Source organism: Faecalibacillus sp. MSK20_93 (assembly GCF_020589945.1).
In the GTDB taxonomy this organism is placed as follows: Bacteria; Bacillota_I; Bacilli_A; order Erysipelotrichales; family Coprobacillaceae; genus Faecalibacillus; species Faecalibacillus intestinalis.
In genome coordinates, this window is record NZ_JAJDKA010000012.1 from 1 (window position 1) to 57,159 (window position 57,159).

The 57,159-nt window shown below is 28.9% G+C and carries 52 protein-coding genes and 3 pseudogenes; 39 read left to right on the forward strand and 16 right to left on the reverse strand.

All coding sequences use genetic code 11. The features are described 5' to 3' along the window. Positions 1–258 precede the first annotated feature (258 nt). The gene (gene ptsP / locus LJD34_RS05330) at positions 259–1,968 is read right to left on the reverse strand and encodes a phosphoenolpyruvate--protein phosphotransferase (protein WP_032091753.1); all 1,710 of its coding nucleotides are present in this window, start codon (positions 1,966–1,968) and stop codon (positions 259–261) included. 159 nt (positions 1,969–2,127) lie between these two features. Here ptsP and nagB point away from each other — a divergent pair, with 159 nt between their 5' ends. The 10 genes from nagB to hisC all read left to right on the forward strand — a co-directional run bounded on the left by nagB (position 2,128) and on the right by hisC (position 10,034). Next, the gene (gene nagB / locus LJD34_RS05335; protein ID WP_119362849.1) at positions 2,128–2,865 is read left to right on the forward strand and encodes a glucosamine-6-phosphate deaminase; all 738 of its coding nucleotides are present in this window, start codon (positions 2,128–2,130) and stop codon (positions 2,863–2,865) included. Positions 2,866–2,959: 94 nt separating this feature from the next. Continuing rightward, complete coding sequence (locus LJD34_RS05340) at positions 2,960–3,529, forward strand: CDP-alcohol phosphatidyltransferase family protein (protein WP_032091751.1); 570 nt, start codon at positions 2,960–2,962, stop codon at positions 3,527–3,529. Then, on the forward strand, positions 3,522–3,911 hold the full coding sequence (locus LJD34_RS05345) for a hypothetical protein (protein ID WP_032091750.1): 390 nt from the start codon (positions 3,522–3,524) through the stop codon (positions 3,909–3,911). Before LJD34_RS05340 ends, LJD34_RS05345 begins: the two co-directional genes overlap by 8 nt. 56 nt (positions 3,912–3,967) lie before the next feature. Further along, the gene (locus tag LJD34_RS05350; protein WP_022001335.1) at positions 3,968–4,156 is read left to right on the forward strand and encodes a hypothetical protein; all 189 of its coding nucleotides are present in this window, start codon (positions 3,968–3,970) and stop codon (positions 4,154–4,156) included. Positions 4,157–4,249: 93 nt separating this feature from the next. After that, on the forward strand, positions 4,250–5,770 hold the full coding sequence (gene gpmI / locus LJD34_RS05355; protein WP_032091749.1) for a 2,3-bisphosphoglycerate-independent phosphoglycerate mutase: 1,521 nt from the start codon (positions 4,250–4,252) through the stop codon (positions 5,768–5,770). A gap of 14 nt (positions 5,771–5,784) precedes the next feature. Next, positions 5,785–6,288, forward strand: a complete 504-nt coding sequence (locus tag LJD34_RS05360) for a bacteriocin (protein WP_227359360.1) — start codon at positions 5,785–5,787, stop codon at positions 6,286–6,288. 19 nt (positions 6,289–6,307) lie between these two features. Then, complete coding sequence (locus tag LJD34_RS05365; RefSeq protein ID WP_227359361.1) at positions 6,308–7,138, forward strand: zinc ribbon domain-containing protein; 831 nt, start codon at positions 6,308–6,310, stop codon at positions 7,136–7,138. A gap of 77 nt (positions 7,139–7,215) precedes the next feature. Further along, positions 7,216–8,175 (forward strand): 6-phosphofructokinase, encoded by a 960-nt coding sequence (gene pfkA, locus LJD34_RS05370; protein WP_227359362.1) that lies wholly within the window; start codon positions 7,216–7,218, stop codon positions 8,173–8,175. Between the two features lie 9 nt (positions 8,176–8,184). Beyond that, positions 8,185–8,964: an HAD-IIB family hydrolase gene (locus LJD34_RS05375; protein ID WP_175301950.1), complete on the forward strand. Its 780-nt coding sequence runs from the start codon at positions 8,185–8,187 to the stop codon at positions 8,962–8,964. Positions 8,965–8,966: 2 nt separating this feature from the next. Next, positions 8,967–10,034, forward strand: coding sequence for a histidinol-phosphate transaminase (gene hisC / locus LJD34_RS05380; RefSeq protein ID WP_227359363.1), 1,068 nt, complete (start codon positions 8,967–8,969; stop codon positions 10,032–10,034). Between the two features lie 53 nt (positions 10,035–10,087). Here hisC and tagD read toward each other — a convergent pair whose 3' ends face one another. From tagD to LJD34_RS05395, 3 genes and pseudogenes are all read right to left on the reverse strand, one after another. Beyond that, positions 10,088–10,492, reverse strand: a complete 405-nt coding sequence (tagD, locus tag LJD34_RS05385; RefSeq protein ID WP_032091818.1) for a glycerol-3-phosphate cytidylyltransferase — start codon at positions 10,490–10,492, stop codon at positions 10,088–10,090. A gap of 75 nt (positions 10,493–10,567) precedes the next feature. After that, positions 10,568–11,539: pseudogene (locus LJD34_RS05390) on the reverse strand (NAD(P)H-dependent glycerol-3-phosphate dehydrogenase); the annotation flags it as partial. 13 nt (positions 11,540–11,552) lie between these two features. Then, the gene (locus LJD34_RS05395; protein WP_227359364.1) at positions 11,553–12,275 is read right to left on the reverse strand and encodes a YaaA family protein; all 723 of its coding nucleotides are present in this window, start codon (positions 12,273–12,275) and stop codon (positions 11,553–11,555) included. Positions 12,276–12,340: 65 nt separating this feature from the next. Here LJD34_RS05395 and LJD34_RS05400 point away from each other — a divergent pair, with 65 nt between their 5' ends. From LJD34_RS05400 to LJD34_RS05445, 9 genes and pseudogenes are all read left to right on the forward strand, one after another. Beyond that, the gene (locus LJD34_RS05400; protein ID WP_227359365.1) at positions 12,341–13,345 is read left to right on the forward strand and encodes a nucleoid-associated protein; all 1,005 of its coding nucleotides are present in this window, start codon (positions 12,341–12,343) and stop codon (positions 13,343–13,345) included. A gap of 59 nt (positions 13,346–13,404) precedes the next feature. Beyond that, entirely contained in the window at positions 13,405–14,355 is a 951-nt protein-coding gene (gene tig, locus LJD34_RS05405) for a trigger factor (RefSeq protein ID WP_227359366.1), read from the forward strand. A 148-nt stretch (positions 14,356–14,503) separates the two neighbouring features. Continuing rightward, a pseudogene (locus tag LJD34_RS16745) lies at positions 14,504–15,235 on the forward strand (NAD-binding protein). Between the two features lie 302 nt (positions 15,236–15,537). Next, complete coding sequence (locus LJD34_RS05420; protein ID WP_227359367.1) at positions 15,538–21,111, forward strand: MBG domain-containing protein; 5,574 nt, start codon at positions 15,538–15,540, stop codon at positions 21,109–21,111. A gap of 312 nt (positions 21,112–21,423) precedes the next feature. Then, positions 21,424–22,221 carry a histidinol-phosphatase HisJ family protein gene (locus LJD34_RS05425; protein WP_081919112.1) on the forward strand — a complete coding sequence of 266 codons (798 nt, stop codon included), beginning with the start codon at positions 21,424–21,426 and terminating at the stop codon, positions 22,219–22,221. Positions 22,222–22,283: 62 nt separating this feature from the next. Next, the gene (locus LJD34_RS05430; RefSeq protein WP_227359368.1) at positions 22,284–24,134 is read left to right on the forward strand and encodes a fructose-specific PTS transporter subunit EIIC; all 1,851 of its coding nucleotides are present in this window, start codon (positions 22,284–22,286) and stop codon (positions 24,132–24,134) included. A 322-nt stretch (positions 24,135–24,456) separates the two neighbouring features. After that, entirely contained in the window at positions 24,457–24,861 is a 405-nt protein-coding gene (locus LJD34_RS05435) for a transposase (RefSeq protein WP_318532713.1), read from the forward strand. Between the two features lie 117 nt (positions 24,862–24,978). Further along, positions 24,979–25,200 carry a hypothetical protein gene (locus LJD34_RS05440; protein WP_032091737.1) on the forward strand — a complete coding sequence of 74 codons (222 nt, stop codon included), beginning with the start codon at positions 24,979–24,981 and terminating at the stop codon, positions 25,198–25,200. 80 nt (positions 25,201–25,280) lie between these two features. Beyond that, positions 25,281–26,336, forward strand: coding sequence for a GGDEF domain-containing protein (locus LJD34_RS05445; protein WP_227359370.1), 1,056 nt, complete (start codon positions 25,281–25,283; stop codon positions 26,334–26,336). 193 nt (positions 26,337–26,529) lie between these two features. On the opposite strand, the gene LJD34_RS05450 is transcribed toward LJD34_RS05445, so the two are convergent. From LJD34_RS05450 to LJD34_RS05460, 3 genes are read right to left on the reverse strand one after another with little or no spacing between them, the layout of a single operon-like run. Next, complete coding sequence (locus tag LJD34_RS05450; protein ID WP_227359371.1) at positions 26,530–27,453, reverse strand: glycosyltransferase family 2 protein; 924 nt, start codon at positions 27,451–27,453, stop codon at positions 26,530–26,532. Continuing rightward, entirely contained in the window at positions 27,446–27,841 is a 396-nt protein-coding gene (locus LJD34_RS05455; RefSeq protein WP_227359372.1) for a GtrA family protein, read from the reverse strand. The genes LJD34_RS05450 and LJD34_RS05455 overlap by 8 nt, the downstream gene beginning before the upstream one ends. Beyond that, complete coding sequence (locus tag LJD34_RS05460) at positions 27,831–30,206, reverse strand: YfhO family protein (RefSeq protein WP_227359373.1); 2,376 nt, start codon at positions 30,204–30,206, stop codon at positions 27,831–27,833. Before LJD34_RS05460 ends, LJD34_RS05455 begins: the two co-directional genes overlap by 11 nt. A 171-nt stretch (positions 30,207–30,377) precedes the next feature. Between LJD34_RS05460 and LJD34_RS05465 the strand changes: the two genes are divergently transcribed. From LJD34_RS05465 to LJD34_RS05480, 4 genes are all read left to right on the forward strand, one after another. After that, a complete protein-coding gene (locus tag LJD34_RS05465; RefSeq protein ID WP_227359374.1) occupies positions 30,378–31,046 on the forward strand; it encodes a PIG-L family deacetylase in 669 nt (222 codons plus the stop codon). Beyond that, positions 31,043–31,741 (forward strand): response regulator transcription factor, encoded by a 699-nt coding sequence (locus LJD34_RS05470; protein ID WP_032091731.1) that lies wholly within the window; start codon positions 31,043–31,045, stop codon positions 31,739–31,741. Before LJD34_RS05465 ends, LJD34_RS05470 begins: the two co-directional genes overlap by 4 nt. Further along, complete coding sequence (locus tag LJD34_RS05475; protein WP_227359375.1) at positions 31,734–33,026, forward strand: histidine kinase dimerization/phospho-acceptor domain-containing protein; 1,293 nt, start codon at positions 31,734–31,736, stop codon at positions 33,024–33,026. Before LJD34_RS05470 ends, LJD34_RS05475 begins: the two co-directional genes overlap by 8 nt. 421 nt (positions 33,027–33,447) lie before the next feature. Next, complete coding sequence (locus LJD34_RS05480; protein WP_227359376.1) at positions 33,448–34,203, forward strand: Rpn family recombination-promoting nuclease/putative transposase; 756 nt, start codon at positions 33,448–33,450, stop codon at positions 34,201–34,203. A 43-nt stretch (positions 34,204–34,246) separates the two neighbouring features. Here the strand turns inward: LJD34_RS05480 and LJD34_RS05485 are convergent, their stop codons facing one another. Both LJD34_RS05485 and LJD34_RS05490 read right to left on the reverse strand, forming a co-directional pair. Continuing rightward, positions 34,247–35,926 (reverse strand): Na/Pi cotransporter family protein, encoded by a 1,680-nt coding sequence (locus LJD34_RS05485; RefSeq protein ID WP_227359377.1) that lies wholly within the window; start codon positions 35,924–35,926, stop codon positions 34,247–34,249. Positions 35,927–36,024: 98 nt separating this feature from the next. After that, on the reverse strand, positions 36,025–37,047 hold the full coding sequence (locus tag LJD34_RS05490) for a YeiH family protein (protein WP_227359378.1): 1,023 nt from the start codon (positions 37,045–37,047) through the stop codon (positions 36,025–36,027). A 157-nt stretch (positions 37,048–37,204) separates the two neighbouring features. Here LJD34_RS05490 and LJD34_RS05495 point away from each other — a divergent pair, with 157 nt between their 5' ends. The 14 genes from LJD34_RS05495 (at position 37,205) to LJD34_RS05560 (ending at position 49,237) form a co-directional block, all read left to right on the forward strand. After that, entirely contained in the window at positions 37,205–38,203 is a 999-nt protein-coding gene (locus LJD34_RS05495; RefSeq protein WP_227359379.1) for a GtrA family protein, read from the forward strand. Between the two features lie 163 nt (positions 38,204–38,366). After that, complete coding sequence (acpP, locus tag LJD34_RS05500; RefSeq protein ID WP_022000698.1) at positions 38,367–38,594, forward strand: acyl carrier protein; 228 nt, start codon at positions 38,367–38,369, stop codon at positions 38,592–38,594. Between the two features lie 103 nt (positions 38,595–38,697). After that, a complete protein-coding gene (locus tag LJD34_RS05505) occupies positions 38,698–39,123 on the forward strand; it encodes an acetyl-CoA carboxylase biotin carboxyl carrier protein (RefSeq protein ID WP_032091725.1) in 426 nt (141 codons plus the stop codon). Continuing rightward, positions 39,116–40,474: an acetyl-CoA carboxylase biotin carboxylase subunit gene (locus LJD34_RS05510; protein WP_227359380.1), complete on the forward strand. Its 1,359-nt coding sequence runs from the start codon at positions 39,116–39,118 to the stop codon at positions 40,472–40,474. The genes LJD34_RS05505 and LJD34_RS05510 overlap by 8 nt, the downstream gene beginning before the upstream one ends. Continuing rightward, positions 40,474–41,340, forward strand: coding sequence for an acetyl-CoA carboxylase, carboxyltransferase subunit beta (accD, locus tag LJD34_RS05515; RefSeq protein ID WP_032091814.1), 867 nt, complete (start codon positions 40,474–40,476; stop codon positions 41,338–41,340). Before LJD34_RS05510 ends, accD begins: the two co-directional genes overlap by 1 nt. A gap of 2 nt (positions 41,341–41,342) precedes the next feature. Further along, entirely contained in the window at positions 41,343–42,263 is a 921-nt protein-coding gene (locus LJD34_RS05520) for an acetyl-CoA carboxylase carboxyltransferase subunit alpha (RefSeq protein ID WP_022000694.1), read from the forward strand. 11 nt (positions 42,264–42,274) lie between these two features. Then, entirely contained in the window at positions 42,275–43,186 is a 912-nt protein-coding gene (locus tag LJD34_RS05525; protein WP_117851100.1) for a beta-ketoacyl-ACP synthase III, read from the forward strand. A 10-nt stretch (positions 43,187–43,196) separates the two neighbouring features. Further along, positions 43,197–44,123, forward strand: a complete 927-nt coding sequence (locus LJD34_RS05530; protein ID WP_227359381.1) for a DUF561 domain-containing protein — start codon at positions 43,197–43,199, stop codon at positions 44,121–44,123. Position 44,124: 1 nt separating this feature from the next. Then, positions 44,125–45,168, forward strand: a complete 1,044-nt coding sequence (locus LJD34_RS05535) for an NAD(P)H-dependent flavin oxidoreductase (protein ID WP_227359382.1) — start codon at positions 44,125–44,127, stop codon at positions 45,166–45,168. Continuing rightward, positions 45,165–46,067 (forward strand): ACP S-malonyltransferase, encoded by a 903-nt coding sequence (gene fabD / locus LJD34_RS05540; protein ID WP_227359383.1) that lies wholly within the window; start codon positions 45,165–45,167, stop codon positions 46,065–46,067. The genes LJD34_RS05535 and fabD overlap by 4 nt, the downstream gene beginning before the upstream one ends. Position 46,068: 1 nt before the next feature. Then, on the forward strand, positions 46,069–46,821 hold the full coding sequence (gene fabG, locus LJD34_RS05545; protein WP_032091719.1) for a 3-oxoacyl-[acyl-carrier-protein] reductase: 753 nt from the start codon (positions 46,069–46,071) through the stop codon (positions 46,819–46,821). Between the two features lie 11 nt (positions 46,822–46,832). After that, positions 46,833–48,074 (forward strand): beta-ketoacyl-ACP synthase II, encoded by a 1,242-nt coding sequence (fabF, locus tag LJD34_RS05550; protein ID WP_022000688.1) that lies wholly within the window; start codon positions 46,833–46,835, stop codon positions 48,072–48,074. After that, positions 48,074–48,499 carry a 3-hydroxyacyl-ACP dehydratase FabZ gene (gene fabZ, locus LJD34_RS05555; protein WP_022000687.1) on the forward strand — a complete coding sequence of 142 codons (426 nt, stop codon included), beginning with the start codon at positions 48,074–48,076 and terminating at the stop codon, positions 48,497–48,499. Before fabF ends, fabZ begins: the two co-directional genes overlap by 1 nt. Positions 48,500–48,547: 48 nt before the next feature. Beyond that, complete coding sequence (locus tag LJD34_RS05560) at positions 48,548–49,237, forward strand: biotin--[acetyl-CoA-carboxylase] ligase (protein ID WP_117347363.1); 690 nt, start codon at positions 48,548–48,550, stop codon at positions 49,235–49,237. Positions 49,238–49,247: 10 nt separating this feature from the next. On the opposite strand, the gene LJD34_RS05565 is transcribed toward LJD34_RS05560, so the two are convergent. From LJD34_RS05565 to LJD34_RS05590, 7 genes and pseudogenes are all read right to left on the reverse strand, one after another. Next, complete coding sequence (locus LJD34_RS05565; RefSeq protein ID WP_227359384.1) at positions 49,248–49,691, reverse strand: PD-(D/E)XK nuclease domain-containing protein; 444 nt, start codon at positions 49,689–49,691, stop codon at positions 49,248–49,250. A gap of 127 nt (positions 49,692–49,818) precedes the next feature. After that, entirely contained in the window at positions 49,819–49,980 is a 162-nt protein-coding gene (locus LJD34_RS16385; protein WP_264474789.1) for a hypothetical protein, read from the reverse strand. Between the two features lie 48 nt (positions 49,981–50,028). Next, positions 50,029–50,838 (reverse strand): annotated as a pseudogene (locus LJD34_RS05570) (AAA family ATPase); the annotation flags it as partial. A 288-nt stretch (positions 50,839–51,126) separates the two neighbouring features. Next, entirely contained in the window at positions 51,127–52,125 is a 999-nt protein-coding gene (locus LJD34_RS05575) for a hypothetical protein (protein WP_147579706.1), read from the reverse strand. A 1-nt stretch (position 52,126) separates the two neighbouring features. Next, positions 52,127–52,837 (reverse strand): CpsD/CapB family tyrosine-protein kinase, encoded by a 711-nt coding sequence (locus LJD34_RS05580; protein ID WP_227359385.1) that lies wholly within the window; start codon positions 52,835–52,837, stop codon positions 52,127–52,129. Between the two features lie 2 nt (positions 52,838–52,839). Further along, positions 52,840–53,622: a tyrosine-protein phosphatase gene (locus LJD34_RS05585; protein ID WP_117832340.1), complete on the reverse strand. Its 783-nt coding sequence runs from the start codon at positions 53,620–53,622 to the stop codon at positions 52,840–52,842. A gap of 2 nt (positions 53,623–53,624) precedes the next feature. Beyond that, positions 53,625–54,311: a YveK family protein gene (locus LJD34_RS05590; RefSeq protein WP_175301608.1), complete on the reverse strand. Its 687-nt coding sequence runs from the start codon at positions 54,309–54,311 to the stop codon at positions 53,625–53,627. Positions 54,312–54,598: 287 nt separating this feature from the next. Between LJD34_RS05590 and LJD34_RS05595 the strand changes: the two genes are divergently transcribed. Then, complete coding sequence (locus tag LJD34_RS05595) at positions 54,599–56,476, forward strand: polysaccharide biosynthesis protein (protein WP_118573540.1); 1,878 nt, start codon at positions 54,599–54,601, stop codon at positions 56,474–56,476. Between the two features lie 112 nt (positions 56,477–56,588). Then, positions 56,589–57,101 carry an antiterminator LoaP gene (gene loaP, locus LJD34_RS05600; protein ID WP_227359386.1) on the forward strand — a complete coding sequence of 171 codons (513 nt, stop codon included), beginning with the start codon at positions 56,589–56,591 and terminating at the stop codon, positions 57,099–57,101. Positions 57,102–57,159 lie beyond the last annotated feature (58 nt).

The window sequence follows — 57,159 nt, forward strand, 5'->3', positions numbered from 1 at the left end:
AGTACATTGTGCGAAAATAGCTCGTTGCCAGTTCCTTCTTTTTTTTTATGTTTTTACATGATCCTTGACAGGTCATACCATTGCGGTATGACTTTTTTTTCTGATATGCTTTATTGCATCATATAAAATAAAGATAATTTTGAGTTGCTATTATTTGATGTTTATAAACTTTCTGAAATTATTTGAATATCTTGACTTTTTGTATGAATTATTATTGGAAATTAGTAAAAAAAAGACCTCTTTTCGAGGTCTTTATTATTACATTTTTACTGTAGATTTAACTAATTCAACAACTTCTTCAGAAGTAGCACAATCTAATGCTTTTTCTACTAAAGCTTCCATATCAGCTTTTGATACGCTCTTAATTAATTTTCTTTGAGCTAAGATTGAAGTAGCTGACATAGAGAATTCATCTAATCCTAAACCAAGTAATAATGGAGCTGCAATAGCTTCACCAGCCATTTCTCCACACATACCAGCCCATTTACCTTCAGCATGTGCTGAATCGATGACATGTTTTAATAAGTTTAAGATTGATGGGTTGAATGGTTGATATAAATAACTTACACCAGAAGACATTCTGTCTGCTGCAAATGTATATTGTACTAAGTCATTTGTTCCTACTGAGAAGAAATCAACTTCTTTAGCAAATTTATGAGCTAATACAGCAGCTGCAGGAATTTCAATCATGATACCAACTTGTAATGTATCACTTACTTTAACACCTTCAGCAACTAATTTTTCTTTTTCTTCCATTAAGATTCCTTTAGCTTTACGGAATTCTTGTAAAGTAGCAATCATAGGGAACATGATTCTTAAATCACCATAAACTGATGCTCTAAGTAATGCTCTTAATTGAGTTCTAAAGATATCTTCTCTTTGGAAACATAAACGGATTGCACGAACACCTAAGAATGGATTCATTTCTTTTGGTAAATCGATAGCTTCGATTTCTTTATCTCCACCGATATCTAATGTTCTAACAACAACAGGTTTACCTTCCATACCTTCTAATACTTCTTTATAAACTTCAAATTGTTGTTCTTCAGTTGGTAATTCAGCAGATTCCATATATAAGAATTCAGTTCTGAATAATCCAACACCTTCACCACCATTTTCTTTAACACCTGCTAAATCTTTTGCTGAACCAATGTTAGCAACTAATTCAACTTGATGTCCATCAGTAGTAATTGTTTTTTCATTAACTAATTTCTTTAATTCTTCTTTATAAGCGATGAATTCAGCACGTTTAGTTTCATATTCTTTAACAGTTGTTTCATCAGGATTGATCATAACTGTTCCTTCAATACCATCAAGAACAATTAAATCTCCATCTTTAACTTCTTCTGTAATTGTTTTACAAGCAACAACTGCAGGAATTTCTAAAGAACGAGCCATGATAGCTGAGTGAGAAGTTCTACCACCAATATTAGTAGCAAATCCTCTAACTAAGTTTTTATTTAATTGTGCTGTATCAGAAGGAGTTAAATCATCAGCGATAATAACAACTTCTTCATCAATTAAAGCAGGGTTTGGTAATGGTTTACCAAGTAAGTTAGCTAATAAACGACGAGAAACGTCTTTAATATCAGCAGCTCTTTCTCTAAAATAATCATCATCCATCATTTCAAACATTGCAATGAAACTATTTGCAACTGCATCTAATGCAGCTTCAGCACATAATTTTTCATTATTGATTTTGTCTAAAACTTGTGTTTTTAATTCAGGATCTTGAAGTACTAATGCATGAGCATCAAATACAGCAGCTTCTTCAGCTGATAAGTTTTTAGAAGCAGCTTCTTTAATTGCTTCTAATTGTTTAGCTGTTTCAGCCATACAATCTTCAAATTTTTTGATTTCAGCTGCAACATCTTCTACAGTGTTTTGTGTTACAGTTAAATCAGGCATAACTAGTTTGTATGCTTTAGCAATTGCAATACCACTAGAAGCCCCAATACCTTTAATCATAGTATTAAACACCTCCATATTTACATTCCAATTCTAACCTATTTTTATTGAAAAATAAAGATATTTTCATTGTACGAAAGGACTTTTTAAGAAAAAAAACAAGTATTTATTGAATTGTTTGTCTAGACATGATAAGATGTTATCGAGGAGGAGTTTGCAATGAAAGTTATTATTGTTGAAAATTATGAAGAAGCAAGCCAAGAAGCAGCAAAAATTTTTATTAATCAAGTAAAGGAAAAACCAAAAAGTATTTTAGGATTAGCTACAGGATCTACACCTGTTAGAATGTATGAATTATTAAGAGAAGATCATGAAAAAAATCATACATCATATAAAGATGTTAAATCATATAACTTAGATGAATATTTTGGATTAGATGCAAGTCATCCACAAAGTTATCATTATTTTATGTATAAAAACTTATTCAATGGAATTGATATTAAAGATGAAAATGTTCATGTTCCATGTGGACAAGGAAATATTCAAGAAAACTGTGATGAATATAATAAAATGTTAGCTGAAAATCCAATTGATATTCAATTATTAGGAATTGGTTCAAATGGACATATTGGATTCAATGAACCAGGAACTGATTTTAATTCAAAAACACATTATGTTGATTTAAAAGAAAGTACTATTAAAGACAATGCAAGATTATTCTTTAATGGAGATGAAGATGCTGTTCCAAAACAAGCAATCTCTATGGGAATTCAAAATATTATGGATGCTAAAAGTGTTGTTTTAATTGCTTGTGGTAAAAATAAAGAAAATGCTGTTAAAGGAATGATTGAAGGACCTGTAACTCCAGAATTACCAGCTAGTGTATTACAAAATCATAAAGATGTAACTGTAATTATTGATAAAGCAGCTGCAGCTTTATTAGAAAAAGAATATTAAAATTAATGAGGGAGAAATCTCCCTTTTTTTGTTTAGGTTGAAATTTTTATCATTAAACTGTAAGATTATATTACTAATATAGAAGGTGAAAATTATGAAAAAAATAAGACTTAAAGAATTATTTAATATACCTAATTGTTTATGCTATTTAAGAATAATACTTATTCCTATTTTTTTACATCGCTATTTTTTAGCTGGAAGTAAAGAAGATTATTATATATGTGCTACTATTTTAATTATTTCAGGTCTATCTGATTTTTTAGATGGCTACATTGCAAGACATTACCAGATGATTACTGATTTTGGGAAAGTTATAGATCCAATCGCTGATAAATTGACACAATTTACGGTTGCGTTTGTTTTAGTTTATACGTATTCATGGATGTGGTTATTACTTCTTATCATTGTTTTAAAAGATGGAATGCTGGCTTTAGGGGGACTTTATTTATATGAAAAAGGAGCAAAGGTCCAAGGAGCTTCATGGTGGGGGAAAATTTCTACTGCTATCTTTGATGTTGTCGCAATCGTATTAATTGGAATACATATTCCAAATTCTATTTTTGCAACTATTTCAATTTTTGTTTGTATTATGTTGATGTTATTATCACTTGTTTTATATGCTAAACAACTGTTATCAATTTATAAGGAGCTTAAGAATGAATAAAAGGCAAATAAAGTTAAGTTGTTATTTAGAACAATTAAATATAGAGGTTGTTAAAGTAGAAATGATTTTAAATCAATTAAATAGATTAAAAAATAATCAAGAGATAGCTAATTATATAATTGAAAGGGATCTTTTAAAAACAAAGTGTCAATTAGAATTATCACTTGCTTCTTTGTGTATTATTCTAAGAAAAATGTGTGAAAATCAATTTATTACTTTAAATCAAGAAAGAAGAAAAGATATTAATAGTATTATCCATTCAAATCGTTTTGATTTTTTTGAGGACGATAAAGTTTATGTTTTTTCACAAAAAGGACAAGAAGAAGTCAATATCATTCAATTACTAGATTATGCAAAAAAGATATTTAAAGAAATCGTATGATTTTTTTGGACATCTTTTTTATTTTATCCAAGATAAAATAAAACTAGGTGGATAAAATGAATATTAAAAAAAATTGTGGTATTGTTTTGATTGTTTTGGGAATCATCTTAACGTTAGATCGAACAAATGAATTCAAAGGTATTGTTTCAATTATTGTTTATTATATTCAAGAATACTGGCCTTTATTCATTACTTTTTGCGGTGTTTCATTGCTTGCTACACCACAAAAAACTAAAAAGAAATGAAATAAAAAATACTGATTTTATATAGCTAAATGAATTGAAACACGATAACAAAAATGATAATATGTATAACGTATTAATGGAGGAAACAAAAAAATGAAAAAAAGACCTATCGTATTATGTATTATGGATGGTTATGGTATTTCTGAAAGCATTAATGGTAATGCTGTAAGACTTGCTAATACACCTAACTTAGATGATTTAATGGCTATGTACCCAAACACAACTATTTCAGCTAGTGGTATGCCAGTTGGTTTACCTGATGGACAAATGGGAAATAGTGAAGTTGGGCATTTAAATATTGGAGCAGGAAGAACTGTTTATCAATCATTAACTTTAATTAATAAAGCTTTAAATGAAAAAACTTTCTTTGAAAATGAAAAATTCTTAAAAGCAATTCAACATGCTAAAGATAATGGTTCTAAATTACATATTTGGGGATTATTATCAAATGGTGGTGTTCACTCATCAAATGAACATATCTATGGTTTATTAGAATTAGCTAAACAACAAGGTTTAGATAAAGTATATGTACATGCTTTCTTAGACGGAAGAGATGTTGCTCCTGATAGTGGTGTTGATTTCGTAAAAGAATTACAAGAAAAAATTGAAGAAATCGGTGTTGGACAAATTGCATCAATTTCTGGTAGATACTATGCAATGGACAGAGATAAAAGATTTGATCGTGTTAAATTAGCTTACGATGCAATCGTATGTCAAGAAGGTGAATCTTTCGAATGTCCAGTTCAATATGTAAAAGATTCTTATGCTAAAGATGTTTTAGATGAATTCGTTATCCCTGGTTACAACAAAAACGTTGAAGGAACAATTGATGATGGAGATTCAGTAATCTTCGCTAACTTCAGACCAGATAGAGCAATCCAATTAGCTACAGTAATCACAAATCCTACATTCTATGAAGGATATGTACCTGAAAAACAAGTTAAAGATTTAGAATTCGTATGTATGATGAAATATGCTGATAGTGTTAATGGAGAAATCGCATTCGTTTCACCTGAACTTACAAATACATTAGGTGATTACTTATCAGCTCAAGGTTTAAAACAATTACGTATTGCTGAAACTGAAAAATATGCTCACGTAACTTTCTTCTTTGACGGTGGAGTTGATAAAGAAATCGAAGGAGCTACTCGTGTATTAGTTAATTCACCAAAAGTTGCTACTTATGATTTACAACCTGAAATGTCAGCTTATGAAGTAAAAGATAAATTAATTGCTGAATTAGATAAAGATATTCATGATGTTGTAATTGTTAACTTTGCAAACTGTGACATGGTAGGACATACTGGTGTTATTCCTGCAGCAATCAAAGCTGTTAGCGTTGTTGATGAATGTATCGGTGAAGTATATGAAAAAGTTCTTGAATTAGGTGGAACTATGTTAATTACTGCTGACCATGGTAATGCTGAAGAAGAATTAGATGCAGATGGAAATCCATTCACTGCTCATACAACAAATGTTGTACCTTTAATTGTTACTAATTCTCATGTAGGATTAAAAGAAGGCGGAAAATTAGGAGATTTAGCTCCAACAATGTTACAATTATTAGGTTTACCAATTCCTGAAGAAATGGATGGAGAATCTTTATTAAAATAATCAATAAGTTCATATTGATTTCATTTTTAATAGGTATATTAAGTGGGTGTAGTCATACTACATCCACTCATACTATACAGAAAGATTTATCAAAAAATCAAATCATAGAAATCAATTATGATGATGTTTTAAAGAAAATAAATCAAAAAGAAGATTTTGTTTTATATGTTGGAAGACCTGATTGTAAAGATTGTCAAGAATTTGAACCTTATTTAAAAAAATATTTAAAGAAAAATAAAGGAGTTTATCTTTATTATTTCAATATTAAAGAATATCGAGATCAAGCGAATAGTCAAGAAGCAACAAAAAAAGAAAAATCTCGATATAACCAAATGAGAAAAAAACTTGATTTTTCATGGACACCTACTTTAAAATTAGTGATCAATGGGAAATTTGTAGATCAATATACTTTTTTAGATGAAGATTATTATTCATTACCAAGCAAAAAACAAAAAGAAAAGAAACAGGATTATATTGATAAACTTTCATCTTGGCTAGACCAAATATACCAAGATTAAAAGAAAGGATTGATAAAATATGAAAAAATGTCCAAAATGCCATAAAAATATACCAAGTAATGCAAAAGTATGTCCTTATTGTGGAACACCTCAATCTGGCTATCAACCAATGAAACGTACTCCTAAAAGAAAATACGCATTCATTTATCCAATTTTGATTATTGCACTTGTTTTCTTACCTATGGGAATTTCTTATTTCTTTGCATTTAATGCATTATCTGATAGTGGAATCAATCAAACAGCAACATTAAAAACATATACAAAATCAAATCAAGAAACAGTTGTATATCAATATGATTCCTTAAAAGAATTTTCAAAAAATGTTAAAAATAGTAAAAAATATGTCAATAAGATTAATAACATGGAATCGTCTTTAGAAAAAATAGTTGGAACAAAAAATATGGATTCAGAATATTTGTTTCAAATAACAGATAATAATAATCTTTATGTATCTGTTCAATATGATATTTCTTTAGATAAACAAAATACAATGAGTATTTCTTATGATTATGATTTATCAAAAGAAAGCCAATTACAGTTTGAATATCATTTAAATGATATTCAACAATTAGATGATGGCTATCAACAATTAAATCAACAAGTTACAAAAATAAATCAAATCATTACACTATTTAATGAAAAAGATAATCAAGAATTAATTCAAAAAACATTAAATGATTTAAAAAATAATGAAGCTGAAATTTCAAAAGAAACACTTTCTCATTATGGAAAAGGAATGACACAATCAAAAGGAAACGATCAATCTTCAATAAGAATATTTAATTATAAAGATACATATCGTTTAAAATTTTCTTATGATTCAAATTTAAATTTAGAAAAATTTATATAAAGCCAAGAAATTGGCTTTTTCTTTTTATGTAAAACAAGTATAATAGGGATAATTATAGGGGAAAAGTAGGTGAATCGATGAGAAAAATTGCAGTTTTAACCTCAGGAGGAGATGCACCAGGAATGAATGGGGCTATTCGTGCTATTGTTCGTGTAGGAATAAAAAGAGGTTTTGAGGTTTATGGTGTTTATGAAGGATATAAAGGATTAGTAGCAGGGAATATCAAAAAATTAGGGTATAGTGATGTTTCTGAAATATTATCTAAAGGGGGAACTATTTTAGAATCTTCAAGATTACCTTCATTTAAGGAAGATAAAGTTCAAGAACAAACAATTCATCAGCTTAAACAAAGAGGGATAGATGGGCTTGTTGTTATTGGGGGAGATGGAAGTTATAAAGGAGCTTTAGCACTTAGTCAAAAAGGAATTGATTGTATTGCTATTCCTGGAACAATTGATAATGATATTAATGGAACAGATGAAACAATAGGCTTTCATACGGCACTTTATAACATTATCGATGCTGTTAATAAATTAAGAGATACGTCTAGTTCACATCATCGCTGCTTTGTTGTTGAAGTTATGGGAAATCATGCAGATAATCTTGCTATTTATTCTGCAATTGCATGTGGTAGTGAAATTGTTATTACAGATAAAACAGAGTATGATGAAAATAAAATTATTGAAGAACTTAAAATATGTGAAGAAGAGTATCATAAAAAACATGCGATAATTATTGTAAGTGAAAAAATATTAGATGTTGAAAAACTAGCTAATCGTATTAGCGAAGAAACTGGATATTCAGGAAGATCAATTGTTTTGGGACATATTCAAAGAGGTGGATCACCTGTTCCTGAAGATCGTATTTTAGCATCTAAAATGGCAGAAGAAGCCATTTGTTTATTAGAAAAAAGAAAAAGTGGTTTATGTATCTGCATGAAAGATAATCAAATTATATCTAAAAATATTGAAGAAGCTTTAATTGAAAAAAATGAAAATCAGGATCGTTTATATCAATTATTTTTAGACTTAGCTTAAGGAGAAGATATGAAAAAAATATTATTTAGTGATATTGATGGAACAATTGCTAAGGGCAATTTACCCATTACTTATAAAGATCAAGAAGCTGTAAAAAAATTAAGAACACAAGGTCATTATTTTTCATTTTGTACAGGAAGAAATATTCAAGAAACAAAACTTGTCACACCACATTTTGAATATGATTATCTTGTTTTAAATAATGGAGCAATGATTGTTGATCAAAATGATCAAGTTCTTTATCGAAAACAAATAAAAAATGAAATTGCTAAAGAAATACTTAAAGAAAGCTATCAAAAATATCCTTATCTAAATTATACATTTTTTGATGGTCAACAAACATATGGATATATAAATCAAAAAACATGTATTTTAACAGAAAATGGTTATCAAGAAATAGCAGGTGATTTTTTAGAAATATTAGATCATACTCAAGATGATATTGATATTGTATGTGCTTTTCATCCACAAGAAAAATTAGATGAAATACTTGAAATTCAAAAACAAATCCACCAAAAATATGTAGGTATTCATGCAACACTCAATGTTGTTTATTTAGATATTACAGTAGATTGTACTAAAGGAAGTGGACTTAAAAAGCTTTGTTCATTATTGGATCAAGAAGTGATTTCTTATTGTATAGGAGATTCTTATAATGATTTAGATATGTTTGAAAAAGCTGATCATGCTTATACTTTTAATCGTGTAGAAAAACAAATAAAAGAAAAGACAGAAAAACAAGTTGATTATGTTTATGAAGTCATCAACGATATGTTAGAAGGGGAATAACAATGAGTTGGCAAGATAAATTAAGACAAGTAGAACCATATGTAGCAGGTGAACAACCAAAAATCAACAATATGATTAAATTAAATACGAATGAAAATCCATATGGTCCATGTAAACAAATAAAAGATATTTTAAAAGAAATCGATATTGAAAAATTAAAACTTTATCCAAATAGTGATGGAGAAGAATTAAGACATGCTTTAGCTAAGTATCATGGTTTAAAAGATGAACAAGTTTTTTTAGGAAATGGTTCAGATGAAGTTTTAGCACTTACATTTTTAACATTTTTTAATGGAAGTAATCCAGTATTATTTCCAAATATTTCTTATTCATTTTATCCAGTTTATTGTGATCTTTACCAAATGAATTATAAAGAAATTATTTTGGATCAAGATTTTAAAATGCATGTTGAAGATTTTAAACAACCAAATTCAGGAATTATTTTTCCTAATCCAAATGCACCAACAGGATTACTCGTTTCATTAGATTTTATTGAAGAAGTTTTAAAAAGTAATCCAGAAAGTATCGTTGTTGTAGATGAAGCTTATATTGATTTTGGAGGACAATCATGTGTCCCACTTATTCATCAATATGAAAATTTAGTGGTTATTCAAACGTTTTCTAAATCAAGATCTTTTGCTGGAGCTAGATTAGGAGTAGCTTTAGGAAATAAAGAAGCTATTTCTCATCTATATGATGTGAAAAATTCTTTTAACTCGTATCCTATTGATTATATAACTCAACAAATTGGACTTGTTTCTGTTTTAAATAGTCAAGATATGAAAGAAAAATGTCAAAAAGTAATTAAAACAAGAGAATATACAAAAACGAAACTAAAAGAATTAGGATTTGTGGTTCCAGATAGTTATGCTAACTTTGTATTTGTAAAACATCCAAAGATTGATGGGGAAGAATTATTTTTAGCACTTAGAAAAGAAGGCATTATTGTGCGTCATTGGAATAAACCATTGATTGATCAGTATTTAAGAGTTACGATTGGAACTGACCAACAAATGGAAAGATTCTTTGAATTTTTAGAAAACTATTTAAATCAAAAAGGATTGTTATGATTTTTTCATAACAATCCTTTATAAAAAAGAAGCTATAGCGATTGCTATAGCCTTTATTTTTCTTCTGTATGATGTAAATCTTCTTTAATTTGAGTTGTAGAAATTTCAGGAGTTCTTGGTAAATAAATAACTTCTACACCCTCATCTTTTAGATAATCAAATTTACCTTTCCAATCATCTCCAATAACAAAAGTATCAATATGATATTCTTTAATATCTTTGATTTTTTGATCCCAATTTTCTTCAGGAATAACTAAATCTACAAAACGTACAGATTCTAGTAGACCTTTTCTTTGTTCATAAGAGAAATAACATTTTTTATCTTTTTTCAAACGTGTAAATTCATCAGTTGAAACAGCAACAATTAAATAATCACCTAAAGCTTTCGCACGTTTTAATAAATTAATATGTCCGTAATGTAATAAATCAAATGTACCATAAGTAATAACTCTTTTCATACCTAACCCTCTTTTACTTTTAATAATACTATTTTCAAAATTAATATCTGCAACAGACTTTGTTAGCTCTGTTTTTCGATCACGATTCATTAATGCCTTGACTGCTTCATTTGGACTAACTTTACCTTTAACAATAGCATCGACCATGGCAGTAATTGGCATTTCTACATCATATCTTTTAGCAAGTTGCATTGCAGCAGGTAAAGCGTTTAAACCTTCAACGACCATACCAACTTCTTTTGTAGCGTCATCAACATTGTAACCTTGTCCAATTAATGTTCCACATTTAAAGTTACGACTATGCACGCTTGTTGCTGTGACAATCAAATCACCAATTCCGGCAAGACCATGGAATGTTTGTTCAAGGCATCCCATTGTTGTTCCTAAACGTGTCATTTCAGAAAGACCACGCGTAATAAGGGCAGCACGAGTGTTATCACCATAATTTAACCCATGGGAAATACCAGCTGCTAAAGCAATGATATTTTTTAAAGCACCACATAATTCAACCCCGCGGACATCAATGTTTGTATAAACACGCATGCATGTATCTTGGAAAAGATTTTGTACTTTTTCAGCAACTTCTAAATCATCACAAGCTGAAACAATGGTTGAAGGCATATCTCTTACAACTTCTTCAGCATGGGTTGGACCTGATAGAGCTACGATTTTTGCTTGATTTCCTAAAACATCTCGAATAATTTCAGACATTGTATAAAGACTATCTTTTTCAACCCCTTTAGCAAGATCGATTAAGATTTGCTCTTTAATATAATCTTTAGCTGTTTCCATTGTACTTCTCATAAAAATGGAAGGAACAGCAACCACTAAATACTCGCTATTGCATACTTCTTTAATATCTGTTGTAAATTCCATATCATCAGGAATTTCTAATTCAGGTAATTTTGGATGTGTTCTGTTTTTTTGAATATATTCAATTTCTTGAGGTAAAGCCGACCAAACCATCACTGAATGATGACGATTGCATAACACTCTTGCGACAGCCATCCCCCATGTACCTGCGCCTAAAACACCAACTTTATACATGATAAATAACCTCCTATTTTTTGATGTATTTCATTTTTTCATTTTTTATAAAAACCCAATGATCATCATTTGAATCATCTTCACTAAAATGATAATCATCGATCACAATTTCTTTTATTTGTTCAATATCTTCAATATGATGTTCAATCAAATAATTGAGTATCATTCCTCTAGCTTTTTTTAAATACACGGCATTTCGTTTAAAAGTATGCCCATTTCTTATCACAAAATCAAGTTGAATGATTGGAAGATCAAACATTTTTTCATATTCTTTCGTACTTAAAGAAAGAATAATATCTTCATTTTTTAAATAATCATTTAGTTCTTTATACCAATATTGATATAAATTTATTTCATTTAATTTATGTTTCATTTCTAAACGATGATAATTTACAGCATCATTATAACGTAAAATTCCATAAAGTGGAGAATTAATTAGTAAATGCTTATCTAAATAATCCCATTCTTCTTTTTGATAATTCTTTAAATCAAGCTGTTTAAAAACAACGCCATTAAATAAATTTATGGCTGCAAAAGTTTCCTCATTATGAAAATAATCATAAATTAATGAAGATTGTTTAAAAGAAATCTTCATCAAATCATGAATTTGATCAATATCTAATTCTTTTAATTGTTTTCTTAAAGATTCTGCTTTATTAAAAAACAATGGTGTTTGTTTTTCAATAGGAAAATGCTTTTCTTTTAAACTTTTTGCATCAGCAATTATAATTTTCATAGACTTCACCACATCCATTATATATTAAAATAAAAAATTATGATATACTACATTCGGTGATAAAGATGAATACAACAATTATAGATAAGATATTAATTCATATGCTCGATATGGAACATAGTCAAATTATTTACTCTGATCAATTTATTGATTTAATAGAGGGAACAACTGAATATTATGATAAAAAAATAGAAAAATGTTTAACGAATACAACCATTAAAGAACTCATTGTAGGAAGTGAACATCATTTATTACAAGCAGCTAGAAATATGATCATTGATGATGAACAATTTATTGTTGAATCTAAAAAGATTGCTCAAGATCTATTTGCTGTCAGCAAATATGTAGAAGAAATGCCTAATAGTAATTTAATGTTTGTTGAATGTAAAGTAGATGGAGAAAAGATGATTCTCATCATGAAGTTAAATTATAAAGTGACACCTATTTCTATTGTGGAAGAAGTAGATGGTAAAAGATTTATTAAATTTGTTAATAGACAAAGTCTTCCACCTAAAACTTCAGCTGTTGAAGAAGCAATTATTATCAATGTTGATAAAAACACAGTTTCTTTAATTGAAAAAAGATTTCAAATAGATGGAAAACCAGGCTATTATCTTAATGAACAATATATTAAAGGTGAACCTAAATTAACAGATAAACAAAAAATGAGTATTGTCAATAAAGTCGTTAAAAAAGTCGATAGTGAATATAATGTTTTTGAAGGTGATCCTACAGCTATGGTCAAAAAAGAAATGATTGATTTAGTGATGGAACATTTACCATTAAAACCAATGGAAATTGCGAAGAAGGTCATGGGTGATGATTATAACGCACAAGAAGAAGTTGAAACGATTATGAGAGATCTAGGAATTGAAGAAGATGATGAAATTGTTAATGTCCCACTTTCATTAGATCGTATGTCAAGATGTAAATTGGTTTTAGATGATGATCGTATTATTGAATTAAATGTTGAAGATTATTTAAATCATGAAAATATTACAACCGAAACAGATATGTCAGGATATTCAACAATTACTTTAAATAATATTAAGGATATTAAGATTAAATAAAGACAATAAGTTTTCTTTATGATAGAATAAACAGGCATATAATGAAAGGAAATAGATAAATGAGTAAAGTAATTAAATTAGGTAACTATAAAGGAATTGAATTTAAAGTAGAAAAAGTACCTGTATCTAATGAAGAAGTTGAACAACAAATTCAAATGATTTTAACTCAATCAAGTCAAACAGAAGAAAAAGATGGAGATACTGTTGAAAACGGTGATATCGCTACAATCGATTTTGTTGGTTTAAAAGATGATGTTGCTTTTGAAGGTGGAACAGGAAATGATTATGATTTAGAAATTGGTTCAGGATCATTTATTCCAGGGTTTGAAGAACAAATGATTGGTATGAAAGTTAATGAAACAAGAGATTTAAACTTAACTTTCCCAGAAAATTATCAAGCAGAAGATTTAGCTGGACAAGATGTTGTTTTCAAAGTAACAGTTAAAAAATTATCTGTAAAAAAAGAAGCTGAATTAAATGATGATTTTGTTGAAGGTTTAGGTGTACCTGAAATTAAAACAGTTGAAGATTTAAAAGCTTATATTAATGAAGGTTTACAACAACAACATGATCAACAATATGAAGCACAAAAAGAAAATACAATTTTTGATGCTTTCATGGCAGATAGTGAAGTTGAATTAGATGATGATGCAATTGATGAGGCATTAGATAGACAAATGTCTTATATGGCGAATCAAATGATGGCTCAAGGAATTCAATTAGATCAATACTTACAAATGACAGGTATGGATGAAGAAAAATTAAGAGAACAAATGAAACCATCTGCTACTCAACAAGCTAAATTAGAAGCTTTAATTGATGAAATTATTGCTGTTGAAAATATTGTTGTTACTGAAGAAGTTTTAGATGAACAATTAAATATGGTTGGACAAGCTAATCAAATGACTAAAGAACAAGTATTAGAAAAAATTGATTTAGAAGGATTCAAAAGAGATTTATCTCGTATGCAAGCAAGCCGTATTATTGTAAATAATGCAGTTGAAAAATAATGAAAATTCCACGATATAGTGGAGTTTTTTATTATACTGTATAAAAATAATTTTTTCATTGATATTTAGTTTGGTTAATGCAAAATAGGTTGAGTAATTAAAGAAAAAGGGTAAAAATATCTATCTGTATTAAAGAGTTTCATTTTTTATGAAAATCATTGTTTTGGGAGCCGGTAAAGTCGGAAAAACACTTATTAAACATATGTCAAATGAAGATCATGATATTATTGTTGTTGATCAAAATGCAACTAAAGTAGAATAAGTTGTAAACCAATATGATGTTATAGGTGTTGTAGGTAATGGTAGTTCATAGGATATATTAATGGAAGCAGGAGCAGAAGATGATAACCTTATTATTTGTGTAACTACTTCAGATGAATTAAATATTTTAGCAGGATTAATGGCTAAAAAAATGGGAACAAGACACACTATTGCACGTGTTAGAAATCCTGATTATTCATTACAACGTGATTTTATGAGAAATCAATTAGGTTTTTCAATGATCGTTAATCCTGAACTTGAAGCAGCAAGTGAAATTTGTCGTGTTTTATCTTTTCCTTCAGCTGTTAAAGTGGATACTTTTTCAAGAGGAAAAGTTGAGCTTGCTGAATTCTTTGTAGAAGATCAAAGTCGTTTAAATGGAGTTGAATTAAATCAATTCCATAAAATTACAAAAACAAATATTTTAGTATGTGCTGTAAGTCATAATGAAGATGTAATTATTCCAGATGGAAATTATGCTATTAAACCAGGTGATCATTTATATATTACAGGGACACATCGAGATTTATCAAGATTTTGTTTAGATATCGGTGTTATCACAAATCGTATTAAAAATGTTATCATTGTTGTTGGTATCAAAACTTGTTTTGTCTTTTGATATGTTAGCAGAACGACTTGAAATATTCCCAATGTTATTATTATTTGCTCCATCTCAATGGAAAAAATAGACTACTTAGAAATCCCTAGTGAACTTCTTTTAAAATATTGAAAATTATTTATTAGGAGATCTCGAAAGAGGTCTTTTTGCATTTCACACCCTAAAAACGACATTTCGCGACAAATGAAAAAATAAAGTATCATAAATAGTAAAATATGAATAGACAAGGGAGGTTTTTTATTAACAAATAAATAAGTAGTTTTAAACATAATAATTTTTAATAAGGGGAGAAAAAGAAAGTTATGAAGATAAAAATTAAGAAAATAATAGCAAGCGTACTTACATTTATGATGATCTTTACACAAATGCCTGTAAATGTATTTGCGGCAGATACTAATATTTCAAGTGATGGAAGTACGTATTATACAAGTACACCAGGAACATATAATTTACCTGGAGGCACGTATTATACTAAGAAATATTCTACATGGGAAAATGCAGGTACAAAAGTTTGTGTACAATATAATAGCTCTAAAATAGGAACGATAGCTTTAAATATATTAGGCGATGTTATTAATAATCCTGATAAAAGTGGAAGGTTTGATTTTATTAGGACTGACAGAAATACTGATGTAACTATTAATATGAATGGTCATACATTTACTTATAGTGGAAATGATGTTTACAGTCTATGCGGATTTGTTGAAAATTCAGGAACAATGACAATCAATGGTAGTGGTGGAACGATTGTATCTGATGAAGTTGGACTTAACTCTAAAGAGGGAGTTTTGAATGTTAATGATGTCACAATTAAAGCAAATCGTATTGGTATTTACAATGAAGCGACAGTACTTAAACTAAAAAATGTAAAGTTTGATGAAAGTTGTGGAACAGATGTTCAACTTGGTAGTAATGGTACCATTGATCTTTCAGAATATAATGGAAATGCTATTACAATTGATATTGATTATAACATAAACGATGGAAAGAAACACAGAATATCTCCAAGAGGAGTAAGTAGAGATGATTTGAATAAAATAAATTTTGTAAGAAATAGTGACAAATTATACAGAGTTGATCTTAGATATGACGAAGAAGGTCAATATATATATTTAGCAAAACATGTTCACAAATGGAACTATGTACTTGATAACAGCGATGAAAGTGGAAAAACAATAAAAGGTTATTGTAGTGAAGAAGATAGAAAGAGTGAATGTGATTATCAGGATCCAGATACTACAACAGCGAAAATAGTATTAAAAACAAAAGATGGAGGGTATAAGAAAGGAGACAATGCTTGGGTTGAAAATGCCGCTGGTAATAATACCTCTAGTTTTCCAATATCAGGAGATTCATACAAATTAACATATTATCAAAATGGACAACAATTATCACAAAGACCAACAGAACCAGGAGATTATTCAGTAACTCTAACAATGAATCAAGTTTCAGTTTCTGGAGAATTCACAATTACGAAAGCAGAATATTATACAAATAAAATATATTTCAAAGATAAGAACTGGAAAGAACAAGATAATTGTAAATATACTTATCAAGGATATCAATCAGAATTTGGTCCATATGTAAAAGTCAATGATGGGTATGGTCATCTTATGGATCCGAATTATGTAGATTCAAATGCAGTTGTTTCTTATGAATACAAGAAATGTGATGATGACGACAGTACATATAAACCAATAAGTTCAGATAAGCTATTAGCTGAGTTAAATAGTCTAAAACCTGGTACTTATTATATTAGAGGAGTAGTTTCTGAAACAAATCATTATTTGCGTTTAACAACAAAATCACTTAAATTTACTGTATTAAAAGCAGAACCTACTCCACCTAGCATTGTTAAATACACATGGGAATATGGAGAACAACCAGAACTTGTCCCTGAAAGTATGTTAGATAATTGTCAATATTCATATAAATATTATGATCGTGATACAAATGTTAAGGTCAATAAAGAATATCCAGACGTAGGAAAATATTATTTAAGTATATATAATTCGGGATCGGATCTTTATAAGCCTGGCTGGGCTCCTCAAAAATTTATTACTATTACCCAAAGAACAGCAACTTTATCATGGAAACTAGATGGAACAAATACATTAAAAATTCCATATGATGGTAAACCACATGTTCCAACAGCAACTGTTACTAATACAGTTGGAGATGACAAATGTAACGTGACTGTTTCTGGTGAACAAACTGAAGTAGGTACATATACTGCAACTGCAACTGAATTGAGTGATTCAAATTATAAATTACCTGCACAAAAAACAGTTACATTCGAAATTGTCAAAGCCCAAAGAGAAGCACCAACATCTGTAACAGCCACAGGGACAACATATAAAGGTGGAACAGATGGAAGATTAAATAATGTTGATTCATCAATGGAATATAGAAAAGATGGTGAAAATGAATGGCATAGTATTACTGGAGATACTGTAGAAGGATTATCTACCGGTAAGTATTATGTAAGATATAAAGATAGTAATAATTATTATGCATCATCTGAAAAAGAAGTATATGTAGCCAATGGACAAGAAATCAAAGTAAAAGTTCCAGCTAGTCAAGTTGGATATACTTTAAGTGTTAGTAATACAGTTGTTGATTATAATGAATCAAGTACTCTTACATTTACCTTGAATAAAGGCTATTCAAAAACAAAAAATTTCGCTGTTAAGGTCAATGGCGAAACAGTTCAATTAGATAACAATAATCAATATACAATAAATAATATTCAAAAAAATACAAATATTACAGTTGAAGGAGTAGCTGATATAACAGCACCTGATACAGAAATAAAAGTATCCAATAAAACATGGAAAAGTATTTTAAATAAAATTACATTCGGTTTATTCTTTAAAGAAACACAAAAAGCAGAAATTACAGCTACAGATGAAGGTAGTGGAGTTAATAAATACTATTATTATGTTGATAAATCAGGTAGTGAAGAATCACTAACAGAGAAACAATTACAAGCAGTAGATTGGAAAGAAGGAACATCTGTTACATTTAGTGAAGATAGTAATTATGTTATTTATGCCAAGGTAACAGACAAAGCAGGAAATATTAAATATGTTTCAACAGATGGTATCGTAATTGATACGATTGCACCACAAGTATCAGGTGTAGAAAACAATCAAACATATACGAAAACACAAACATTTACAGTAACTGATAACAATTTAGATACAGTAAAAGTAGATGACAAAGTTGTAACATCTTATACATTAGTTCCTAAAAAAGGAACATATACAATCGAAGTAACAGATAAATCAGGAAATAAAACAACATTAAATAATATTACAGTTAACTGGGAAAAAGTAAAAAAACCAACAGTAGAAAGCAAAGTATATACAGGACAAACATTAACTGCAAATATTTCAGAAAATGGTTTATACACAGTTAAAGAAAATAATGGTGGTATTGATGTAAATGAATATGATGTTCAATTGACTTTAAAAGATCCTACAAATTATAAATGGGAAGACGGTACTATTGATACAACAGTAAAATTCAATATTACCCAAGCAACACCAGTTGTTACGAAACCAACAACAAAAACACTAACATATAATGGAAGTGAACAAGAATTAGTAAATGCAGCATCTACTAATGGAGGAACAGTAAAATATTCTTTAGACAATAAAAACTGGTCAACATCAATTCCAACAGGGAAAGCTGCCAAAGAATATACAGTTTACTACAAAGTAGAAGGAAATAAAAACTTTAAAGATGCAGATGTAAAGGAAATTACAAATAAAATCAATCCTAGAACAATCGATTTAAACTGGAATAAAGAATTAACTTACAACGGTAAAGAACAATTACCAACAGCTATAGTTAATAACTTAGCAGATGGTGATGAATGTGAAGTTACCGTTGATGGAAATCAACACAAAAATGCAGGTACTTATGAAGCTACAGCTACAAAAGTAAGTAATCAAAATTATAAGTTACCTGAAGATGTCACAACAAGATATACAATTAAACCAAAAGACGTCACTGTTACAATAACACCTAATGGTGGTACTTATGGTGAAAAAATTACAGGTGCTACAGCTAAGTTAAATGATGTAGAAAATGGTGATCATCCAGAAGTAACATTAACTTACACAGGAACAGGGTATGATGGAACAAAAGTTAATGGAACAGAAGTTCCTAGTCATGCAGGTAAATATACTGTTACAGCAAGTATCGATGACAAAAACTATAATTTAACTGATACAAATACAGCTGAATTTGTAGTAAAAGGTGCAGATGCTGGATTAAAAGTAAAAGAAGTGAATGATAAAAAATATGGTGATCAAGGATTTAAATTAGAAGTATCTCATAAAGGAAATGGAAAATTATCTTATTCAAGTAGTAATGAGGATGTAGCTACAGTAGATGATCAAGGTAATGTAACAATTCATAATGCTGGTACAACAAAATTAAAAGTTACATTAGGAGTTGATCATAACTATGATAGTGATAGTAAAGAAGTAACATTAACTGTTAATAAAATCAATCATGAATTAACAGTTGATCAAAAAGATGTTGAAAAGACTTATGGTGATGAAGCATTTACAATTCATGCTCAAAGTAAAGATAATGAATCAGCTATTGAATATGCAAGTAGCGATGAAAAAGTAGCTACAGTAGATAGTGAAGGTAATGTAGTTATCAAAGGCGCAGGTAAAGTCATCATTACAGTAAGTCAAAAAGAAAGTAAGAATTATAAAAAAATATCTAAAGAAATAAATCTTACTGTTAAAGCTAAAAAGATTACAGTTACTGTAAATGATGCATCAAAGACATATGGAGATGAAGACTCTGAATTTACATATGTAAATGATAAACTTATTGGTAATGATAAATTAACAGGAATTATTCTTACAAGAGAAGAAGGAGAAGATGTAGGAACATATAAGATAAAAGTAAGTCAAAAAGAAGGATCAAATCCAAATTATGATATTACTTTTAAAGATGGAACATATACAATTAATCCATTATCGATTGATAAAGGAACAGTTGTATTAGGAAATGTCTTAAAATATACAGGAGAAAAACAAACACAAGAAGTAGAACAAGTTTTAGTCAATGGAAAAGCATTAAATAAAGAAGATTATGAAGTATTAGATAATCAAGCAACGAAAGAAGGAAAACATGTTCTAACAATCAAAGCTAAAGGAAATAACCATACAGGATCCTTTGAATATGCTTATGTTATTTTACCAAAAGATTCAGATAAGATAGGAACAGGATCATTTACTGTTAAAACAACAGGAGATGTAGAAATAAGTAGAGATGAAGTTATAGATCTCCTTATTGAAAATAAAAAAATAACAGCAAATGAATTAAGTGAAGTAGCAGAAGGTAAGAAAATAGAAATCGTATTAGAAGTAAAAGAAGCACAAGCAAATGAACTTATTGAAACAAGTACAAAAGGATATAAAGTAGGAAAATACTTAGATATTACACTTTATAAGAGTGTTAATGGAACAAATGAAAGTATACATGAACTTTCAAAAGTCATGAAAGTAACAATCAAAGTTCCAGAAGAACTAATCAATAAAGATAGTAAAACTAAAAGAGAATACTATATCGCAAGAAGTCATAATGGAAAAGTAGATATACTAGAAACAAATTATGATGAAAAGACAAATAAACTTACATTTGAAACAGATAAGTTTAGTGATTATGCAATTATCTATAAAGATAAAAAAGAATTAAAAACAACGGTAACTGCTTCAATAAATAAATCAAATACAAAACAAACAACGAAAGCTAAAACGGGAGATAATGCAAATATTATAGGATTAATGATGCTACTAGTAAGCAGTATGTTTGTGATGGTATTTGTAAGAAAAAAAGAAAATTAATAGAGATATAGAAAAAGTCTTTAAGTTGATGCTTAAAGGCTTTTTCGCTGTTTTCAGTTTTAAATACCTAACGACACTATTCAAAACTGAACGACCTTTCTTAACAAATACCAAGTATACTAAAATATTTATATGCTATTAATTTAAATTTTAAATCTAATGATAAATTTAATAGTCAAATATTAGTAAAATATAGAGAGGAAATAATCTACTGTTTTTGTTACTTTTTTTGTAACAAGATGTTTTATTAAATAGATTGTTTTTTTTATTAAAGAGTCTATAATTGTATACAACATGAATGGAGGATTGCCTATGCTAGTAGATGGACATATGCATTTAGAAAACGGACCACTTACTAAAGAATATGTAATGGAATTTATTAATGAAGCTTATAAACAAGGATTTGATCGTATTCAAATTTTAGATCATACACATCGTTTTAAAGAATTTGAAGTTATTTATCAAGGTGTTAAAGAAGCAAGTGATCAACAAAGAGAATGGCTTGCTAATAAGAAAATGAAATTTAAAGATACACTTTCTAGTTATGTGCGTTTAATTAATGAGGTAAAAGCGGAAGAACTTCCAATAGAAGTTTTATTTGGATTAGAAGTATGTTATGTTCCTGAATATAAAGAAGAAATAAGACGTATTTTAGAACCCTATCAATTTGATTTTTTAGTAGGAGCTATTCATTCTATTGATGGACTTTTATATGATATGCCTTGGTCTAAAGAACTACTTTGGGAAAAATATAATGTAGATGATATTTATCATCGTTATTATGAATTGATTTTTGATTTAGTTAAAAGCGATTTATTTACGCAATTAGCTCATCCTGATACAATTAAAATGTTTGGTTATTATCCAACTTATGATTTAAAACCAACTTATCATGAACTTGCTGAATTATTAGTAGAACATCATGTTAAAGGGGAATGTAATACAGGGTGTTATTATCGTTATCATCATCCTGATAAAGGTTTGTCTAAAGAATTGTTGGATATTTTTAAAGAACATCATGTGGATATTATTACAGCGAGTGATGCACATAAACCAGCAGATGTAGGAACTTGCATCAAAGATATTTATAAGTTATGTCAATATGATTAAGTTGTTCTTGATTGAACAACTTTTTTGCTTTATGATAGACAAAAAAAGAAAGGTTGTTAGAAATGAGAATTACAGAATTATTAGATATAAATTCGATAGATTTAAATCCACAAGTTTCTAATAAAGAAGAAGCAATCAATCATCTGGTTGATTTATTAGATCAAAGTGGAAAATTAAATGATAAAGAAATTTATAAAGAAAGTGTTTTAAATAGAGAAGCGCAAAGTACAACAGGAATTGGTGATGGTGTTGCTATTCCTCATGGACAAAGTGAAGGTGTGAAAACAGCAGGATTATCTGCAATGGTTGTTAAAGAAGGATTAGATTTTAAGTCTCTTGATGGACAACCTACTTATTTATTTTTTATGATTGGTGCTCCTAAAGATTCGGGAGGTGCTCATTTACAAGCTCTTGCACAGTTATCTACTTTATTAATGGAAGAAGATTTTAGAAATGCTTTAATTAATGCATCTTCTAAAGAAGAATTTTTACAATTAATAGATGCTAAGGAAAATAAAAAAGAAGAAGTGAAAGAAATTGTTCATCCTGCTGTTTTAGCAGTAACTGCGTGTCCTACAGGAATTGCTCATACTTTTATGGCGGCTAAAGCTTTAGAACAAGCGGGAGAAAAATTAAATATTTCTATTAAAGTAGAAACTAATGGGCAAGAAGGGGTTAAAAATCAATTAACACAAGATGATATTGATCATTGTACTTGTATTATAGTAGCTGCTGATAAAAAAGTAGAAATGCAAAGATTTGAAGCGAAAAAAGTAATTCAAGTTCCTGTAAGAGATGGGATTTCGAAAGCTGAAGAGCTTGTTCAAAAAGCAAATAATGGCGATGGTGAAATATATCATCATGATACTAAAAAAGAAAAACAAAATATCATACGTTTATTTTACAAACATTTAATGAATGGTATTTCACATGCTTTACCATTCCTTGTTGCAAGTGGAGTTCTATATGGTATTTTATATCTTGTTAAAGATCAAGTATTATCAAATCAATTATTGACACTTATAAATTATGTTCAACAATTAATAACAATCATGATTATTCCAATTGTATCAGCCTATATTGCTGATAGTATTGCAGATCGACCTGCAATGGTTTCAGGTTTTGCTGGTGGATTAATTGTTTGTCAAGGAATTTCAATGTCATCAATTTCTGCTAATTCAACTTCTTTGCTTGCAGGAATTGTTGCTGGTTTTTTAGCAGGATTTGTTTCATTGATTTTAAAGAAATTATTTTCTTATTTACCACAATGTTTAAAAGGAATAGAAGCATCATTATTCCATCCTGTTTTATCAACTGTTATTGTTTTATTTGTGATGATTTATTTAAATGGTTATTTGTATATAGCACATAGCTATATTTTACAATATGTTTCACTTGTTGAATCTCAAATGTCAACAAAAATCTTATTTGGATTTGTTTTAGGAATGATGATGGCTATTGATAATGGTGGTCCTATTAATAAAACAGCCTATGTTTTTGGAATAGGAATGCTTATAAGTTATGATTATTATCCAATGGCTGCAGTCATGGCTGGAGGAATGATTCCACCATTTGTAATTGCTTTAACAGCAACATTATCTAAAAATAGATTTTCTAATCGAAAAGATGCATTAATGAATTATATTAATGGTATATCTTTTATATCTGAAGGAGCTATTCCATTTATTCAAAAAGAATCTCAAGTAATTTTACCAGCTTGTTGCCTTTCAGCAGGACTTGCAGGAGCATTATCAATGTATTTTGAATGTTCAATTACTTCTCCTCATGGAGGATTGTTCTTAATATGGATGGTCAATAATCCATTATATTATTTAGCGTTAATTGTTTTATCAACAGTTGTAGGAACATTGTTATTATTTATTTTTACAAAATTAAAAAATAACGTAAAATAGTATGCAAGTTAATATGAAATTTTTAAGAAGTCATTGTGACTTCTTTTTTTTGGACAATCCGTCCATTGAAAGAAGAAAAAAAGAAAGATAAAATAATAAAAAAGGTAAGTGTCAAATAAATAAGCGATTATAAATAATTAAAGAATTCAATACAATAAGGATGTACTTGATAAGGAGGTGCATCTTTTATGATAATTAGAGGAAAAGAAAAATGTCTAAATTATTGTATTGATTGCGGAGCTATCCTTTCGAGTAAGAAAGCTATTCGATGCAATAAATGCAATAGCCTTTTAAGAGCAAAAACTAGTCATCCGTCAAAAGAATTAAGAATAAAGAACAACGTATTATGAAAGACATAGATCATAAGATAAGTCGTGAAATCGTCAATACAGCAAAGAAACATAAAGCAAAAGTAATAAAATTAGAGCGATTAGAAAACATTCGCTCAACGACAAGAACAAGTCATAAAAACAATCCTAGTCTGCATACATGGTCTTTCTATAGATTAGCACAATATATAGAATATAAAGCCAAACTTGCAGGAATAGAAGTTGAGTATGTAGATTCAGTTTATACAAGTCAAAAATGTCCTCAATGTGGAAATATCCACCATGCAAAAGATAGAAAGTATATTTGTAAATGTGGATATCATACACATAGAGATTTGTTAGGTGCGATAAACATTTGTAATTCAACTGAATACATTGGTAACAGATGTATTGCCTAGGGAGCTATATGCTCTGCCCTAGGAGTGGTAATGGCATACCATATCTTGCACTACGACCTACTAGAAATAGACTGGTCATTCAATATATTTTTATTAAAAGTGTAAAAAGAATGTATATTGAAAGGTAGCAAGAATCCCCTGCCTTTAGACATAGGGAGTGTCAACTATAAACAAGCAGGAAGAATTTTATTATTTTCATTGGATGATTATTCTTTAGAAGAATGGACAGAAGCTGTAAATTATATCAGTCAAACAAGACAAAAATTTGAAACCAAGGAAGCAACTAGAGATTTTTTATATGTATTAATACTTACAAAAGCAAAGTTATATGACTTATAGAAGAGACTTTATGTTTCTTCTTTTTTAATAGCGAATAAGCTATAAATTTGTTATAGTATTAAGGGAAAGAGATGAAGTAAATGAAAAAAGAACAAAGAAGAAATTTAGGAGAAAAAATTGCCCAGGGAATATTACTCATTGTTTTAATTACTTTAACGATTTTTATGATGAGTGATGTTAAAAAGATTCAAGGAAATGCACGTGTTATTAATTATGCAGGAATTATTAGAGGGGCCACACAAAGAGAAATTAAATTAGAAATATCAGGAAATAAAAATGATATTTTAATTAAATATTTAGATGATATTTTTTATGGATTGACAAATGGTGGTGGAAAGTATCAACTGACAACATTAAATGATCAACATTATCAAAAGAAATTAACGGAATTACATACTTCTTGGTTATCTTTAAAAGATGAAATTAGTTTAGTAAGAGAAAAGGGATATCAACAAACAAATATTATTAAAATGAGTGAAGAATATTTTTATTTAGCAGATGAAACAGTTACAGCTGCTGAAGATTATTCTCAAAAATGTGCGACAAGATTAGATCAAATAGAGAAAGCATTGATTGTTGTAATTGCTTTAGTTATTCTAATGATGATCAAGGAATCTGTATCTGCAGTTGTTTTAATGAAGAAAAATAGAGAACTTAATAAAAAAGCATATATTGATTTGCATACAGGTTTGCCTAATAGAAGTCGTGTAGAAGAATTGATTGCTCACTATGATCACTTTGATGAACCGACCGCAATTATTGTTTTTGATTTGAATGATTTAAAAGTAGTTAATGATTCTTTAGGACATCTTGCTGGTGATACATTAATTATGAATTTTGCACATATTATCCGTACTTCTATTCCTGAAAAATATTTTGTTGGAAGATATGGAGGAGATGAATTTGTTGCTTTATTAAATGATGTTACTCAACAAGACGTAGAAGATATTATTTTACAAGTACAAAACGAAGCAAGATGTTATAATGAATTTAGTAAACAAATATTCATTGATTTTGCCTTTGGTTATGCACTTTCTACGCATAGTCGAGAAACAAATTTAAAGTTATTATTGAATCAAGCAGATAAAAATATGTATGAATGTAAGGCACGTATGAAAGCAAAGAAAAAAATTTAAGAAAAGGATTGTTCATATAAACAATCCTTTTCTTTTTATTGTGGAATGAGTTAAAAAAATGAAAATATTTATTAAAAATCAATAATTATGGAAAAACGGTACGCTTAACAAAAGAAGAAAGTTGTTTATCTTTTCAAGAGTTGAATATTAAAGATTATGATGAAAAAAGGATTGAATAACAATCCTTTTTCATTTATCCCATTTTTTTATGAATATTATTTGTATTTTTAATAATGTAAATAGGTCTTTGTTTCGTTTCAAAGTAACATGATGAACAATATTGACCTAAGATAGAAACAAAAATAAGTTGCAAACCACTTAAAAATAAAACTAAACTTGTAAGATAGGAAACAGGATGAACAAAAACAGAGTATAAAGAAACAATACAAGAAATACCTATTAAAATACCACCAATGACTCCTGCAATCGTAATAGGTGTTGATGAAAATGAGAAAATGCCTTTAAATGCATAGGAAAATAAACTAGCAAAATTCCATTTACTTTTACCAACAGGACGTTCAACATTATGAAATTCAAGCCATTTTGTATTAAATCCTACAAAAGAAAATAATCCTTTCATGTAACGATTATATTCTTTAAGTTCTAAAATAGCATTGACCATTTGTCGAGACATCATTCTAAAATCACCAGCACCATCATCCATATCCATTTTTGTAAGTTTTTGAATCACTTTATAAAAACTATGAGATAAAAAGTTTCTTAATTTTCCTTCACCAGTACGATCAATACGTTTACCGGCACAACAATCATATTCTTCATATTTTAATGAGTTATACATTTCTTTTAATAAATAAGGAGGATGTTGTAAATCTGCATCCATAATAACAACATAATCTCCACTAGCATTTTCAAGTCCTGCATACATAGCGGCTTCTTTTCCAAAATTACGAGAAAAAGAATAATAGAAACAATGAGGATTTTTATGAGCTAGTAATTTTAAAATATCTTCACTATGATCATGACTACCATCATTGATAAAAAGTATTTCATAATCAATATTTTCAATACTTTCTAAAACATGAGTCACTTCTTTATAAAAGAGTGGTAAAACATCTTCTTCATTAAAACAAGGAACAATAACGCTTATTTTATCCATGACAAACACCTTCTTCTTTAAAAATTTTAAATTTACATAAAATATAATTTGATAGAATCGTAATAAAACTGACGCATACTTTAGAGATCATTGGTTGAAGATTTAATAAATCAATTAAAAGATAAAGACATATATTTTCAATCAATAACGTCATAAATCTTAATAAGATAAAAGATATAAATTCTTTTTTTATATTATTTGTACTTTTAAACACATATCTTTTATTTGTATAATAAGCAAACAAAACTGCAAAAATCCAAGAAATACTATTAGCGATTAACCAATGACTATGTATTTTTAACAAAAGGAAATAAACAACATAATTTACGAGAGTTGTCATCCCACCTACAAAAACATAACTCACTATTTCTTTTGTATCATCCTTCATTTTTTCGTCTCCTTTCAATAATATAATTTATAAAAATCACCATAAATCCAAAGTAAGATAGAATAAAACCTAAACGATATCCAGTAGGGGTAAATTTTATTTGAATTTTATGTTTTCCTTGATTAATAGGACATCCTAAAAACGCTTCATTTACAATTTCACTCTTTACAACTTTACCATCGATATAAATTGTATAACCACGATCATAAGGAATACGAGTTATAAAATAACCATCATTTTTAACATTAATTGATCCTTTTAAAACATCTTTTCCTTTTTGAATATTTAAAGAATCTACTTCTTTGTTTCTATTTTCAATAACTTCTTTATTTAAAGAATAAGTTTTAATATTTTTAAGATCATAATGTCCTTTAGATAAAGAAATAGATAAAGTTTTAATATTTTCACCAGATAATAAATAAGTAAAATGTGTATGTTGATTATAATAAGGTGAATTACTTCTAGATAATTTATTTTTAATCCCATTGATTGTAATAGAGACACTTTGATGTGGTTTATAATTTTTAATATCGCCTTCAATAACAATGATTTGATTTTTAGTCTTTCTTTGAAGAGAAAGAGTGATTTTTTTATTTTTCTTTTGTTGAATTTGATATGAACTCTTTAAACCCATGTCTTCTTTGATAAATTGACTTTGATCTGTACTATTTCCATTTTTTACAATGGCATTCTTATAAAGAATATCCAAGGTATAAGGATATTGCAGTTGATGAAACTGATTTTGGCTATAGAGTTTATTTGTTGCATAAGCAATAGGCATAATATCTTGACTTTGATAAAGTTTTAAATCTTTAATAGCATCAATTTCTTGATAACCATCGATTTTCTTTTTTGAGATAATTGAATCAACGGATAACATCTTTAAATAGAAAAGATTATTTTGATCTATTTGTCCAACACGATTATTTAAAGAAATAGGAATCTTTAAAGTATCAAATAAAAATGAATTATAAAGATGATGATTTGTTGATGTATAACCTGAAAGACGGGTTACTTGATTTTGATAAGTTTGATTCATATTTTGATGAATTTCATTCATATTAACTAAAGTATTTATAAAATTTCTTTGAATCAATGTTTCTACTTCTTGATTTGCGTATTTTTTATATTGTTTATTTGGTAGAAAACTGGTTGTAGGATTATTGTAATAAACAACGAATAGTGGGACTAAAAGATAAATAAAACATCTTTTTTTATTTGTTTTTGAAAAATAAAGAATGATTAAACTAATAATTAAATCAAGAAAAACAAGTTCAGATCTTTGTATAAAAAATAATGGAAAAACAAAGAGAAATAGCATATACTTATTGATCTTAAAATGATTATTTTCTAATACAAGACCTGCTTGTAAAATAACCAAAGGTAAAAAAACAATCAGTATTTTACTTCTAGCATATAAAAACCCATTCATAATCAAACTGACGATAGGGCATAACATAGAAATCATTAAAATAATTGATAGAGTACGTGTCTTTTCTTTAAATAATCCAAAGACAATTAAAACCCAGAACATATAAGTGAGACCACAGCCATAGTTATTATAAAGAAGTCCCTTTAGTGAAAAAGTCGGAATCAATAAACTAAGATAGTTGGTTGCATTCACACTTTTATTTCCACCAGCAATTACAAATAATGTTGGAATTGTATAAATAGCTGTCAATAAAACAATAAGAAGATAAGCAGCAATTAAATGTAAAAAATGTTTTTTATAGTTTTTATAACGATAACAATGAAGCATAAAATAAATAAAACAAACAATAAAACACCCAACACAATAAAAATAACTATGTAATACAATACAACTTCCCCAGATAACAATACTTGTTAGCTTTTGATTTATAAAATAACGATCAATACTACGTAACATTAAAAATAAAAAAGGCATATAATTTACAAACATGATTTGTTTATGAAATTGAAAAAATAAGGCTGAAAGTAAAGTGAATAAACTCATCAAAAAACATAGATAACGATTTTTAAGATGATTTCTTAAAAATAAATAACAAGCAATCAGCGTTAAAATTATTAAAAATACTTGATAGAAAATGATGATATTGACCATTTTTACATGAATCAATAAAGCACCTAATAAAACATCAAACCTTAAAGTACCATAATAAGAAAAATGATAAATATTAACACCTGACATTAAATTTGAAAGATAAGTAGGAAAAATTGTTCCTTCACTTCTAATTGCATGTCTTAAAGCATCAGCAAGAGTGACATGCTGGTTAAACCAATCAATTGAATTTCCAAATAAGAGATGTTGACTTTTTACTATGAAGACCATAAATAATGGTATAATAGTTAAAACCAACATATATAAATAATCTTTTTTCTTCATCTTTTTTACCTCGCTATTCATTCTAGCAAGTCATTCTTAATAATTCCCTTAATCAATTCTTAAGAAATCATAAACAAATAAAGTCTACGTAAAAGGAGGCTTTAGAAAGTCTTAAGAATTCTTATGAATTATTATTAAGAAATAAGTGATAAGGTATAATAGGTGATAGAAATGAAGAAAAGTATTATCGTTATTTGTATAATGGTTGTTTTAGGATGTTTTTTAATAGATGATTCTAAATGTTTACATCAAAAAGAAATTAATCAAATAGATTTAAAACAATGTCAGAAATTAATGATCGTTGCACATCCAGATGATGAAACAATTTGGGGTGGAAGTCATTTATTGAAGGGACATTATTTAGTTGTTTGTCTAACAAATGGAAATAATGCAAAAAGAAAAAAAGAATTTATGAGGATTATGAAAGAGACACATAATCAAGGATTAATGTTTGATTATCCAGATAAAACAAATGGTCAAAGAGACAAGTGGTTACATGTTAAACAAAAAATAAAAAAAGACATTACCTATATTTTAAATAAGAAAGCATGGGCGATGGTTGTAACTCATAATCCATTAGGAGAATATGGACATATTCATCATCGGTTAACATCACAAATAGTTAGTATAGAAGCAACAAATCAAAATTTATATTATTTTGGAAAATATTATAAAAAGAAGCATGTTCCTCATGCATTAAAGAAGATAAAGCAAAAAAATTATGATAAGAAAATGCAGTTAATACAAAAATATGCATCACAAAAAAAAGTAATGGAACATCTAGATCATATGATGAACCACGAAAACTGGGTCAAGGCAAAAGATTGGAGAAGTTTATGAAAGAAAAAATAATGATCGTTGATGATCATGAAGACATTAGAGAAGTTGTTCATGTTTTACTTACAAATGAAGGGTATCAAATCATTGAAGCCAAAGATGGAAAAGAAGCGCTAGAGTTATTAGATGATGAGATAGATCTTATTATTTTAGATGTCATGATGCCTGAAATGAATGGCTATCAAGTATGTTTATTAATGAGAGAAAAAACTAATGCTCCTATTTTATTTTTAACGGCTAAAGGTCAAGAAAGTGATAAAACATTAGGTTTTTCAAGTGGAGGGGATGATTATTTAACCAAACCTTTTTCTTATAATGAACTCAATGCAAGAGTAAAAGCTTTATTAAGGAGATATCATGTTTATCAAGGAAAGGAAAAAGAGATTTCTTCAATAAGAAAAACATCGATTATTGAAAATTTAGAAGTCAATCAAGAACATAAAGAAGTTAAGTTGAATGGAAAAAAACTTTCTTTGACAGATTTAGAATATGAAATTTTAGATTATTTGTTACTAAATAGAAAACAAGTTATTTCTGCAAGTCAACTATTTGAAGCTATTTGGCATGAAAATTATTATTATGGGGCGAATAATACGATTATGGTACATATTCGAAATTTAAGAAAGAAGATAGAAGATGATCCACAAAACCCACGTATTATTAAAACAGTATGGGGAAAGGGGTATTATATTGACTAAAAGAAATTTGAGTTTATCAATGAAAATCGTTTTATTACTTCTTTCTTCGGCTATTTTAGCTATCTTATGTTATGCCTTTTTTAGAAACAATGTAACAGATTTCTATACTTTCATTGAAACCGTTGAAAAACCTTTTAATGAAAAGACGTTTATAAAAGGTTTTAAAGAAGAAGCAAAAAATATTTCTATTTATTCAAAAGATAAAAATGATAAAAAGGAATTGAAAAAGCTTTTAAAGAAGCATGATGATTATATGAATCTTCTTCTTTATGATGAAAATGAATCGTATATTGATAGTAGTTTAGGAAAAATTCTTGATGAGCCGGCAGGATTTACACCTTTGTATATTTTAAAAAGTGATTTTGAACAATATGCATTTAATAATTTTTTTAGAGAAACAATAACATTTAAAGATGGTGAGGGAATTGTTTATGTTAGTTCTATGCATTTATTAAAATATATAAAGTATTATTTTTATTGTGCTTTATTTGTTAGTTTATTAGTTTTCTTTTTACCTACATTTATTTTTATTAGAAAAAAAGTGAAATATATTAATATTTTAAAAAAAGAAGTATTAAATATGTCACAAGGAGATTTAAATCATCCAATGACAATCAAGAGTCATGACGAATTATCTATATTGGCACGTGAAGTTGATATTTTAAGAACAACCTTAGATTCAAATTATCAAAATGAATCAAAAATTAAAGAAGCTCATCAAGAATTAATTACTTCTTTATCACATGATTTAAGAACACCGCTTACTACGCTAAGAGGTTATTTGGATATTTTAAGCTTACATTGTTATAAAGATAAAAAACAAATGGATCATTATTTAAAAGGATGTATTGAAAAAACAGAACAAATTAAAGATTTATCAAATAAAACATTTGAATATGCACTTGTTTTTGAACAAAATTTATTGCCTCAATTAGAAACGATTCAAAGTGAACAATTTATATATTATCTTCAAGAAAATCTTGAATATTTAGAATTAGAAGGATTTAGGATTGAAAAAGAAATTGATATATGCTCAGTTGATTTACAATTAGATTTATCAATGATGAAAAGAATGATCAATAATATTTGTTCAAATATATTGAAATATGCTAAAAAAGATAAACCTATTTATTTAGAAATTAGTATTAAACAAGGTAAAATAAAAATTGTTTTTGAAAATGAAAAGAAAAAAGATTTACAAAAAATTGAAAGTAATAAAATTGGTTTAAAAAGTGTTCAAAAAATTGTAGAAACACATCACGGACAATTGTTTATCCAAGATTAACCAGAAACATTTGTTTTAATTATTACTCTTCCATACAATTAGATGCTTTAGCGAAGGCATCTTTTTTTTGGACTATTTATCCATTGAAAGAAGGAAAAAAGAAGATAAAATGATAATAGAAATGAGACAAATGTGAAACAAATATGAGACAAATTATCTTTAAGCATATGATACAATTAAATCAGGAAGCTCCTTACATCAATATTAAAAAAGATATGAAAAAGCGATGATTACTAACTATAAAACACTCATGTAAGGAGGTAAAAAAATGAGTCAAATAAGAAATGCAAGTGATACAACCTGTAAACAGTTATTAAGAGACGGGGAATGTTTTGCAGATCTATGCAATGCTCTCTATTTTCATGGTAGATAGGTCATCAAACCAGAAGATCTGATATCACAGGAAAATGATGTTTCCACATTGATAGGTAAAGAACCCTTACCAATGGAAACAAAAAGATACCGAGATATCGTCAGAAAAGCAAGTATCAATGGGGATTATATAATCATTGGTGTAGAACATCAAAGTACCTTGGATAAGAATATGATTATTCGTATACTCAACTATGATGCCCAGCTTTATATCAATCAGATAGAAAGTGGAAAAGAAGTACGACCAGTAGGAAGCTTTGTCTTTTATACGGGAGATAAGGAATGGACCTATCCAAAATCTTTAAAAGAAAGCTTGAAAGTACCACCTGAGATGGAAGACTATATCAATGATTGGAAACTACCAGTGTTAGAGCTTCAAAACATGGATCCTCAAATCCTTAAAAGTAAACGTCTAAAAGAAGTCGTAGAGATCAGTCAAAGTATGCTTAAAGGAGACTATGAAAAGTTAAGGACAAATCGTATGATCAGTGTAGAAAATTATAAGATGGCAGCCATCTTTACACACACGGACATTAAAGAAGAAGACTTACCAGAAGGAGATGAAATCAATATGTGTAAGGCAATGGATCAATTATTTCAAAGATTTGAAAATCAAGGAATTGAAAAAGGAGAGGCTATAGGAATTGAAAAAACATTAAAAGAACAACTTAAAGTAAAACTAGGAACTATATCAAGTCCTTTAGAAGAAAGACTCACAACAACATCGCTAGAAAAACTCAATGAACTTACATTAAATATTTTTAATATCAATAGTGAAGAAGATGTTTTAAAAATTATTCATTAATGAAAATAGGTTATAACGAATCAAATCGCTATAACCTATTTTTTTATGCTTCTTCTATTTCTGGTTTAATCATTTTCATTTGTTTCATGATTTTGCGAATATGATATAAGCTTTCAGCAATATTTAAACCATGATCACCAATTCTTTCAAAATCAGTTAAGATTTTTGTGTAAATAATACTGTTTTCAGTTGAACATTTTTTTTCTTTTAAACGAATTAATTGATTAACTGCGAATTGATGTTGTGTTTTATCAATATTATCTTCCATAACATCGACTTTATCAACGATATATTTAAATTCATCATAATCCATAATAATAAGTTCATCTAAAATATTATTACATAAACTTTCCATAATACTTATTTCTTTTAAAGCATCTTGAGAAAAATGGGTATCATCTTCTGCTAATCTTTGAGCTCTGTTAGCAATATTGATTGCATGATCACCAATTCTTTCTAAATCAGAAGATAGTTTTAAAAATAATATAATTGTTTGAGAACCTTCTGTAGGGAACTCGTTTGAAATAGCTGCAGTTGTAAAATCAATAATTTGTTGATTTAAATAATTAATATAGTTTTCATCTTTTAGAAGACGTTCGTATTTTTCTTGATCAAAATGATTTAAAAGTTCAAATGCTCTTTTAACATTATGATTCGCTACATTTAACATATGTTGAGTTTCATTAAACAATTGAGTATTAGCGATAGCACTTGTTCCAATATGACAATCATTTTCAAAAATACTGAAATCTAAATATTTAAGAGACATATGTTCGCTTTCTTCTTTATCTTCAGGTAAAATCTTAGTTGCTAGATCAACCAATTTAGTCCCAATTGGAAGTAATAATAAAGTTGTTGTGATATTAAATATTGTATGTACATTAGCTATTTGAGCAGCTACGTTATTTGGTGTAATACTTTCAATTAAATGAGCAAATGGGAATAATAAACTAATCGTTACAAAAATAACAGTTCCGATAATATTGAAAGATAAATGAATAATTGTTGTTCTTTTAGCATTCTTACTTGTTCCAATAGAAGCAAGAACAGAAGTAATGCAAGTTCCAATATTTTGACCAAATAATACATAAATAGATGATGATAAAGTCATAACACCACTTTTAGCTAAAGCTTGTAAAATACCGACAGATGCTGATGAACTTTGAATAAGTGCAGTAAATAAAGCCCCTACGATAATACCAATAAGTGGATTTTGGAACTTAGAAATCAATCCTACAAATTCAGGCATTGTTCTAAGTGGCACCATAGCCTTTGACATTGTTTCCATTCCAATAAATAAAATACCTAAACCACCAATAACCGTACCAATAGCATCTAATTTCTTGCTTTTAAAGAAAACAATCATGGCAACTCCAATAAAAGCAAATAATGGAGCAAGTGCAGTAATATTGATAGCAATCAATTGACCTGTAATTGTTGTTCCAATATTGGCTCCCATAATTACCCAAACAGCACTTGTTAAAGACATCAATCCAGAGTTAACAAATCCAACGACCATGACAGTTGTCGCTGAAGAAGATTGAATAACAGCTGTAACTAAAGCTCCAACTAAAACTCCTAAAATACGATTAGAAGTTAATTTTTCTAAAATAGATTTCATTTTATTTCCGGCAGCAAGCTCTAATCCATTAGACATCATATTCATTCCATAAAGGAAAAGCGCTAAACCACCTAACATTGAAAAAATATTCGATAGTTCCATATATATATTCCTCACAATCCGTAAGTAGATTAACACTTTCTTAATGTGAAGTAAATAAACTTAACATTAACTTAACAAAAAAAGCTCCTAAGAGCTTTTTACCATATTCCAAGAAGATGTTGCATGAATAAACTCATACAAGCAATACATATCCAACAAATAAAACCTAAAATAATTGGTTTACCACCATTTTTAATCAATTTAATAACATTTGTATTTAAACCAATAGCCACCATTGCTAGAACAATAAAGAATTTACTTAATTCTTTAAAGGGTGTAAAGAAATCAGCAGAGACTCCCATTTTAATAGCAACTGTTGTAATAATAGAAGCTAACACAAAATAAATGATAAAAAATGGAAAAACTTTCTTTAAATTAATTTTTTGACCATCTTTATTCTTTCTTAACTTAAAAAAAGATATAACCAAAGTAATCGGAATGATTGCAAGTGTTCTTGTAAGTTTAACAGTTACGGCTTTATCTAAAGTAGCACTTTGTAGATGGTACATTGAATCCCACGTAGAAGCTGCTGCTGTTACAGAAGATGTATCATTAATAGCAGTACCAGCAAAGATTCCAAAAGCTTCACCGCTTTTTGTAGAAAAACCTAACAGTGTTCCAAGTGTAGGAAATAATAAAGCAGCAATCATATTAAATAAAAAGATAACAGAAATACTTTGAGCTACTTCTTCATCACTGGCTTCAATAACAGGTGCTGTAGCCGCAATGGCTGAACCACCACAAATAGAAGAACCAACACCAATTAGAGTAGAAATCTTACTTGGAATATGCATGATTTTATGTAACAGGTAAGCGACAATTAAAGATGTAGAAATCGTAGCTAGAATGATTGGTAAAGATTGTTTTCCTGTTTGTAACACGACCGATAAATTCATTCCAAATCCTAACAAGATAACCGCATACTGTAAGATTTTTTTTGATGTAAAAGTGATGCCTGATTGTAATTCGTTTTTATCTTTAATAAATAAAGTAATGATCATTCCAAGAATAATTCCAAAGACAGGACCACCTACAATAGGAAACTTCTTTCCTAAAAACCAACAAGGAATGGCAATAATCAAACATAATAACATTCCTTTATAATTCTTTTTAAAATTCATAAACTCTCTCCCTTTTAAACAAAAGTAGTTTAGCATAAAAAATAGTAAATAACTAGAAACTCATAAATTAATTAAATTAAAAATTAAGAATAATTTTTTCTCATAAGTTTGTACTTTAAAACACATTCATGTATCATAAATATGATGAGGGATGAATATGTTTAGTAAAATGGTTATTTTAATACCAGTTTATAATCCTAGGGAGAGGATTATAAACTATGTTAAAAAGTTAAAAGAAAAAAATTATGATGTTGTTGTAATTAATGATGGCTCTGATGAAAATTATCATGCTGTTTTTGAAAGGATGATCTATGATTGTAAAATCATTAATTATCCACATTTTAAAGGAAAAGGCTATGCTTTAAAAAAGGGATATCAGTATGTTAAAGAACACTTAAAGGATAAAAAAGGAATTCTTATTTTAGAAAATGAATATGATTTAAAATTGGTTGATCAAATGAGTCAATCAATTAATGAGGATGCATCTAAATTCTATTTTGTGCATCATCAAGGGAAAAAGATTTTATCTCAATTATTTTCACTTATTTATAATCAAAAATTTATCAATGTCGACAGTGAATTGTTTGGCTTTTCAACATCTTATTTAGATGAAATGCTAGAAGTTGATGAAAACTGTTATGAAGTACAAGCTCTAATAGATCAAGTACAAAATCAACATGATATAGAAGAAATCAAGGTTAAAAAATTATCACAAGAAGCTTTTCATCCAAAAAATAAAACTTCTCAAATTATTTATGTTATCTTCTTACATCTTATTCGCTTTGTATCTTCCTCTATTATTAGTTCTATAATAGATGTTTTATTAGCGTGGATTTTATTAGATGTTTTAAAAATATGGATGACAAGTGATTTTTGGCGTATTGCTCTAGCAAGTCTTATCGCTAGAGTTATTTCTACAATTGTTAATTATGTAGTTAATAAAAAATATGTTTTTAAAGGAAAAACAAACAATAGACAGACAGCTATTCGTTTTTTGATTCTAACAGTTATTATTACAATTTTATCTACTTTATTTGTTTATGTGGCATCGATTTTTAATATCATGTCAGAAAAACTTGCGAAACCAGTAGGGGATTTACTGTTATTTTTACTTAGTTATAGTGCACAAACAAAGTGGGTATTTCATAAAGAATAATAGGATAAATCAATGATTTATCCTATTTAAAAAAAAATTTTTTAAATAAAAAATGTTGATAAAATCAAAGAAAATTAAAAAAATAAATAAATTTGAACTTCAAAGTATTTACATTTTATGTTCTTCGTGTATAATACAAACCGTATTCAAGGAGGAAAGTAAAATGGATTTTGAAAAAGTAAAAGAGATCATTGTTGATTCATTAAGTTGTGATGAAAGTCAAGTTACAATGGAAGCAAATTTAAAAGATGATTTAGAAGCTGATTCTTTAGATGCTGTTGAATTAATTATGCAAATTGAAGAAGAATTTGAAGTAGAAATTCCAGATGAAGTTGCTTCTAACATGAAAACTGTTAAAGATATCGTAGATTATATTGAAGCAAACAAATAGTAAAGAGGTGTCGCTGAGGCGACTATATATTTTATAATAAGCTTTGAAATTCAAAGCTTATTATTTTACTATATGCTTTGAACTTCAAACAAAGGAGAATGCTATGAAATTAGATTTCATTAAACAAATTATGAGTGAGTTTGATCAATCAAATGTCACTAAAATGAAAGTAGAAATAGATGATTTAAAAATAGAATTAGAAAAAGAAAGTGAAAAAGTTGAATATGTAAAACCATTAGAAAAAGAAAATAAAATGGTTGCAGAAGTTAATACCAAAGAGTCTACAGGTACACCTGTAAAATCACCAATTGTAGGTGTTTTCTATGGTGCAAGTTCACCTGAAAGTGATCCGTATGTTACTGTTGGAAAGACAGTTAAAAAAGGAGATATTATTTGTATTATTGAAGCAATGAAGGTGATGAATGAAATTAAGGCACCATGTGATGGAACGGTTACATCAATTCTTGTAGAAAATGAAGCGCTTGTAGAATATGATCAAGCTTTAATGGTTATTGAAGAAAATGTTTAAAAAGATATTGATTGCTAATCGCGGTGAAATAGCCGTTAGAATTATTCGTTGTTGTAAAGAAATGGGAATTGAAGCCGTTGCTGTTTATTCTTCAGCAGATGCCACTTCTTTACATGTTCAATTAGCAGATGAAGCTTACTGTATTGGACCTGCTAAAAGTAGTGAGAGTTATTTAAATATGGAAAATATTTTATCAGTAGCTACTTTATCAGGGTGTGATGCAATTCATCCTGGATTTGGTTATTTATCTGAAAATTCGACGTTTGCCAGACTTGTTGAAGAATGTGGTATGACTTTTATTGGTCCAAGTGGTGATGTGATTGATCAAATGGGGAATAAAAGCGTTGCTCGACAAATGATGATTGAAGCAGGAGTTCCAGTTGTTCCAGGAAGTGATGGCAGTATTGAATCTGTCAGTCAAGGAAAAGAAATTGCTAGAAAGATTGGTTATCCGGTTTTAATTAAAGCTTCTGCCGGTGGTGGTGGAAGAGGTATGAGAAAATGTTTTAAGGAAGAAGATTTTGAAAATGCTTATTTAACAGCTAAAGCGGAGGCAAAGGCTTGTTTTGGTGATGATGATATGTATATGGAAAAATTGATTCTAAATCCTAAACATATTGAATTTCAAATTTTAGCTGATCATTTTGGTAATGTTATTCATTTAGGAGAAAGAGATTGTTCAATTCAAAGAAGAAACCAAAAGATGATGGAAGAATCTCCAAGTAAAGCTTTAAGTCAAGAGCTTCGAGAAAAGATGGGAAATGATGCTATCAAAGCAGCTAAAAAAGTAGGATATGTTAATGCAGGAACGATTGAATTTGTTTTAGCACCGGATGGAAAATATTATTTTATTGAGATGAATACGCGTATTCAAGTTGAACATCCAGTAACAGAGATGGTAACGGGGGTTGATTTGGTTCGTGAACAAATTAGAATAGCTGCACATTTAAAATTGAATTATAAACAAAGTGATATTGAATTAAAGGGACATGCCCTTGAATGTCGTATCAATGCTGAAAATCCTCAAGAAGGTTTTAGACCTTCACCAGGGATTGTTAGTAGTTTACATATTCCAGGAGGTTTTGGGGTACGTATTGATACAACTTTATATCAAGGTTATCAAGTGTCTTCTCATTATGATTCAATGATTGCTAAGGTAATCGTTCATGGAAGAAGTCGTATTGAAACAATTCGTAAAATGCGTAGGGTCTTAAGTGAATTAGTGATTGATGGTATTGATACGAATCAAGAATTACAGTATTTGATTTTACATGAAAGTGATTATGTCAAAGGAAATTTTGATACAAGTTTTATTGAAAAACATTTAGATGAGTTGGTGAATGAAAGATGATGGAACAGTTATTTAAGGAAAGAAAAGAAAAACTTCATTTATTTAAGTCATTAAGAAAAAAAAGAGAAAATGAAAGAAAAGAAGTTCCTGAAGGACTTTATACAAAATGTCCAAAGTGTAAAGAATTGATTCTTACAAGTAAACTTAAAAAAAATATGTCAGTTTGTCCTCACTGTGGAAATCATTTAAAGATTACTGCTTATGAAAGATTAGAAATGATTTATGATCAAGGGAAATATAAAGAACTCTATAAAAGTACACAAAGAGTAAATCCTTTAGAATTTCCCGGATACGATGAAAAATTAGAAATTCTACAACAAAAAACAGGTTTAAATGAAGCTGTTGTTGTAGCAAGTGGAAAAATAAATGGGACAAAGGTGATTACTTGTGTGATGGATTCACGTTTTTTAATGGGTAGTATGTCTTCTATTGTAGGTGATAAAATCACGAAAGCTATTGAACATGCAACCAAAAGAAAGTATCCACTCATTATTTTTACAGCTTCAGGAGGCGCTAGAATGCAAGAAGGAATTTATTCCTTAATGCAAATGACAAAAACCTCCGCAGCTCTTGCTAGACATCATCAAGCAGGTTTACTTTATATTTCCTATATTACCCATCCAACAACAGGAGGAGTAACAGCTTCATTTGCAAGCTTAGGAGATATTATTATTGGTGAACCTCAAGCATTGATTGGATTTGCAGGAAGACGTGTCATTGAAAGTACGCTTAAACAAAAATTACCGGAAAACTTTCAAACAACAGAATTTATGGAAGAACAAGGATTTGTTGATTTAATTGTGAAACGTCAAGAAATGCGTTCAACACTTATTAGAATTTTAAAAATGCATGGTAAGGGGGCATAAAGATGTCTTTAAGTCAAGTAGAAAAAGAAATTGAAAAGTTACAAAAAGAACTTCTTGATTGCAATCAAGAAAGAAAAAAAGAAATCGAAAGTCAAATCAAAAAACAAGAAGAATATTATCAACATCTTTCACCTTATGATCATGTTTATCTTGCTAGAAAAAGTACACGACCAAATATTAAAGATTATATCAATCATCTCTTTGATGATTTTATTGAATTACATGGAGATCGTTTAGCAAAAGATGATGGTTCAATTGTTGGAGGTATTGGTTTATTTAATCAACAACCTGTAACAATTATTGGTCATTTAAAAGGAAAAACTTTAGAAGATAATTTAAAATGTAATTTTGGAATGTCTTCACCAGAAGGCTATCGAAAGGCAATGCGCTTAATGAAACAGGCAGAAAAATTTAAACGACCTATTATTGCTTTTGTCGATACTCCAGGAGCTTATCCAGGAATGGAAGCAGAAATGCATGGAATTGGAGAAGCAATTGCTCGAAATCTTTTAGAAATGTCTCTTTTAAAAGTTCCTATTATTACTATTGTTATTGGTGAGGGAGGTTCTGGAGGAGCTTTGGCTTTAAGTGTGAGTGATCGCTTAGTCATGTTAGAAAATAGTGTTTATTCGATTTTATCTCCTGAAGGATTTGCTTCTATTTTATGGAAAGATCAAGAAGGAAAGCGTGTTGCAGAGGCTGCAAGCTTAATGAAATTAACAGCTAAGGATCTTTATGAGCGTCATATTATTGATCATATCATAGATGAAGATTTAAAAGGGGCTACTGTTGAAAGTTATGAAGTTTATCGACAAATAAAAGAATATTTAAATACAAATCTTAAAGAATTACAAAAGTTATCGACATCTCAATTGATTAATAAACGTTATGAAAAATATAGAAAGATAGGACAAGTATTTTAAAGGAGAAAAAGATGAATGGAATTGAAATTGTTTCTACAGGTTATGCCAAAATTGAAAAGACTTTAGATAATCAACAACTTGAACAAATGGTAGAAACATCTAATGAATGGATCGTTTCACGAACGGGTATTTTAAAAAGACATCTTTCAGATAAATCAAGTGCCTTTCTAGCTATTGAAGCTGCTAAAAAAGCAACTCAAAATCAAGATTTAAGTCAACTTGCTTTAATTATTGTAGCTACGATGACACCAGAAAATAATACGCCAAGTAATGCCTGTCTTGTACAAAAAGCTTTAGGTTTAAATCATCAATCAATGATGTGTTTTGATATTAATGTTGCTTGTAGTGGTTATGTTTATGCTTTAAAAGTTGCTCAAAGCTTGTTAGAAGAAAATCAATATGGACTTGTTATTGGAAGTGAACAATTAAGCTCTATTGTAGATTATCAAGATCGTAATACGTGTATTTTATTTGGAGATGGTGCAGCCGCTACGTTGATTAAAAAAAGTCAAAAACTTTTTTATAGTTATTTAGATAGTGATGGAAATGAAGAAGTACTATTTTCTAAAAGAAATGATTATTTAAAAATGAAAGGTCAAGATGTTTTTAAATTTGCTATTAAAGCAATTCCTTTAAGTATTGATCATGTCTTAAACCAAGCAAAAATGACATTAAATGATATTGATTACGTGATTTGTCATCAAGCAAATGAAAGAATTATTAAACATGTTTATAAAAAATATCAATGTTCAAGTGAAAAGTTTTATATGAACTTACAAGAATATGGAAACACCTCAGCAGCGAGTATTCCATTAGCTTTAGCGAAGATGAATGAACAAGGATTACTTCAAAAAGGAATGAAAATCATTCTCGTTGGCTTTGGTGGAGGACTTACTTGGGGTGCAATTTTAATGGAATGGTAAGGAGAACAAAATGAAATTAAATGAGTTATTAAATATTAAATATCCTATTATTCAAGGAGGGATGGCCAATATTGCTACCGGTGCCTTTGCTGCGAGTGTTTCTAATGCAGGAGGTTTGGGTTTGATTGGAGCTGGAGGAATGACTGCTAAAATGTTAAAAGCAGAAATTCAAGCATGTAAAAAATTAACAAATCAACCTTTTGGTGTCAATATTATGTTACTCAATCCAGATGCCAAAGAAATGGCACAAATCGTTATTGATGAACATGTCCCAGTTGTGACAACTGGTGCTGGAAATCCAGGTGTATATATAAAAATGTGGAAAGAAGCAGGAATTAAAGTTTTACCTGTTGTTCCTAGTGTGGCTCTTGCTAAAAGATTAGAACGTGCAGGTGTGGATGGTTTAATTGTTGAAGGTTGTGAAGCAGGAGGACATATTGGTGAGGCAACGACTATGGCGCTTGTTCCTCAAGTTGTAAGTAATGTTTCTATTCCTGTTATTGCTGCAGGAGGGATTGCCAGTGGCAAGCAAATGTTAGCAGCTTATGCCTTAGGTGCTTGTGGTGTACAAATTGGAACAGTTTTACTCGCAAGTAAAGAATGTCCAATTCATGAAAATTATAAACAAGCAATTTTAAAGGCAAAAGATACTTCGACAACTGTTACAGGAAGAATTAATGGAACACCAGTAAGAATCTTAAAAAATAAAATGGCAAAAGCTTATATTCAAAAAGAAAAAGCAGGAGCAGATATGATGGAACTTGAAAAATATACTTTAGGTTCATTAAAAAAAGCCGTTTTTGAGGGAAATGTTGATGAAGGTTCTTTGATGGCAGGACAAGTTGCAGGAATGATTCATGAAATTAAACCCGTTAAACAAATTTTAGAAGAAATGATGAGTGAGTTACAAGAAACTTATTCAAATTTGGAGATTTAAAATGTTAGAAATCAATCAAAAAAGCTTAACTGTTCCTTTAATTCAAGGAGGAATGGGAGTTGGTGTTTCTCTAGGAAGTTTGGCAGGGCATGTTGCTAAGTGTGGAGCGATGGGGGTTATTTCTACAGCGCATCCAGGATACAAGGAAGATGATTTTGAAAGTAATCATCGTCAAGCAAATATTCGTGCTTTAAAAAAAGAAATTTTAAAAGCACAAAAGCTTTCTCAAGGAAAAGGTTTAGTAGCTATCAATGCGATGGTTGCTTTAAAAGATTATGAGGAATTGATCAATGCAGCATTAGAGAGTAAAGTTGATGCTATTATTTCAGGAGCTGGACTTCCTTTACGTTTACCAGAATTGGTAAAAGATCATGATGTTTTAATTGCTCCAATTGTTTCAAGTGGTAAAGCCTGTAAGGTAATCATAAAACATTGGCTCAAAAAATATCAACGTACACCAGATTTTATTGTTATTGAAGGAAGTCAAGCAGGTGGACATTTAGGGTTTAAAAAAGAAGATTTAGAAAATCAAACATGCCAAAGTTTAGAAGAAATTTTTAAAGATGTTGAAGAAATTGTAGAAAATAATAAATTGAACATTCCTATTTTTTTAGCAGGAGGAATCAGTCAAAGAAGTGATGTTAAGCATTTCTTTGATCTAGGTGTCGATGGTATTCAAGTAGCAACACGCTTTATTACAACTTATGAATGTGATGCTTCTATCAAATATAAAGAAGCCTTCTTAAAAGCTAGAAAGGAAGATATTGGTTTTGTTTCTTCTCCTGTCGGAATGCCAGGAAGAGCAATGCAAAATAGTTTTGTTAAAAAAACCAAGAAAGAAAAAATACCTGTTAAAAAATGTTATCAATGTTTAATTCCTTGTGATGTTAAAAATACACCTTATTGTATTTCAAGAGCTTTAATAGAAGCAGTTAAAGGAAATTTAGAGGATGGTCTTATTTTTACAGGAGCTCATGGTTATAGGCAAGATCATTTGATGCATGTTGATGAAGTGATTCATGAATTAATGGAGGATGACAAATGAAATTAGGAATTATTTATGCTGGTCAAGGAAGTCAAGTTGTGGGGATGGGAAAATCATTTTATCCTCATGAAATCTTTGATCAAAATGAAGATTTAAAGGAATTATGTTTTAATGGACCACTTGAAAAACTATCTTATACACCATATACCCAACCATGTATGGTGATGGTTGCAACAATCATTACAGATTTATTAAAAGAACATGGAATTGTGCCTGATTATACAGCAGGTCTTTCTTTAGGGGAATATTCAGCATTATATTGTGCAGGTGTTTTTAAAAGACAACAAGTGATTGATCTTGCGCGTTTTAGAGGAAAAGTCATGCAAGAAGCAGTATCAGAAATTGAAAGTGAAATGATTGCCGTTTTAGGAATGAAGGAAGAACTTTTACAAGATTTGTGTCATCAAGCAAGTTCATTAGGGGTTGTTTCTATTTCTAATTATAATTGTCCTGGTCAACTTGTTGTTGCTGGTGAAAAGAAGGCTGTGGAAAAAGTTAAAGAATTAGCTTTAGAAAATAAAGCGAGAAGAGTGATTGCTTTAAATACGAGTGGACCTTTTCATACGTCTTTATTAAAAGAAGCGTCACTTGCTTTAAAAGAAAGATTAAAAAAAGAAACTTTTCATGAAATGAAAATACCTGTTATTTTTAATACCTTAGGTCATGAAATCGAATGTCAATCAATACCAGAAATTTTAGAAAAACAAGTGATGTCACCTGTTTACTTTGAAAAAAGTATTCGCTATATGATAGATCAAGGTGTTGATACGATCATTGAAGTAGGACCAGGAAAGGTATTAAGTGGTTTTGTTAGAAAGATAGATCGAAGTATTCAGCTTTATCAAATAGAAGATATGGAATCATTGAAAAAAACAGTGAAAGCTTTGAAGGGAGAATAAAATGAGATTAGAAAATAAAATTGCTCTTGTTACAGGTGGAGGACAAGGTATTGGTAAAGAAATTGCTAAAACATTAGCTTTAAATGGTGCTTTTGTTTTAATTAATTATATAGATTTAGGGAATAATCAAGAAATTGCTCAAATGACAAAAAATGAAATTGAAAGTCTTGGAGGAAAATGTGAAATCTTACCTGCAAATGTAGCAAGTTATGATGAAACATTAGAGATGTTTAAAACAATTAAAAATGAATATGGAAGATTGGATATTTTAATTAATAATGCAGGAATTACAAAAGATGGCTTAATGTTACGCATGAAAGAAAATGATTTTGATGCAGTTATTGATGTCAATTTAAAAGGAACATGGAATTGTATGAAACATGCGACAAAATTAATGATGAAACAAAAATATGGACGTATTGTTTCCATGTCATCTGTTGTAGGCGTTATGGGAAATGCTGGACAAGTCAATTATGCTGCTAGTAAATCAGGAATTATTGGAATGACAATGTCTCTTGCTAGAGAGGTTGGAAGTCGTGGTATTACTGTTAATGCAGTAGCACCAGGTTTTATTCAAACAGCAATGACAGATGTTTTAAGTGATGATATTAAAGAACAAATGAAAAGTCAAATTCCTTTAGGAGCATTTGGAAGTGTTCAAGATATTGCAAATGCAGTTGTTTTTCTAGCAAGTGATGAAGCAAAGTACATTACTGGACAAACATTGCATGTTGATGGTGGCATGGCTATGTAAAGGAGAAGCATATGAAAAGAAGAGTTGTCGTAACAGGAATAGGTGCTTTAACACCTATTGGAAATAATGTAAATGATACATGGAAGGGTATTTTAAATCATCAATGTGGGATTGATTTGATTCAATCATTTGATACTTCAAATATGAAGGTAAAAGTAGCAGGTGAATTAAAGAACTTTGAAGCTACTGAATATTTAGATAAAAAAGATGTTCGTAAAATGGATAAATTTATTCAATATGGACTGATTGCAGCTAAAGAAGCTATCAAAGATTCTAAATTAGAGATAGATTCTATAAATCATGATCGTTTTGGGGTAGTAGTATCAAGTGGTATTGGAGGATTAGGATCTATTGAAGAAAATCATCAACGTGGTTTAAAGAAAGGATTTGATCGTGTTTCTCCATACTTTATTCCTATGACCATTGTTAATTTAGCAGCTGGTCAAATTGCCATTGCCTTTAAAGCACAAGGACTTGCTACATGTCCTGTAACAGCTTGTGCGGGAGGAACAAATGCTATTGGTGATGCCTTTAGAAATATTCGTGATGGTTATTTAGATGTAACCATTGCTGGAGGTTGCGAAGCAAGCATTACTCCTCTTGGTATTGGTGGTTTTACATCAATGAAAGCTTTAAGTGAATCACATGATCCCAAACGTGCCTCCATTCCTTTTGATAAAGAAAGAAATGGTTTTGTCATGGGCGAAGGAGCAGGAATGCTTGTTTTAGAAGAACTTGAACATGCTAAAGCAAGAGGGGCACATATTTATTGTGAAATGGTAGGTTATGGTGTTAGTTGTGATGCTTATCATATGACAGCTCCAGCTCCTGAAGGTATTGGAGGTGCTAAAGCAATGATCAATGCACTTCAAGATGCTTCTCTTGAAGCTAATCAAATTGATTATATTAATGCTCATGGAACATCAACACCGATGAATGATAAGTTAGAAACGGCTGCAATCAAAAAAGCTTTTAAAAATCATGCTCATAAAGTAGCTGTATCTTCAACAAAAGGAAATACAGGTCATTGTTTAGGAGCTGCTGGTGGAATTGAAGGTGTTTTATGTGTTAAAGCATTAGAAGATAACTTTATTCCAGCAACTATTAATTATCAAAATTTTGATGAAGAATGCGATTTAGATATTGTCGCAAATCATGGAAGAAAACAAGTATTAAATTATGTAATGTCAAATTCATTAGGTTTTGGAGGGCATAATGCCTCAATTATTTTTAAGAAATATGGAGAAGAGTAATGGAACTTAATAGTAATCAAATACAAGAAATCAATCCTCATCGTTATCCTTTTGCTTTAGTAGATCGAATTACAGATTATAAACCAGGTGAGTATGCTAAAGGAATCAAATGTGTCAGTGTTAATGAAATGCATTTTTGTGGACATTTTCCAAGTCATCATGTCATGCCAGGAGTTTTGATTGTTGAAGCTTTGGCACAAGTAGGATGTATTGCTATTTTATCAAAAGAAGAAAATAAAGGAAAAATTGCTTTCTTTGGCGGTATTAAAAATTGTCGTTTTAAAGGACAAGTAACACCAGGGGATGTTTTAGAAATGGAATGTGTTCTTACTAAACAAAAAGGACCCGTAGGAATTGGTGAAGCTATTGCAAAAGTAAATGGTAAAGTTGTTTGCAAAGCTGAACTTACATTTGCAATTCAATAATCTTGAATTGCAATTTTTTTTATTTTATCATGATAAAGAGGTGAAACTATGAAACTGATAGAGCTAGAAGAAGTTGATTCAACAAATGATTATTTAAAAAGAGAATATCAAAATTTACCTATGCAAACATGTGTCACTGCCAAATATCAAACAAAAGGTAGAGGTAGAAATGGTCATGTTTGGGAAAGTCATGCAAATGAGAATTTGATTATGAGTTTTTTATTTAAAGATTTTCATAAAATAGAAGATGCTTGGAAAATGACACAATTAGCAACATGTAGTGTTGTTGGTTTACTTGATCGTTATCGTATTAAAGCAACGATTAAATGGCCTAATGACATTTATGTCGATGGAAAAAAGATTTGTGGTATTTTAGTAGAAACAATTTTAGATCCTGATTTAAAAGGAGTCATTGTAGGAATAGGATTGAATGTTAATAATGAAGATTTTCAATCAATGAAACAAATTACTCATAAAGAGTATAAAATATCTAAACTTGCTATTGGACTGAAAACATTTATGTTGATTTATTATAATTTATATCAAACAAATCAGTTTCATAAGGTTTTAGAATACGCTAATAGTATTTCTTATTTAAAAGATCAATGGGTAGAATATGGTGATTATGGAGAAGTTTGTTTTCAAAAGCTATTAGATGATGGTTCTGTTTTATTTGTTGATCGACAAGGAAAAACATATAAACAGGTAATTAATGAAATATCTTTACATAATAAATAAAAGTGCAGGCTTAAGCTTGCACTTTTACAATATAACAGTATTTCTTATAAAAGGATATGCCATATCCTTTTACATGAAGATATCCCTCATTGATGATTTCTTCTTCATATTTATTATCAATGATTTGTTGGGCTCCTTCACTTGCATCACTTATTAAATCTTTAACGCTCTTAGAATGTTTACATTCTAAAACAAGAGCTGTCTGAAAGATTTGTTTAGGTAAGATACATAAATCAAATCTTCCATGCACCGCTTCTCGATTTGATTTGATCTTTTTACCACTAAAGAGTCCTAATAGAAAACCATGATAAAAAGATTCTTCATTATCAAAGTAACTGATACTTCTAGATAAGATATCTCCTAGTATTTCATTTGCTTGATCTACATCTCCTTTAACAAGACTTTGATAAAGATCTTCTTTTCTTACAAAAGTATAGTCTTCAAAATAAGACATGAAAGTTTGTTTATAGATTTCATAGACTTCTTTATTGGGAATAATCAGTTTATACTTATTTTCTCCTAAATCTTCTTTTATCTTTAAATATCCTGTAAGTAAAGGAAAACTATAGATATTATTAATATTATTTCGTTAAAGACTTTCCTTGAATGAGTTGTTCAAATTCTTCATGAAGTTCATCACTGCCATTTTGAATATAGTTGACAACAAGATCATTTCCACTGGTATTTGCCCAGAAGGAAATAGGTTTGTTATCTGAGCTATTTAATTTACAATCAACATACATAAGTGTACTCCAAGGATTATAGATTTCGATGTTTCCAAATAAATAACCATCATACCATTCTTTAACTTCATCTACATAATCTGTTAGATTATAATCTTTTAATAATTGTAAGATTTCTTTTTACTCATTTTTTGATTTATAAAGAATAGAATAGGCTTTAAAATTATTTAAACCGGTGAAGATACTTTCTTTAGAAATACGAAGACAACCTGCCATGATTCCTTTTTCTAAAGCATCATTAGTTTTAAGTGCTGAAGAAAAGACATTTCTTAGAAATTCTACCATTTCATAATAATAGTTATATTGATAAGCAGATTGTAAAGGTACATCATATTCATCAATAAGAATGATGACTTTTTGATGATAATGTTTATAAAGAAAATATGAGATATTGAATAATAATTTTTCTAATTCATTATCTTCTGTTTCATTATCAACATATTTTTGAAAAAGTTTCTTTTCAGAAGCTAATAATCTCTCACTATTAAGCAATTCAAGATGACTTTTTGCACACAAACAAATAACTTCTTTAAAGCGATTCATTTGTTTTTCATAGGAACTATTTTTCATATCTTTTAAAGTAATGAAAAGTGTTGGATATTGATTTTGATGTTTTATAGCTTCTTTATTTTTAGAAATGTTTAATCCATTAAATAAATAAGCATTATCCTTTTCTTTAATAGAAAAGAAATAATAAAGCATCGACATATTAAGAGTCTTTCCAAATCTTCGAGGTCTTGTAAAAAAGACACTCTGTTCGTTTAATACATTTTCAATAAGATTTGTTTTATCTACATAATAAGCATTTTTATCAATCATTTCTTTAAAGTTTTCAATTCCTATAGGTACTAATTTCATAAATTATTCATTTCCTTATGTTTAATATAATTTTAATTAGTTAAATTATATATTGTTGTAAACTAAAAATCATTGGATAGATTGTCCAAGATTTGTTGGAATAAAAGATGAATATATGAAGAATTATTTCTTTGATAATATCGAGCTATAAGAATGAGCATAATATAAAAGTGTACTTAATGAGTACACAAGTTGTTAACTAAGCTTTAGTAGTAATCTCTCGTTATAAGGGTTCAGGGAGACTAGAGCTTTTATTTTATATAAAAATACCTCCAGTGGAGGTATTTTCTATTTGATATAGTGTAGTTCTTGTAATTTTTGATAGACTTGGTTTGCAAGTAATTGATTGAATGTATCATTACCTGCGAATTTGTCTTCTTTTAGAAGACTTGATGGGATATAGCTATTTGTAAGATCTTTTTGATCTTCTTCAGTAGCTGTAATATTTGCATCTTTTAAGCCATTTGTAAGAAGATAAGTTCTAAAGTCTAAGAAGTGATCTTTATGTTCTTCTTTTAAGATGTTATTATCGTCTCTTACAAGGTTGTTTTGTCTTTTTGATGTCATTGATACAACAATATATTTTTGTGTTTTAATTTGGTTTAAAATAGCTCTTTGATAAGTGATTGTACGATAAACATCTTGGTTGTTTTGTTTATCATAGTTTCCAGAAAAGATAATAACGATATCATTTTCATTGAATTCAGGAAGTGTTGCTTCGATTTGTGCAGGAGCTGTTAGGGTAACAGCTTTTCCAGATTTGTCTCTTGTAAATGTATGAATATTACGAGATGAATCGTAAGCTAAAGTTCCTTTAATACCTTGAATGGTAACTTCATCGAAGTTTGATCCACTATTTTTTAAAGCTTCTACTTGTTCACCTTTTTCATTATAGAAAGTAAGGTCTACAGCTTCTTTATCACCAGGGATGGTGATATTATTAGCGAAAATCTTTGTTCTTCCTACACGAATAGATAAATCAAAAGTTGTATCTTGGTTTCCACCGAATTTAATAATTTCACTATTTGTAAGTGATTCTAAATTAAGTGGGTAACTAGCAAATTCACTTCCCAAGGTAAAGCTATCGCCAATACAATAAATACGTTGACTATTTTTTTCCTTTTTTGTTTTTGTTTTTGTTGTTTCTTCTTTTGTTGTAGTTGTTGTTTTTTCTTCTGATTGGTATTTTTTAGCGTTTTGACTTGTTGAAAAACGGTCATAACCAATTAAACCAACAATCATAGCAAGTAAAACAACAACAGTAATAGAAAAAGTAACTTTTTTCATATTAGTAATAGTAGTAATGACTACCAGATATAGATTTTGCTTTTGTTAAAACACTTCCTAAAACGTTTACATTATTTCTTTGAAGTAGTTTTACACAATTTGCAGCATCTTTTTTATTAGTATCTTGTGAAGAAATAGCAAAAATAGTCCCGTCAACGGCATTTCCTACAGGAATGGCATCAGATATCATTCCAACAGGAGCACAGTCAATAATAATGAAATCAAAGGATTTCTTTAATTCATTAATATAATCTTTAAATACATGTGATCCTAATAATTCAGAAGGATTAGGAATATGAATCCCACTTGTTAAAACAGCCATAGTACCTGCAAAAGAAGGATCTTTTACACTTTGGAAGTATTCAACATTTAATTTTTTAGTTTGACGATATTCAAGTAAAGCATCTGTTAAACCATGTTTGTTTGATAATCCCATATATTTATGTAAAGTATTTTTTCTTAAATCACAATCAATTAATAAAACTCTATTATATTTTGTTGCAAAAATATAAGCAAGGTTAATAGATAGTGTTGTTTTTGCTTCACCAGCTTGTGATGAAGTAATACAAATTGATTTAATGTCTTTGTCTACTGTAGAAAATTCAATGTTTGTACGAATATGACGAAAGATTTCAGTATAATCAAATTGGCTATGTTTTTTATTTTTCTCTAAAATATTTAATGTTTTTCTTTTACTCGTTTTTTTTGCCATAATTATCTCCTTTTAAATATTTTTTTAAAGAAGGATGTTTTTCCTTCAATAGGATCAACTTCTTCATTGTTGATGATATGTAGAGGATTTTCATACATTAATGTATGAATATCTTCATAACTATATTTCTTTACAAGTAAATCAAAGACTTCTTGTAAACAAGGAGAACGATGTCCGTCACAACGATGAGTATCCGTTGCAATTACATGAAGTAATCCTTGATTTAATAATTGATAAGCAAACTTTTGAGCATGTTTACCATGATATCCCAAAAAGCTTGTTGCATTAACTTGAATAAGATAACCATTATCTATAAAATCTTGAATTCTTTCGATATCTAAAGAATCTTTAAAGTATCTTTCAACATGAGCAATAACGGGAGTATATCCTTTATATTGAATTTCATAAAGACGATCTTCTACTTCATTTTCATTTCCTAATTCTTTTCTAACATCAAATTCTACAAGTAAATAATGGGTATTTTCAATAGGTATAAAGATGTTTTGTTCAAGTGCTTCTAGATAATCATGATTTAAGAAGAGTTCACACCCTTCTAAAACCTCAATATTATAAACTTTAGCAAGCTCTTTTAAATCATGAATTCTATCTTTAATAATTTCTAAATCTTTTAAAGTATGTTTTCCAGAAACAACATGAGGTGTTGCGACAATCGTAGAAATACGATTATTTTTAGCTTTTTCTAAAGCCTTTTTAGCATCTTCAAGTGATGGCATTCCATCATCTATATCCCATGCATAATGACCATGTATATCAATAAAAGCCATAACTAATCCTCAAAATAAGGAATAACGCCAAGATTTGGAATTTCTAAATATTTTTCAACGTCTTCTTTAGTATGTAAACGATTATCTAACATAAATCTAATAAAGATAATACCAATACTTAAAATAGCACCTACTAAACCACCAATAACTATATTTTTAGGAACACTTGGTGAAACAGGTGATGTTTGAAGTCTTGCATCATCAACTGTTGTAATATTGTTGATATTTAAAGTTTCTTTTACTTCATTTGTGAAGACATTAACCGTTGTATCAACAATTTTTTTACTGAGTTGTGGATCAGTTGTTGTTGCTGAAATAGAAATAATTTGGGTATCTGTTTCATTTGAAATAGATAAAGCAGAAGAAACAACATTTGTATCAACGTTTAATTCTTTAGCAACTTTACTTTGAATATTGTTTCCTCCAAGTAAAGCTACATAGTTTTTAGTCATCGAATTATTTGAGTTAATTTGTGAGTAATCAACAACACCCTCGTTAACTTCTGGTTTTGGGAAGATTCTAGCTGTAGAAGCATATTGTTTTTTAACAAAGAAAATAGTAAAAGCTCCCACTAAAATCGCACAAATTAGTGTTGAAATAATAATGATATGTAAATGTTCTTTTAATACTTGAAACAATTCAGCTAAATTAATTTCAATCTCTTCATTTTGGATTTCTTGATTATCCATTACTTAATCTCCTTTAATACATATTTTTATAAACAATTATAGATACTACGTCGAGGCTCATTATCTAACAAAAGCCTTTAAAAATCAACAGAATTAGATTTTTTTATAGAAGTCTTATTATATATGGAAAGGAAAAGTCATAAATTTGATCGTTTGGTTATAAAAATCGACCGTTCAGTAATTATTTATTGATAATTTAAAAAATCACGGTATAATACGTTTGATTATAGATGAACTCCAAAATACGTCGTATTAACTTTAAAAATTGAGGGGGGGGGGGTACAAATATGTACAAAAATAAGAGTCAATTATTATTTAGAAGACTATGTTTGATAGTAGTAGATATAATAAGTATTATTTTATCTTTCTTCTTATCAGCATTTATTGCATATGACGGTTCTATGGAATTAAGCTTTTTAAAATATACTTATTTTTTTATACCTATTTTACTCATAGGAAGTCTATTCTTCTTTATTATAATGAAGCTTTATGATAGTTTATGGAGCTATGCTTCCATTAATGAATTATTAAATGTTATTATTGCTTCAATGTGCAGTTCAATTTTATACTGTATTTTATGTTTACTCATTCCAGTCCATCCGCCGATAAGTACAATATTTTTATATTTATTATTATTACTTGTTTTCATAGGTGGAAGCCGATTTGGTTATCGGTTTGTTCGTCTTTATGCTTCAAGACATTACTTGTTTGGTAGAAGTGATGATAATGAAAGCAAAGTCATGATTGTTGGTGCTGGTTCAGCAGGTGAAAAGATTTTAAGAGAAACACTTGTTTCGACAAAACTTCATAAAAAAGTTGTTTGTTTCATTGATGATGATGCAACAAAACACAATAGATGCATTCACAATGTTCCTATTGTAGGGGGAAGAAATGAAATCCTTACACAAGTTGAAAAATATAAAATTGATGAAATCTATGTAGCTTTACCATCAATAGATGATAAAGAAACATCTAAGATTTTAAATATTTGTAAAGAAACCAAATGTAAAATAAAAAAATTACCTGGTATGTATCAATTCTTGAACGATGAAATTACTTTAGAAAAACTAAAAGATGTTGAAGTTCAAGATTTACTTGGAAGAGATCCTGTCCAAGTAAACTTAAAAGAAATTATGGGTTATGTAAAAGATAAAGTAGTTATGGTTACTGGTGGAGGAGGATCTATTGGATCTGAACTTTGTCGACAAATTGCTGCAAGTAATCCAAAACAATTGATTATTGTAGATATTTATGAAAATAATGCTTATAACATTCAATTAGAATTACAACATAAATATCCAAACTTAAATCTTGAAACCATGATTGCTTCCGTAAGAGATGCTGTTAAAATCAATGATTTATTTGCTTATTACCATCCAGATATTGTTTATCATGCAGCAGCACATAAACATGTACCATTAATGGAAGATGCGCCACATGAAGCAATTAAAAACAATGTTTTTGGCACATACAATGTCGTAAAAGCAAGTCATACATATGGTGTTAAGAAATTTATCTTGATATCTACAGATAAAGCAGTTAATCCGACAAATATTATGGGTGCTTCAAAACGATTATGTGAAATGGTTGTACAATCTTATAACAAGATTTCAAAAACAGAATTTGTTGCTGTACGTTTTGGAAACGTATTAGGTTCTAATGGATCCGTTATTCCTTTATTTAAAAAACAAATTAAAGAAGGTGGACCAATTACCATTACACATCCAGATATCATTAGATACTTTATGACAATACCTGAAGCTGTCTCTCTTGTCTTACAAGCAGGTGCCTATGCTAAAGGAGGAGAAATCTTTGTTTTAGATATGGGAAAACCGGTTAAGATTTTAGATATGGCTAGAAACTTAATTAAACTTTCTGGTTTAGAACCAGATGTAGATATTAAAATTGAATTTATTGGGTTAAGACCTGGTGAAAAACTTTATGAAGAAATGTTGATGAAAGAAGAAGGAATGAAAACAACGCCTAATAAGATGATTCATATTGGACAACCAATTCAATTACCTGATGATTTCTTTGATCAATTAGAAGATTTACGTCAAAGTGCATTTGATGAAGATAGTGATATTAGAAAAGATGTTCAATATATGGTAGATACTTACCATTATGATGAAAATACAACACATGGTGTGAAAAACAAAGGATAAAGAAGTTAAACGAATCGTCGCTTTGTCGCGTTCGTTTCCTTTATCTCATATATTAGAAATTAGTCCAATAAATCTATTGGATAGGCGAAGCATACTCAAATGGAGGTTTTTTATGTTTGATAATTGGTATGTAGTTCAGGTAAGAACAGGAAAAGAAGAAGAAATTGTTAAAAAATGTCAATTCTATATAGACCATGATATTTTAATTGATTGTTTTATTCCAATCACGAAAAAGAAGTATCATGGTACATGGCATATTGTTGATGATATTTTATTTAAAGGGTATATCTTTATAATCACCAATCAAGTAGAACAACTTTATACTCAACTCAAAAAAGTACCATATCTTACAAAACTCCTTGGAAATGATGGAAAAGAAATCTATCCCATCTATCCACAAGAAGCTATGTTTCTAACAAAATTTTCAAATAAAGATCATGTTGTTGATATTTCTAATGGTATTATTGAAAACGATAAAATCATTATTAATGAAGGTCCTCTCGTTGGTTTAGAAGGACTTATTACAAAAATAGACAGACATAAACGTATTGCTTATGTTGATGTAGAACTACTTGGAAAGCTTACAAGAGTTCAAGTAGGATTAGAAATTATTAGTAAATCATAAAAAGGGGCTGTAAAGAAACCTAACCTTTTGGATTAGGTTCATCAGCCTCTTTTTTTAG

What these genes read in the sequence shown, in the direction of transcription:
- ptsP (WP_032091753.1), bottom strand. Translation starts at nt 1,968, where the DNA reads ATGATTAAAGGTATTGGGGCTTCTAGTGGTATTGCAATTGCTAAAGCA.
- nagB (WP_119362849.1), top strand. Translation starts at nt 2,128, where the DNA reads ATGAAAGTTATTATTGTTGAAAATTATGAAGAAGCAAGCCAAGAAGCA.
- LJD34_RS05340 (WP_032091751.1), top strand. Translation starts at nt 2,960, where the DNA reads ATGAAAAAAATAAGACTTAAAGAATTATTTAATATACCTAATTGTTTA.
- LJD34_RS05345 (WP_032091750.1), top strand. Translation starts at nt 3,522, where the DNA reads ATGAATAAAAGGCAAATAAAGTTAAGTTGTTATTTAGAACAATTAAAT.
- LJD34_RS05350 (WP_022001335.1), top strand. Translation starts at nt 3,968, where the DNA reads ATGAATATTAAAAAAAATTGTGGTATTGTTTTGATTGTTTTGGGAATC.
- gpmI (WP_032091749.1), top strand. Translation starts at nt 4,250, where the DNA reads ATGAAAAAAAGACCTATCGTATTATGTATTATGGATGGTTATGGTATT.
- LJD34_RS05365 (WP_227359361.1), top strand. Translation starts at nt 6,308, where the DNA reads ATGAAAAAATGTCCAAAATGCCATAAAAATATACCAAGTAATGCAAAA.
- pfkA (WP_227359362.1), top strand. Translation starts at nt 7,216, where the DNA reads ATGAGAAAAATTGCAGTTTTAACCTCAGGAGGAGATGCACCAGGAATG.
- LJD34_RS05375 (WP_175301950.1), top strand. Translation starts at nt 8,185, where the DNA reads ATGAAAAAAATATTATTTAGTGATATTGATGGAACAATTGCTAAGGGC.
- hisC (WP_227359363.1), top strand. Translation starts at nt 8,967, where the DNA reads ATGAGTTGGCAAGATAAATTAAGACAAGTAGAACCATATGTAGCAGGT.
- tagD (WP_032091818.1), bottom strand. Translation starts at nt 10,492, where the DNA reads ATGAAAAGAGTTATTACTTATGGTACATTTGATTTATTACATTACGGA.
- LJD34_RS05395 (WP_227359364.1), bottom strand. Translation starts at nt 12,275, where the DNA reads ATGAAAATTATAATTGCTGATGCAAAAAGTTTAAAAGAAAAGCATTTT.
- LJD34_RS05400 (WP_227359365.1), top strand. Translation starts at nt 12,341, where the DNA reads ATGAATACAACAATTATAGATAAGATATTAATTCATATGCTCGATATG.
- tig (WP_227359366.1), top strand. Translation starts at nt 13,405, where the DNA reads ATGAGTAAAGTAATTAAATTAGGTAACTATAAAGGAATTGAATTTAAA.
- LJD34_RS05420 (WP_227359367.1), top strand. Translation starts at nt 15,538, where the DNA reads ATGAAGATAAAAATTAAGAAAATAATAGCAAGCGTACTTACATTTATG.
- LJD34_RS05425 (WP_081919112.1), top strand. Translation starts at nt 21,424, where the DNA reads ATGCTAGTAGATGGACATATGCATTTAGAAAACGGACCACTTACTAAA.
- LJD34_RS05430 (WP_227359368.1), top strand. Translation starts at nt 22,284, where the DNA reads ATGAGAATTACAGAATTATTAGATATAAATTCGATAGATTTAAATCCA.
- LJD34_RS05445 (WP_227359370.1), top strand. Translation starts at nt 25,281, where the DNA reads ATGAAAAAAGAACAAAGAAGAAATTTAGGAGAAAAAATTGCCCAGGGA.
- LJD34_RS05450 (WP_227359371.1), bottom strand. Translation starts at nt 27,453, where the DNA reads ATGGATAAAATAAGCGTTATTGTTCCTTGTTTTAATGAAGAAGATGTT.
- LJD34_RS05455 (WP_227359372.1), bottom strand. Translation starts at nt 27,841, where the DNA reads ATGAAGGATGATACAAAAGAAATAGTGAGTTATGTTTTTGTAGGTGGG.
- LJD34_RS05460 (WP_227359373.1), bottom strand. Translation starts at nt 30,206, where the DNA reads ATGAAGAAAAAAGATTATTTATATATGTTGGTTTTAACTATTATACCA.
- LJD34_RS05465 (WP_227359374.1), top strand. Translation starts at nt 30,378, where the DNA reads ATGAAGAAAAGTATTATCGTTATTTGTATAATGGTTGTTTTAGGATGT.
- LJD34_RS05470 (WP_032091731.1), top strand. Translation starts at nt 31,043, where the DNA reads ATGAAAGAAAAAATAATGATCGTTGATGATCATGAAGACATTAGAGAA.
- LJD34_RS05485 (WP_227359377.1), bottom strand. Translation starts at nt 35,926, where the DNA reads ATGGAACTATCGAATATTTTTTCAATGTTAGGTGGTTTAGCGCTTTTC.
- LJD34_RS05490 (WP_227359378.1), bottom strand. Translation starts at nt 37,047, where the DNA reads ATGAATTTTAAAAAGAATTATAAAGGAATGTTATTATGTTTGATTATT.
- LJD34_RS05495 (WP_227359379.1), top strand. Translation starts at nt 37,205, where the DNA reads ATGTTTAGTAAAATGGTTATTTTAATACCAGTTTATAATCCTAGGGAG.
- acpP (WP_022000698.1), top strand. Translation starts at nt 38,367, where the DNA reads ATGGATTTTGAAAAAGTAAAAGAGATCATTGTTGATTCATTAAGTTGT.
- LJD34_RS05505 (WP_032091725.1), top strand. Translation starts at nt 38,698, where the DNA reads ATGAAATTAGATTTCATTAAACAAATTATGAGTGAGTTTGATCAATCA.
- LJD34_RS05510 (WP_227359380.1), top strand. Translation starts at nt 39,116, where the DNA reads ATGTTTAAAAAGATATTGATTGCTAATCGCGGTGAAATAGCCGTTAGA.
- accD (WP_032091814.1), top strand. Translation starts at nt 40,474, where the DNA reads ATGGAACAGTTATTTAAGGAAAGAAAAGAAAAACTTCATTTATTTAAG.
- LJD34_RS05520 (WP_022000694.1), top strand. Translation starts at nt 41,343, where the DNA reads ATGTCTTTAAGTCAAGTAGAAAAAGAAATTGAAAAGTTACAAAAAGAA.
- LJD34_RS05525 (WP_117851100.1), top strand. Translation starts at nt 42,275, where the DNA reads ATGAATGGAATTGAAATTGTTTCTACAGGTTATGCCAAAATTGAAAAG.
- LJD34_RS05530 (WP_227359381.1), top strand. Translation starts at nt 43,197, where the DNA reads ATGAAATTAAATGAGTTATTAAATATTAAATATCCTATTATTCAAGGA.
- LJD34_RS05535 (WP_227359382.1), top strand. Translation starts at nt 44,125, where the DNA reads ATGTTAGAAATCAATCAAAAAAGCTTAACTGTTCCTTTAATTCAAGGA.
- fabD (WP_227359383.1), top strand. Translation starts at nt 45,165, where the DNA reads ATGAAATTAGGAATTATTTATGCTGGTCAAGGAAGTCAAGTTGTGGGG.
- fabG (WP_032091719.1), top strand. Translation starts at nt 46,069, where the DNA reads ATGAGATTAGAAAATAAAATTGCTCTTGTTACAGGTGGAGGACAAGGT.
- fabF (WP_022000688.1), top strand. Translation starts at nt 46,833, where the DNA reads ATGAAAAGAAGAGTTGTCGTAACAGGAATAGGTGCTTTAACACCTATT.
- fabZ (WP_022000687.1), top strand. Translation starts at nt 48,074, where the DNA reads ATGGAACTTAATAGTAATCAAATACAAGAAATCAATCCTCATCGTTAT.
- LJD34_RS05560 (WP_117347363.1), top strand. Translation starts at nt 48,548, where the DNA reads ATGAAACTGATAGAGCTAGAAGAAGTTGATTCAACAAATGATTATTTA.
- LJD34_RS05565 (WP_227359384.1), bottom strand. Translation starts at nt 49,691, where the DNA reads ATGTCTTATTTTGAAGACTATACTTTTGTAAGAAAAGAAGATCTTTAT.
- LJD34_RS16385 (WP_264474789.1), bottom strand. Translation starts at nt 49,980, where the DNA reads ATGTATGTTGATTGTAAATTAAATAGCTCAGATAACAAACCTATTTCC.
- LJD34_RS05575 (WP_147579706.1), bottom strand. Translation starts at nt 52,125, where the DNA reads ATGAAAAAAGTTACTTTTTCTATTACTGTTGTTGTTTTACTTGCTATG.
- LJD34_RS05580 (WP_227359385.1), bottom strand. Translation starts at nt 52,837, where the DNA reads ATGGCAAAAAAAACGAGTAAAAGAAAAACATTAAATATTTTAGAGAAA.
- LJD34_RS05585 (WP_117832340.1), bottom strand. Translation starts at nt 53,622, where the DNA reads ATGGCTTTTATTGATATACATGGTCATTATGCATGGGATATAGATGAT.
- LJD34_RS05590 (WP_175301608.1), bottom strand. Translation starts at nt 54,311, where the DNA reads ATGGATAATCAAGAAATCCAAAATGAAGAGATTGAAATTAATTTAGCT.
- LJD34_RS05595 (WP_118573540.1), top strand. Translation starts at nt 54,599, where the DNA reads ATGTACAAAAATAAGAGTCAATTATTATTTAGAAGACTATGTTTGATA.
- loaP (WP_227359386.1), top strand. Translation starts at nt 56,589, where the DNA reads ATGTTTGATAATTGGTATGTAGTTCAGGTAAGAACAGGAAAAGAAGAA.